53 protein-coding genes (1 of these 53 cut by a window edge) are annotated in these 56974 nt (G+C 68.4%); 21 read left to right on the forward strand and 32 right to left on the reverse strand.

The genetic code is table 11. The features are described 5' to 3' along the window. Positions 1 to 493: 493 nt before the first annotated feature. Positions 494 to 997 carry a hypothetical protein gene (locus ACFVWG_RS03535; RefSeq protein WP_391541541.1) on the forward strand — a complete coding sequence of 168 codons (504 nt, stop codon included), beginning with the start codon at positions 494 to 496 and terminating at the stop codon, positions 995 to 997. On the opposite strand, the gene ACFVWG_RS03540 is transcribed toward ACFVWG_RS03535, so the two are convergent. Both ACFVWG_RS03540 and ACFVWG_RS03545 read right to left on the reverse strand, forming a co-directional pair. Continuing rightward, on the reverse strand, positions 994 to 1170 hold the full coding sequence (locus ACFVWG_RS03540; RefSeq protein WP_391541542.1) for a hypothetical protein: 177 nt from the start codon (positions 1168 to 1170) through the stop codon (positions 994 to 996). The genes ACFVWG_RS03535 and ACFVWG_RS03540 overlap by 4 nt on opposite strands. A 25-nt stretch (positions 1171 to 1195) precedes the next feature. Next, complete coding sequence (locus tag ACFVWG_RS03545; RefSeq protein WP_391542136.1) at positions 1196 to 3070, reverse strand: ABC transporter ATP-binding protein; 1875 nt, start codon at positions 3068 to 3070, stop codon at positions 1196 to 1198. Between the two features lie 155 nt (positions 3071 to 3225). Between ACFVWG_RS03545 and ACFVWG_RS03550 the strand changes: the two genes are divergently transcribed. The 3 genes from ACFVWG_RS03550 to ACFVWG_RS03560 are packed head-to-tail and all read left to right on the forward strand — an operon-like array spanning position 3226 to position 4444. Next, complete coding sequence (locus ACFVWG_RS03550) at positions 3226 to 3660, forward strand: SRPBCC family protein (protein ID WP_391541543.1); 435 nt, start codon at positions 3226 to 3228, stop codon at positions 3658 to 3660. Continuing rightward, positions 3657 to 4004 (forward strand): ArsR/SmtB family transcription factor, encoded by a 348-nt coding sequence (locus tag ACFVWG_RS03555; RefSeq protein WP_391541544.1) that lies wholly within the window; start codon positions 3657 to 3659, stop codon positions 4002 to 4004. Before ACFVWG_RS03550 ends, ACFVWG_RS03555 begins: the two co-directional genes overlap by 4 nt. A gap of 5 nt (positions 4005 to 4009) precedes the next feature. Next, positions 4010 to 4444, forward strand: coding sequence for an SRPBCC domain-containing protein (locus ACFVWG_RS03560; protein ID WP_391541545.1), 435 nt, complete (start codon positions 4010 to 4012; stop codon positions 4442 to 4444). Here the strand turns inward: ACFVWG_RS03560 and ACFVWG_RS03565 are convergent, their stop codons facing one another. Both ACFVWG_RS03565 and ACFVWG_RS03570 read right to left on the reverse strand, forming a co-directional pair. Continuing rightward, positions 4445 to 5215 carry an enoyl-CoA hydratase/isomerase family protein gene (locus ACFVWG_RS03565; RefSeq protein WP_391541546.1) on the reverse strand — a complete coding sequence of 257 codons (771 nt, stop codon included), beginning with the start codon at positions 5213 to 5215 and terminating at the stop codon, positions 4445 to 4447. Between the two features lie 49 nt (positions 5216 to 5264). Then, positions 5265 to 6863, reverse strand: coding sequence for an ABC-F family ATP-binding cassette domain-containing protein (locus ACFVWG_RS03570; protein WP_391541547.1), 1599 nt, complete (start codon positions 6861 to 6863; stop codon positions 5265 to 5267). 106 nt (positions 6864 to 6969) lie between these two features. On the opposite strand from ACFVWG_RS03570, the gene ACFVWG_RS03575 reads away from it, so the two are divergent. Beyond that, entirely contained in the window at positions 6970 to 7869 is a 900-nt protein-coding gene (locus ACFVWG_RS03575) for a neutral zinc metallopeptidase (protein ID WP_391541548.1), read from the forward strand. A gap of 740 nt (positions 7870 to 8609) precedes the next feature. Here ACFVWG_RS03575 and ACFVWG_RS03580 read toward each other — a convergent pair. Continuing rightward, entirely contained in the window at positions 8610 to 9395 is a 786-nt protein-coding gene (locus ACFVWG_RS03580) for an SDR family NAD(P)-dependent oxidoreductase (protein WP_391541549.1), read from the reverse strand. Positions 9396 to 9479: 84 nt separating this feature from the next. Between ACFVWG_RS03580 and ACFVWG_RS03585 the strand changes: the two genes are divergently transcribed. After that, entirely contained in the window at positions 9480 to 10067 is a 588-nt protein-coding gene (locus ACFVWG_RS03585; protein ID WP_391541550.1) for a TetR/AcrR family transcriptional regulator, read from the forward strand. 159 nt (positions 10068 to 10226) lie between these two features. Here the strand turns inward: ACFVWG_RS03585 and ACFVWG_RS03590 are convergent, their stop codons facing one another. The 13 genes from ACFVWG_RS03590 to ACFVWG_RS03650 all read right to left on the reverse strand — a co-directional run bounded on the left by ACFVWG_RS03590 (position 10227) and on the right by ACFVWG_RS03650 (position 22129). Next, a complete protein-coding gene (locus ACFVWG_RS03590; RefSeq protein WP_391541551.1) occupies positions 10227 to 13214 on the reverse strand; it encodes a BTAD domain-containing putative transcriptional regulator in 2988 nt (995 codons plus the stop codon). Positions 13215 to 13244: 30 nt separating this feature from the next. After that, on the reverse strand, positions 13245 to 14198 hold the full coding sequence (locus tag ACFVWG_RS03595; protein ID WP_391541552.1) for a hypothetical protein: 954 nt from the start codon (positions 14196 to 14198) through the stop codon (positions 13245 to 13247). Between the two features lie 102 nt (positions 14199 to 14300). Then, positions 14301 to 14945 carry a hypothetical protein gene (locus ACFVWG_RS03600; protein WP_391541553.1) on the reverse strand — a complete coding sequence of 215 codons (645 nt, stop codon included), beginning with the start codon at positions 14943 to 14945 and terminating at the stop codon, positions 14301 to 14303. 11 nt (positions 14946 to 14956) lie between these two features. Further along, the gene (locus ACFVWG_RS03605) at positions 14957 to 15769 is read right to left on the reverse strand and encodes a TadE/TadG family type IV pilus assembly protein (protein WP_391541554.1); all 813 of its coding nucleotides are present in this window, start codon (positions 15767 to 15769) and stop codon (positions 14957 to 14959) included. Further along, a complete protein-coding gene (locus ACFVWG_RS03610) occupies positions 15759 to 16211 on the reverse strand; it encodes a TadE/TadG family type IV pilus assembly protein (protein ID WP_391541555.1) in 453 nt (150 codons plus the stop codon). The genes ACFVWG_RS03605 and ACFVWG_RS03610 overlap by 11 nt, the downstream gene beginning before the upstream one ends. Beyond that, the gene (locus ACFVWG_RS03615; RefSeq protein WP_391541556.1) at positions 16208 to 16675 is read right to left on the reverse strand and encodes a TadE family protein; all 468 of its coding nucleotides are present in this window, start codon (positions 16673 to 16675) and stop codon (positions 16208 to 16210) included. The genes ACFVWG_RS03610 and ACFVWG_RS03615 overlap by 4 nt, the downstream gene beginning before the upstream one ends. A 6-nt stretch (positions 16676 to 16681) precedes the next feature. Next, positions 16682 to 16906 carry a hypothetical protein gene (locus ACFVWG_RS03620; RefSeq protein WP_391541557.1) on the reverse strand — a complete coding sequence of 75 codons (225 nt, stop codon included), beginning with the start codon at positions 16904 to 16906 and terminating at the stop codon, positions 16682 to 16684. An 83-nt stretch (positions 16907 to 16989) separates the two neighbouring features. Beyond that, entirely contained in the window at positions 16990 to 17901 is a 912-nt protein-coding gene (locus ACFVWG_RS03625; RefSeq protein WP_391541558.1) for a type II secretion system F family protein, read from the reverse strand. Further along, the gene (locus ACFVWG_RS03630; protein ID WP_391541559.1) at positions 17901 to 18794 is read right to left on the reverse strand and encodes a type II secretion system F family protein; all 894 of its coding nucleotides are present in this window, start codon (positions 18792 to 18794) and stop codon (positions 17901 to 17903) included. Before ACFVWG_RS03630 ends, ACFVWG_RS03625 begins: the two co-directional genes overlap by 1 nt. 4 nt (positions 18795 to 18798) lie before the next feature. Further along, on the reverse strand, positions 18799 to 20109 hold the full coding sequence (locus tag ACFVWG_RS03635; protein WP_391541560.1) for a CpaF family protein: 1311 nt from the start codon (positions 20107 to 20109) through the stop codon (positions 18799 to 18801). Further along, a complete protein-coding gene (locus tag ACFVWG_RS03640; protein WP_391541561.1) occupies positions 20099 to 20857 on the reverse strand; it encodes a hypothetical protein in 759 nt (252 codons plus the stop codon). The genes ACFVWG_RS03635 and ACFVWG_RS03640 overlap by 11 nt, the downstream gene beginning before the upstream one ends. Before the next feature lie 41 nt (positions 20858 to 20898). Next, complete coding sequence (locus tag ACFVWG_RS03645; protein ID WP_391541562.1) at positions 20899 to 21633, reverse strand: hypothetical protein; 735 nt, start codon at positions 21631 to 21633, stop codon at positions 20899 to 20901. A gap of 52 nt (positions 21634 to 21685) precedes the next feature. Continuing rightward, positions 21686 to 22129, reverse strand: coding sequence for a hypothetical protein (locus ACFVWG_RS03650; protein WP_391541563.1), 444 nt, complete (start codon positions 22127 to 22129; stop codon positions 21686 to 21688). A gap of 120 nt (positions 22130 to 22249) precedes the next feature. On the opposite strand from ACFVWG_RS03650, the gene ACFVWG_RS03655 reads away from it, so the two are divergent. Both ACFVWG_RS03655 and ACFVWG_RS03660 read left to right on the forward strand, forming a co-directional pair. Next, positions 22250 to 29080: a hypothetical protein gene (locus ACFVWG_RS03655; protein WP_391541564.1), complete on the forward strand. Its 6831-nt coding sequence runs from the start codon at positions 22250 to 22252 to the stop codon at positions 29078 to 29080. Beyond that, positions 29080 to 29634, forward strand: coding sequence for a hypothetical protein (locus ACFVWG_RS03660; protein WP_391541565.1), 555 nt, complete (start codon positions 29080 to 29082; stop codon positions 29632 to 29634). The genes ACFVWG_RS03655 and ACFVWG_RS03660 overlap by 1 nt, the downstream gene beginning before the upstream one ends. Here ACFVWG_RS03660 and ACFVWG_RS03665 read toward each other — a convergent pair. The 9 genes from ACFVWG_RS03665 to ACFVWG_RS03705 are packed head-to-tail and all read right to left on the reverse strand — an operon-like array spanning position 29622 to position 36831. After that, the gene (locus ACFVWG_RS03665) at positions 29622 to 30245 is read right to left on the reverse strand and encodes an acVLRF1 family peptidyl-tRNA hydrolase (protein ID WP_391541566.1); all 624 of its coding nucleotides are present in this window, start codon (positions 30243 to 30245) and stop codon (positions 29622 to 29624) included. The genes ACFVWG_RS03660 and ACFVWG_RS03665 overlap by 13 nt on opposite strands. A gap of 11 nt (positions 30246 to 30256) precedes the next feature. Continuing rightward, positions 30257 to 30652, reverse strand: a complete 396-nt coding sequence (locus tag ACFVWG_RS03670; protein WP_391541567.1) for a metal-sulfur cluster assembly factor — start codon at positions 30650 to 30652, stop codon at positions 30257 to 30259. Beyond that, positions 30645 to 31118: a Fe-S cluster assembly sulfur transfer protein SufU gene (sufU, locus tag ACFVWG_RS03675; protein ID WP_391541568.1), complete on the reverse strand. Its 474-nt coding sequence runs from the start codon at positions 31116 to 31118 to the stop codon at positions 30645 to 30647. The genes ACFVWG_RS03670 and sufU overlap by 8 nt, the downstream gene beginning before the upstream one ends. A gap of 1 nt (position 31119) precedes the next feature. Continuing rightward, a complete protein-coding gene (locus ACFVWG_RS03680; RefSeq protein WP_391541569.1) occupies positions 31120 to 32376 on the reverse strand; it encodes a cysteine desulfurase in 1257 nt (418 codons plus the stop codon). Then, positions 32373 to 33134, reverse strand: a complete 762-nt coding sequence (gene sufC, locus ACFVWG_RS03685; protein WP_391541570.1) for a Fe-S cluster assembly ATPase SufC — start codon at positions 33132 to 33134, stop codon at positions 32373 to 32375. The genes ACFVWG_RS03680 and sufC overlap by 4 nt, the downstream gene beginning before the upstream one ends. 25 nt (positions 33135 to 33159) lie before the next feature. Further along, a complete protein-coding gene (locus tag ACFVWG_RS03690; RefSeq protein WP_391541571.1) occupies positions 33160 to 33498 on the reverse strand; it encodes a non-heme iron oxygenase ferredoxin subunit in 339 nt (112 codons plus the stop codon). Next, complete coding sequence (gene sufD / locus ACFVWG_RS03695; protein ID WP_391541572.1) at positions 33495 to 34697, reverse strand: Fe-S cluster assembly protein SufD; 1203 nt, start codon at positions 34695 to 34697, stop codon at positions 33495 to 33497. Before sufD ends, ACFVWG_RS03690 begins: the two co-directional genes overlap by 4 nt. Further along, positions 34697 to 36109, reverse strand: a complete 1413-nt coding sequence (sufB, locus tag ACFVWG_RS03700) for a Fe-S cluster assembly protein SufB (RefSeq protein WP_391541573.1) — start codon at positions 36107 to 36109, stop codon at positions 34697 to 34699. The genes sufD and sufB overlap by 1 nt, the downstream gene beginning before the upstream one ends. Beyond that, entirely contained in the window at positions 36106 to 36831 is a 726-nt protein-coding gene (locus ACFVWG_RS03705) for a helix-turn-helix transcriptional regulator (protein WP_391541574.1), read from the reverse strand. The genes sufB and ACFVWG_RS03705 overlap by 4 nt, the downstream gene beginning before the upstream one ends. Before the next feature lie 140 nt (positions 36832 to 36971). Between ACFVWG_RS03705 and ACFVWG_RS03710 the strand changes: the two genes are divergently transcribed. The 3 genes from ACFVWG_RS03710 (at position 36972) to ACFVWG_RS03720 (ending at position 39587) form a co-directional block, all read left to right on the forward strand. After that, the gene (locus ACFVWG_RS03710) at positions 36972 to 37694 is read left to right on the forward strand and encodes an ABC transporter ATP-binding protein (RefSeq protein ID WP_391541575.1); all 723 of its coding nucleotides are present in this window, start codon (positions 36972 to 36974) and stop codon (positions 37692 to 37694) included. Continuing rightward, positions 37691 to 38476, forward strand: coding sequence for an ABC transporter permease (locus tag ACFVWG_RS03715; RefSeq protein WP_391541576.1), 786 nt, complete (start codon positions 37691 to 37693; stop codon positions 38474 to 38476). The genes ACFVWG_RS03710 and ACFVWG_RS03715 overlap by 4 nt, the downstream gene beginning before the upstream one ends. Before the next feature lie 184 nt (positions 38477 to 38660). Then, entirely contained in the window at positions 38661 to 39587 is a 927-nt protein-coding gene (locus ACFVWG_RS03720; protein WP_391542137.1) for a heme A synthase, read from the forward strand. Between the two features lie 317 nt (positions 39588 to 39904). Here the strand turns inward: ACFVWG_RS03720 and ACFVWG_RS03725 are convergent, their stop codons facing one another. Further along, positions 39905 to 40966 carry a ScyD/ScyE family protein gene (locus ACFVWG_RS03725; RefSeq protein WP_391541577.1) on the reverse strand — a complete coding sequence of 354 codons (1062 nt, stop codon included), beginning with the start codon at positions 40964 to 40966 and terminating at the stop codon, positions 39905 to 39907. 147 nt (positions 40967 to 41113) lie between these two features. Continuing rightward, the gene (locus ACFVWG_RS03730; RefSeq protein ID WP_391541578.1) at positions 41114 to 42085 is read right to left on the reverse strand and encodes a heme o synthase; all 972 of its coding nucleotides are present in this window, start codon (positions 42083 to 42085) and stop codon (positions 41114 to 41116) included. Positions 42086 to 42338: 253 nt separating this feature from the next. Between ACFVWG_RS03730 and tkt the strand changes: the two genes are divergently transcribed. From tkt to ACFVWG_RS03765, 7 genes are all read left to right on the forward strand, one after another. Next, complete coding sequence (gene tkt, locus ACFVWG_RS03735; RefSeq protein ID WP_391541579.1) at positions 42339 to 44510, forward strand: transketolase; 2172 nt, start codon at positions 42339 to 42341, stop codon at positions 44508 to 44510. 38 nt (positions 44511 to 44548) lie between these two features. Beyond that, complete coding sequence (tal, locus tag ACFVWG_RS03740; RefSeq protein ID WP_391541580.1) at positions 44549 to 45658, forward strand: transaldolase; 1110 nt, start codon at positions 44549 to 44551, stop codon at positions 45656 to 45658. After that, entirely contained in the window at positions 45655 to 47232 is a 1578-nt protein-coding gene (locus ACFVWG_RS03745) for a glucose-6-phosphate isomerase (RefSeq protein WP_391541581.1), read from the forward strand. The genes tal and ACFVWG_RS03745 overlap by 4 nt, the downstream gene beginning before the upstream one ends. Before the next feature lie 22 nt (positions 47233 to 47254). Beyond that, positions 47255 to 48805 (forward strand): glucose-6-phosphate dehydrogenase, encoded by a 1551-nt coding sequence (gene zwf, locus ACFVWG_RS03750; protein WP_391541582.1) that lies wholly within the window; start codon positions 47255 to 47257, stop codon positions 48803 to 48805. Further along, entirely contained in the window at positions 48802 to 50046 is a 1245-nt protein-coding gene (locus ACFVWG_RS03755; protein WP_391541583.1) for a glucose-6-phosphate dehydrogenase assembly protein OpcA, read from the forward strand. Before zwf ends, ACFVWG_RS03755 begins: the two co-directional genes overlap by 4 nt. Beyond that, on the forward strand, positions 50043 to 50810 hold the full coding sequence (gene pgl, locus ACFVWG_RS03760; RefSeq protein WP_391541584.1) for a 6-phosphogluconolactonase: 768 nt from the start codon (positions 50043 to 50045) through the stop codon (positions 50808 to 50810). Before ACFVWG_RS03755 ends, pgl begins: the two co-directional genes overlap by 4 nt. A 429-nt stretch (positions 50811 to 51239) precedes the next feature. Then, positions 51240 to 52085, forward strand: a complete 846-nt coding sequence (locus tag ACFVWG_RS03765) for an isocitrate lyase/phosphoenolpyruvate mutase family protein (RefSeq protein ID WP_391541585.1) — start codon at positions 51240 to 51242, stop codon at positions 52083 to 52085. Positions 52086 to 52148: 63 nt separating this feature from the next. Here ACFVWG_RS03765 and ACFVWG_RS03770 read toward each other — a convergent pair whose 3' ends face one another. Then, complete coding sequence (locus tag ACFVWG_RS03770) at positions 52149 to 53618, reverse strand: AAA family ATPase (RefSeq protein ID WP_391541586.1); 1470 nt, start codon at positions 53616 to 53618, stop codon at positions 52149 to 52151. Positions 53619 to 53690: 72 nt separating this feature from the next. Between ACFVWG_RS03770 and ACFVWG_RS03775 the strand changes: the two genes are divergently transcribed. Together ACFVWG_RS03775 and def are read left to right on the forward strand one after the other, a co-directional pair. Then, positions 53691 to 54506 carry an LLM class F420-dependent oxidoreductase gene (locus ACFVWG_RS03775; protein ID WP_391541587.1) on the forward strand — a complete coding sequence of 272 codons (816 nt, stop codon included), beginning with the start codon at positions 53691 to 53693 and terminating at the stop codon, positions 54504 to 54506. Between the two features lie 76 nt (positions 54507 to 54582). Next, the gene (def, locus tag ACFVWG_RS03780) at positions 54583 to 55182 is read left to right on the forward strand and encodes a peptide deformylase (RefSeq protein WP_391541588.1); all 600 of its coding nucleotides are present in this window, start codon (positions 54583 to 54585) and stop codon (positions 55180 to 55182) included. 85 nt (positions 55183 to 55267) lie between these two features. On the opposite strand, the gene ACFVWG_RS03785 is transcribed toward def, so the two are convergent. Together ACFVWG_RS03785 and ACFVWG_RS03790 are read right to left on the reverse strand one after the other, a co-directional pair. Beyond that, entirely contained in the window at positions 55268 to 55846 is a 579-nt protein-coding gene (locus ACFVWG_RS03785) for an AAA family ATPase (protein ID WP_391541589.1), read from the reverse strand. A 7-nt stretch (positions 55847 to 55853) separates the two neighbouring features. Continuing rightward, a complete protein-coding gene (locus tag ACFVWG_RS03790; protein ID WP_391541590.1) occupies positions 55854 to 56375 on the reverse strand; it encodes a GNAT family N-acetyltransferase in 522 nt (173 codons plus the stop codon). A gap of 27 nt (positions 56376 to 56402) precedes the next feature. Here ACFVWG_RS03790 and ACFVWG_RS03795 point away from each other — a divergent pair, with 27 nt between their 5' ends. After that, on the forward strand, positions 56403 to 56974 hold the 5' portion of the coding sequence (locus ACFVWG_RS03795; protein WP_391541591.1) for a LacI family DNA-binding transcriptional regulator. It continues 493 nt past the right edge of the window; only the first 572 of its 1065 coding nucleotides appear in the window; the start codon lies at positions 56403 to 56405; its stop codon lies off the right edge, out of view.

Below are 56974 nucleotides of genomic sequence, written 5' to 3' on the forward strand. Positions count from 1 at the left end.
ACTGGCCGCCGCTCGCGAGGCCTTCAGCGCCCACTTGAGGGCGATGGTGCCCGGCTTTACCGATCCCTGGGCGACCGACGCCACCCCAGCAGCCGGACCGTAGACACCACCCGCCCCGGCCGCCGCCCACCCACCACCTCGCGGAACGCCCAGCCACACCCCGCATGCCCGACCTGTCCTAGGTCACGACCCGGGACCCACGATGGGGCCGGGTCATGAGGCATGCCCCCCGTCGGGTCTGGTCGTCCGGCGTACGGAGCTGGAGCACGATCGACTGGAGGCGGTGGTCGCGCTAACGTCCGAAGACTCGCGGGGCATGGTCGGCGATTCCTCGGACGCTCGTTGGTCTGCCAGCCGGTCCGGCATCGGCTACAGGTTGGGGCAGCCCGGAACGTGCAGGACCGCGAGGTTCATCGACTCACCTCCGGAAGATCATTGGGACTGGAACGATCCAGGTGAGGCACTATGGGAGTAACAGACCTGGAGGTGCGGGATGTACGACGTCGTACTGCTCGTGGAACAGGAATTGTCGGAGCCGGACGCGAAGCGTGTGGTCGACCTGCACGAGGACATGCCCGACGAGGTGAAGTACCACGTGCTGGTGCCGTGCCACAACGCGGAGGCCGGTGTGGAGGCCTCGATCAGTGCGTTGGGAACGGCGGATCTGTATGGGCCCGGCCTGGCCACCCAGCGCGAGGATCTGGCCGAAGCGCAGAAGGCGATCGACAGCGAGGCCAAGGGCTGCAGCGGCCGGAGCGTGCAGCGGCTACGCGACCTCGGGCAGACCGCCGAGGGCGGGATCACGCATGACCGGCCGATCGATGCGCTGATCGCGACGGTCGAGGCTTCGCAGGGGCAGGAGGTCGTGATCCTGACCCGGCCGCACGTCGTCGCGGAGTTCTTCCACCTGGACTGGACGAACTCGGCCCGCCGGCACCTCAAGGTCCCGGTCCTGCATCTGCTCGAGCAGGACCCGCAGAAGGAGACTGCGTCCTAGTGCCTGAGGAGCGCCGCGTAGGTGATGCCCGCGGCGAGCAGCCCGATCAGCAGGGAGAGCGACGTCCGCAGCGCGCGGTCGCCGACCTTGCCGTAGTGCTCACCGTCTTCGGAGTGGTAGGCAACCTTGTAGCCGGTGTATCCCGCGAGGAGGACCAGCGCGAGCTTGATCACGTGACGGCCCTCCCTCACTGACGTGTCAGGTCAACGGTAGCGCGCTCTCCGCGAACTGCGTGTGATACAGATCGGCGTACTCGCCGTTGCGCGCGAGCAGCTGTTCATGCGTCCCACGCTCCACGATGTTGCCGTGGTCAACGACCAGAATCAGGTCGGCGTTGCGGACCGTGGACAACCGGTGCGCGATCACCAGCGACGTCCGGCCTTCGAGCGCCGTGTCCAGCGCCTGCTGGACATGTACCTCGGACTCCGAGTCCAGGTGTGCCGTGGCCTCATCCAGTACGACGATCTGCGGTGCCTTGAGCAACAACCGGGCAATCGCCAGCCGCTGCCGCTCACCACCGGACAACCGGTGACCGCGATCCCCGACAACCGTGTCCAGACCGTCCGGCAACGACTCCACCAGGTCCCAGACCTGCGCCGACCGCAGCGCCTCGATCATCTCTTCCTCGGTCGCGTCCGGCTTCGCATAGATGAGGTTCGCGCGGATCGTGTCGTGGAACATGTGCGCATCCTGCGTGACGTAGCCGATCCGGTCGTGCAGAGACTGCAGCGTCACATCCCGTACGTCGGTTCCCCCGATCCGCACGGCTCCCCCAGTCACGTCGTACAGGCGGGCGACGAGGTTCGTGATCGTGGTCTTGCCGGCGCCGGACGGGCCGACGAGCGCGACCATCTGGCCAGGCTGTACGACGAAGTTCACGTCCCCGAGCACCTGCGCGGAAACGCGCTTGTCGAGTACGGCGACCGACTCGAGGCTGGCGAGTGAGACCTGCTCAGCCGTCGGATACGCGAACGCGACGTGGTCGAACTCGACACTCGCCGCGTCCTTCGGGAGGTCGGTCGCGTTGGGACCGTTCTTGATCATCGGCTCCAGGTCGAGGACCTCGAAGACGCGCTCGAACGACACCAGCGCGGTCATCACATCGACGCGGACGTTGGACAGCGCGGTCAGCGGGCCGTAGAGCCGGCCGAGCAGCGCGACCAAGGCCAGCAGCGTCCCCACGGTCAGGGTCTGGCGAACGGCGAGGTTGCCACCGACGCCGTACACGAGAGCTGTTGCCAGTGCGGCGACCAAAGTGAGGGCGGTGAAGAAGACTCGGCCGAGCATCGCGATCCGGATCCCCAGGTCACGCACCTGACCGGCGCGCTCGCCGAACTCGCGGTTCTCGATCGTGGGCTGCCCGAACAGCGTCACCAGAAGCGCGCCGCCGACGCTGAAGCGCTCGGTCATCGAGGTGGACATGCCGGCGTTCAGGTTCATCTGCTCGCGGGTCATCGACGCCAGCCGGCGGCCGAGGATGCGGGCCGGGATCAGGAAGATCGGCAGCATCAGAATCGCGACCAGGGTCAGTTGCCAGCTGAGGACGAGCATCGCGCCGACGACCAGGATCAGGCTGATCACGTTCGAGACCACGCCGGACAGCGTTGAGGTGAAGGCCTGCTGCGCGCCGATCACGTCGTTGTTGAGCCGGGAGACCAGCGCGCCGGTCTGGGTGCGGGTGAAGAACGCGACCGGCATCCGCTGCACGTGTGCGAACACCTTCGTCCGCAGGTCGAAGATCAGGCCCTCACCGATCCGCGCAGAGAACCAGCGCTGCATCAGCCCGAGCACTGCCTCGACCAGGGCGAGCCCCGCGACGACCAGGGCCAGTGCGGTGACCAGACCGCCGTTCCCCTTGATGATCCCGTCGTCCACGATCTTCTTGAACAGCAACGGCGACGCGATCACCAGGACCGCCGACACGATCACCAGCAGCAGGAACACCGTGATGTGCGCCCGGTACGGCTTCGCGAACGCGACGATCCGCCGCAGCGTCCCCTTGGCCAGTTTCTGCCCGACAACGGACGAATCCTGCCGGCGCCAGCTGCTCGCGCCGCCACCCATCCGCATCATGTTCGACATTCGCAACCCTCTCCGCCCACCACTGATGAACCTTCACAACACTTCAGGTCTCGCCGATCTTCCGACCTGCAACTTTTGGTTGCATATCGGCGGCGGGTCCACTACAGTCATGTGCAACAAAAGGTTGCGAAAGGACAGTGAGACCGATGAGTCGAAGCATTGCACGAGAGCTCAAGATCAACGCCTCCCCCGAGGTCGTCTACGAGGTCATCAGTACGCCGGAACACCTCCGCGAGTGGTGGCCGGACGAGGCGGATGTCGTCGCCACGCCGGGCGCGGTCGGCAGCATCACGTTCGGGCCGGACGGCGTCGTACCGCTGACCGTCGTCGAGGCGGACCCGCCGCGGCGGTTCTCCTTCCGCTGGGCGCACCCTGCCGACGAGGCCGCCAGTGCGGCCAACTCGGTCCTGGCGACCTTCGACCTGGTTCCGGACGGCGACGGCACGTTGCTGAAGTTCGTCGAAACCGGATTCGACGAGGCAGCCCGCTCCGATGACGAGTTCAAGGACCACACGACCGGCTGGGACCACTTCCTGCCCCGGCTGACGCCGTACGCGGAAAAGGTCGCTTCGGGATCGTGAGCATCGACGACGAGCTCTGGTCGGCGATCGGCGACCCGACCCGGCGGGAGATGCTCGACCTCCTGCTGGCAGCCGGCAGCGGTACGGCGACCTCGCTGAGCGAGCGTCTCCCGGTCACCCGGCAGGCCGTCGCGAAGCACCTCACGGTGCTCGAACGGATCAGCCTCGTGCACGCCACGACCGCCGGACGCGAACGCGTCTACACGGTCGACGAGGATCAGCTCGCCCGCGCAGTCGCGCAACTCTCGACCGTCCGCGATGCCTGGGACGGCCGCCTGCAACGCATCAAGCGGATGGCAGAAGCCATCCAAGCCGCATCCATTCACAAGGCAAGGAAGAGGTAACGATCATGGTGGACATCCTGCACAGGATCGGCGTCCAGGCTTCGGTCGACGACGTCTACAAGGCCCTCACAACCATCGACGGCCTGGCCGGCTGGTGGACCGAGGACACCCAGGCTCGCGATGGCGTCATCGCCTTCCGGTTCGGCGATGTCGGCGGCTTCGACATGAAGGTCCTCGACACGACGCCGGGCAAGCTCGTGCTTTGGGAGGTCGTCGACGGGCCGGCGGAGTGGATCGGCACGCACATCCGCTTCGACCTCACCCAGGAGGAGGAGTACGCGATCATCATGTTCCGCCACGAAGGCTGGGCGGAGCAGGTGCCGTTCATGTACCACTGCAGCACGAAGTGGGCGACGTTCCTGATGAGCCTGAAGAAGCTCGTCGAGACGGGAACCGGCGAGCCCGCACCGAACGACGTACAGGTCAGCAACTGGCACTGATCACCCGAAGGCTTTGAGGAGCTCCTTCAGGCGGCGCTCCTGGGCAGCACCTTCGGCCTTCAGCTGGTCGGCGTACGGGCGATCTGCCGCACCGAGCAGCAGTGCCTTCGTCTCGCGGATCGCGCCGGCGAGCGGGGTGAGGATCGCGTCGGTCAGGTCCTTCACCGTCGCGGCCAGTTCCTCGGCCGGTACGACGATGTTCGCGAGGCCGAGCTCTTTGGCCTCGGCCGCCTCGACCCAGCGGGTGGTCGCGCAAATCTCGAGGGCCCTCGAGTACCCCACGAGCTGGACGAGCGGTTGTGTTCCGCCCAGGTCCGGGACCAGGCCGAGCGCGGGTTCACGCATGCTGAACTTGGCGTCCGGGGTGAGAACCCGCAGGTCACAGGCCAGCGCGAGCTGGAAGCCGGCGCCGACCGCGTGCCCCTGAACTGCGGCGATGCTGACGATGTTCGGGTTGCGCAGCCAGGAGAAGCCGGCCTGGAACTCGGCGACGATCTCATAGACCTCCTCGGTCGACTTCGCGCCGAGGCTGAGCAGCGGCTCCTCGCCCTGGTCGTTCTCGCCCATGATGAGCCGCCGGTCGAGGCCCGCCGAGAAGGACTGGCCCTCCCCCGACAGCACGACCACCCGAACCTCGTCCGGCAGCGACCGGCCGAATTCGGCGAGCGCCCGCCACATGGCCGGGGTCTGCGCGTTGCGCACCTCCGGCCGGTCCAGTACGACGCGCGCCACCGGGCCATCCACCGAGAACCGCAGTCCGAGATCAGTCATGCGCCGTACATTACCCCGGAGTAGCGTCCGGGGCGGGGACGGTTTCAGGCTAGGCGAGCGACACCAAGTCCGCGTAGTCGTTCGTCCAAAGGTCCTCGACGCCATCTGGCAGCAGCAGGACGCGCTCCGGCTCCAGCGCCTGGACCGCGCCCTCATCGTGGGTGACGAGCACGATCGCGCCCTTGTACGAGCGGATGGCGTTCAGCACCTCTTCGCGCGACGCCGGGTCCAGGTTGTTGGTCGGTTCGTCGAGCAGCAGGACGTTGGCCGCCGAGACGACCAGCGTGGCCAGGGCCAGCCGGGTCTTCTCCCCACCGGACAGGACACTCGCCGGCTTCTCGGCATCGTCCCCGGAGAACAGGAACGCGCCGAGCACGCTCCGCGCCTGGGTCTCGTTCAGATCCGGAGCCGCGGTCTTCATGTTCTCCAGGACCGTCCGGTTCACGTCCAGGGTCTCGTGCTCCTGGGCGTAATACCCGAGCTTGAGGCCGTGACCGTCGATCACCTCGCCGGTGTCCGACTTCTCGATCCCCGACAGCACCCGCAGCAGCGTCGTCTTCCCGGCACCGTTCAGCCCCAGTACGACGACGCGCGAGCCGCGGTCGATCGCGAGGTCGACGTCGGTGAAGATCTCCAGCGAGCCATACGACTTGGACAGCTCCTTGGCCATCAACGGCGTCTTGCCACACGGAGCCGGCGACGGGAACGAGATCTTCGCGACGCGGTCGGAACGACGCTCGTCCTCGAGCCCCGACATCAACTGCTCGGCGCGCTTCAGCATCTGCTGGGCCGCCGTGGCCTTGGTCGCCTTGGCACGCATCTTGTTCGCCTGGTCGACGAGCTGGGTCGCCTTCTTCTCGGCGTTCGAACGCTCCCGCTTGCGGCGGCGCTCGTCCTGCTCGCGCTGCGTCAGGTAAACCTTCCAGCCGACGTTGTAGACGTCGATCTCGGCCCGGTTCGCATCCAGATGGAAGACCCGGGTGACCGTCTCCTCGAGCAGGTTCACATCGTGGCTGATCATGATCACGCCACCGGGGTACGTCTTGAGGAAGTCGCGCAGCCAGACGATCGAGTCCGCGTCCAGGTGGTTGGTCGGCTCGTCGAGCAGCAGCGTCTCGGCCTGCGCGAACAGGATCCGCGCCAGCTCCACCCGCCGCCGCTGACCACCCGACAACGTGCCCAGCGGCTGCCCGAGCACGCGATCCGGCAGCCCCAGGTTCGCCGCGATCCGAGCGGCCTCCGACTCAGCGGCGTACCCGCCGGCGGCATGCAGCTCAGCCTCGGCGCGCTCGTACCGGCGCATGCCCTTGGCGCGCGTCTTCTCATCAGCGCTGGCCATCGACTTCTCCGCGCTGCGCATCCGGTGCACAACCTCGTCCAGCCCGCGAGCGGCCAGGATCCGGTCCCGCGCCAGCATGTCGAGATCACCCGTCCGCGGGTCCTGCGGCAGGTAACCGATCTCCCCCGACTTCGTCACCGACCCGCTCGCCGGCAACCCCTCACCGGCCAGGATCTTGGTCAACGTCGTCTTCCCGGCCCCGTTCCGGCCGACAAGGCCGACCTTGTCACCCGGACCGACCCGGAACGAAGCGGGCGCCAGCAGTTGCCGGGCACCAACGCGCACCTCAAGGTTGGAGACAGTGATCATCGCGGCGCAGGTGTCCTCAAGGCTTGGGGGGCGTTCGGGTGGCGGGTCGGCGGTGCGATGTCACGACACGCCTATATCCCTCGCTCTGAGGTCTAGTCTAGTCGCTGTGAAATTCAATCCCGACGCGGATCTTGACACCAGCGGTATCGAGGACACTCGCGGCAGCGGTGGCGGACGTAGCGGCGGCCTGCCCGGCGGCATGATTCCGGTCGGCGGCGGGATCGGCGGCATCATCCTGCTCGTCGTGATTGTCCTGCTGAACGGCGGCATCCCGGGCCTCGGCAGCGACGGCACCGACCAGCCCGCCGTACAGAACACCGGTCCCGGCAGCCTCAACTCATGCCTGAACGTCAACACGAACGAGAACTGCCGCTTCGTGGCCTACCAGAACTCCATCGAGGGTTTCTGGTCCACTGAGCTCCCCCGTCGTGGCAAGAAGTACACCCGCGCCCCCCTGCGCGTCTTCCAGGGGCAGGTCAGCACCGGCTGCGGCCCGGCGACCGCCGCCGTCGGCCCCTTCTACTGCCCCCCTGACAAGCGCGTCTATCTGGAGCTCGGCTTCTTCAAAACCCTGGAGACCGACCTGGGTGCCCGCGGCGGCCCCTTCGCCGAGGCCTATGTGGTCGCCCACGAGTACGGCCACCACATCCAGAACCTCTACGGCATCCTCAGCCGCATCAAGACCCGCTCCGGCCCCACCTCAGACTCTGTGCGCTCCGAGCTCCAGGCCGACTGCCTGGCCGGCATCTGGACCAACCACGCCACCACGGTCCCCGCCAAGAACGGCAAGCCCCTCATCACCGAGCTGTCCGACGACGACATCGCCCGCGGGCTGGACGCGGCAGCCTCCGTCGGCGACGACCGCATCCAGTCCAAGACCCAAGGCCAAGTCACCCCTGAGTCGTTCTCCCACGGCACCGCCGAACAACGCATGAAGTGGTTCAAGACCGGCATGGACTCCGGCGACATGACTGCCTGCGACACCTGGTCCGCCAACCCCCTCTAACCTCCGCTCCCCACCCGCGCACCTCCACCCGCCCGCCCGGCTGCCTTCCTGCCCGCACGCACGCCCGCCCGGCTGCCTTCCTGCCCGCACGCACGCCCGCCCGGCTGCCTTCCTGCCCGCACGCCCGCCCGCCCGGCTGCCTGCCCGCACGCCTGCCCCGCGTCGCCGCGTCCTCGCGTTCCCGCTCGCGCGCCGTCGCCGCGTCGCCGCGTCCCCGCCTGCCCGCCCGCGCGCCTGCCCGCTTGCCCGCTTGCCCGCCGCGCATTTGACCGGATATCCCCTCAAGTTGCCGGTTCTCCGTTCAAATTTCGAGGGGAGAACCGGCAAGCTCAGGGGATATCCGCTGAAATTGCCCTGCTACGGCGGGAGTGGCGGCACGGCGCAATTGCCCCGGTATGGCGGCAGTGTCGGCGCGGGGTCAGGTCGGGGGCGCTCGGGCTCGCTCGGGGTGGGTGAGGCTCGCTCGGGGTGGGTGAGGCTCGCTCGGGGTGGGTGAGGCTGCTCGGGGTGGGTGAGGCTCGCTCGGGGTGGGTGAGGCTCGCTCGGGGTGGGTGAGGCTCGCTCGGGGTGGGTGGGGCTCGTCCGGGGTGGGGCTCGTCCGGGGTGGGTTTCGCTCGGGGCGGACGTGCGGCACTGACCAAGTGGCTCGGAGGGCGGTTTCCGGTGGGCGGCTGAGCGTGGCGGAGCTGGTGGCGCGGAGGTTGGTCAGTGGTAGCGGTCCGCCTCAGCGCCGCGATCAGCTACAGGAGACGGATGGCGCCGCCGTCGACGAGGTGGTCGGAGCCGGTGATGCTGTCCGCACGTGGTGACGCGAGGTAGACGATCAGGCTCGCGACCTCCGCGGGCTCCACGAGCCGACCCGTCGCCATCCCGAACTGGGCCGGGACGCCCGCGACGATCGCCTCCTGCGGCGCACCGGTGACTCGCGCGAGCTCCGCACCCAGGCTCCGGTCACCCTCCCAGACGGCCGTCCGTGTTGGTCCGGGAGTCGCATTCCTGACCCGGATGCCGTGCTGGCCGAGCTCGCCGGCCAGGCCGATTCCGAAGGCACGCAAGGCGGCCTTCGAGACGTTGTAGGCCAGCGGCGGCCCTTCGGGCTTCCACGCGCCGATCGACGAGACGTTCACGATCGAACCGCCACCTGCGGCAATCATCGACGGCACCAGCGCCCGGGTCAGCCGGACGGCGGCGAACAGATTCAGCTGGAACATCTCGTCCCAGTGGTCGTCCGTCAGTTCCACGAACGGCGCCAAGGTCGGCGCATCCCCGCCACCCACGTTGTTGACGAGCACATCGACCCGCCCGAAGGCCTCAAGCACCACGTCGGCGCACTCCTGGACCCCATCCGCGCCCGAAAGGTCGGCGGACACGACCAGCGCACACGCCTCCTTCATCTCCGCGGTCACCGTCCGCGCCACACCGACAACCTGGGCGCCCTCCGCGGCCAGCGCCTGCGCGGTCGCAAGCCCGATCCCCCGGCTCGCCCCAGTGACAACAGCAGTCTTTCCCTGCAACCCGAGGTCCATGATCCGTCTCCCCACTTTGATTGTTGACAGTGTCAGCATACGACGAAAGTGGACGCTGTCAACATACGGAGCTAATCTCGTCGGGTGAGCCCTCGAGATCCCGGTCCCACCCGGGCAGCGATCGTCGCCGCAGCCGGCGCCCTCCTCGAATCCGGCGGCCCCGAAGCGGTCACCCTGCGCGCAGTCGGCGCTGACGCCGGCGTGTCCCGCTCAGCGGCGTACCGGCATTTCGTCGACAAGGCCGAACTCCTCCGCGCGCTCGCCGCCACGACCCTCAACGACCTGGCCGCCCGCATCCGTCGCGACGCGACCGAAGAAGGCCCCGGCTCCTCTCTGCACCGCGGCTGCGCCGCCTACCTGGCCTACGCCCTCGAGCAACCACACCGCTACCAACTCATCTTCGGCGACGCCCCCCTCACCGAGCCCGGCGCCGCCCTCGAGTCCGCCGCCGACGACGCGATGCTCTCCATCCGCGAACTGGTAGCCGAAGCCCAAGCCCAAGGCGAACTCCCCACCGGCCCCACCCGCGAGGTAGCCACCGTCGTCTGGGTCCTCCTCCACGGCCTGGCCCAACTCCAGATCACCAACCACCTCCACGAACCCCGAACCCTCAACGGCACCACCGGCCTCCCCACCCTCCTAACCCTCGCCCTAACCTCCCTCCACCCTTAAGCCGTACCGGCCTCCGCGTCGCCGCATTTGCGTGGCTCAGCACTCAAGTGAGGGGTTAAGCACCGGTAACACGGGTGCTTAACCCCTGATTTGGCTGCCTAGCCAGGCAAATGGGAACCGCCCTGCACCGGCGGGTGCAGGGCGGTTGCGTTGGTGGGGTCAGGCGACCTGGGCGGGGCGGTGGTAGCCGGGGAGGAGTTCGTCTACTAGGGCGTCGGTCTCGGGCTCGGGGCCTCGGGGGGCGCCGTGCTTGGCGAGGGCAGTGTAGAGCTGGGTGGCTACGTTGGTGACGTCTTGAGGGGTACCGAAGTGGGCGGCCAGGCGGAGGGTGGCTCGCCACAGGTCCTCGGAGGCCGGGGAGAAGCTGAGGCCGGTTTGGAGGGCTGTGCGGGCTGTTTGGCCGTCGTTGTGGGTGAGGGAGGCTTCGGCGAGCTTGAGGGCTGCGTCGACCACTGCCTCGGCCATGCGGCGTTCGATGCCTGAGGCGGCCAGCCAGGAGTAGCGGCCGGCTGGGATGTCGGCCCAGGCGGGGCCGTGGACGAGGCCTAGGGCCGTTGAGAGGGCGGCGCGCGGGTCCTCTTGCATCGTGGCCTGCTTGGCCAGGGTGCGGAAGACGTCCCAGTCGACGCGGACGATGCTGCGGTTCAGCATCCAGCGGCCGGACTCATCGGCGTACATGGCGTCCTTGCCGACCCAGCGGCGAGTGTGCTCCAGGGCGGAGTCACGCAGTTCGTCGCTGATGCCCCGCGGCCAGATGGCGCCCGCGAGGACGTTCGGGTGGACGCCGTAGTCCTGGCCGGCCAGGAAGGCGATGATCTCGGTCGAGAGCGCGATCCGGCCGTCGTCGATGGAGCCACGGGCGTCCACCTCGACCGGGCCGAGCAGGTCGACCTCGACCGGGGCTGCGACGCTGAGATCGGTCGCGGCGAACTCGTACGCCGGCATGTTCTGCTCGGTACGGCGCTTGTCCAGCGCATCCGAATCGGCGGCGTCGAACAGGGCCACCAGTTCGGAGACCTGCTCCGGGGTGACGCTGTGCGCTTCGACCTCAAGGCCGAGCAGGCGGCAGACGGCCTGGTTCTTCTCGTCGACGACGAACCGCCACGGCGAGCTGATCACGTCGCCGACCACGACGACCGCGATGCCACGCTTCTGGTCCTCGGCGAGCCGGTTCAGCTGGTCCTGCTCCTCCGGCGACGGCGGCGCGGAGACGAAGATGACCTCCGCACCCCACAGCATCGGGTCCGGATGCGTCGTCCGCGCCTCGGCGACCGAGGCGACGTTCCGCCGGTCGCAGGCCTGGACCTGAGCGTCGGTACGGCGGGTGACCTCGGCCAGCGCGGCGTCGAGCCGGACCCAGTAGCTCAGGCGGCCGGGAGCCAGCGACGACAGGTCGTCACCGAACCCGACCATGCTCACGTGCGCGCCCTCGGACCACAGGTTGGTCGCGAGCTCGACGGCCAGCGAACCGACCACGTCACGGGAGGCGTTGTTGACGCCACCGAAGCTGACGATGCCGTTCGCGGTGTCGAGGTCGACCAGCACGGTCGCACCGTCGGCGTTCTGACCGATGGTGACAAGAGTCGGGTACGGCGCCGGTGCGGTGACCTCGGCGGTCGGGGCGTACCCACGGCGCAGCGTCCATCGGGTGCCCTCGGCAATGGCCTGCCACGGACCGGGAGGAGCGGACTGCGCCTCGTACGGGTCGAGGACCAGCGTGAGCGCGCGGTCGGTCACCAGTGCGGCGACGACCTTCGGCATCGGACGGCCGGACTTAGCCATGTCCGCGCCGAGCTGACGCAGCGCGGTGTCGACGAACTGAGCGGTCGGGATGTCGGACGCGAGCCGCAGACCGACCTCAGTCTGGCGGTGGCCGGCAGCCTTCGGGCCCGGGCCCTGCGCCCAGCCACGGCGGCGCTTGAGCGCCAGCGCGAGGCCGGCGGCGAGGAGCGTGCCACCGAAGCCGTAGATCCCGGCCTGGGTCAGGTCGATGCCTTGGTCGGCGGCAACCGGAACGACGTCCGGCACCGTGGTACCGCCCGCGGCCGGATCGCCCGGCTGGGACTCCCCGGTCTTCGGGTCGTGCGCGGGCGTCCCGACAGCCGGGTCCCCCGGCTTGATGTTCTTGGCGCCCGGGTCGCTGGCCGCGCTACCGATGGTGACCGACGAGCCGGACTCCAGGCCCTGGTCGGCCCAGCGGCCGCCCTGCTCGTGCGCGGCAACCTTGGCCGGCTTGGGCGTCGCGGTCTTGGCCACGACGCGCGGCTTGCCCTGGCTGACCTCGTGACTCTTGCCAGGTGCGTCGATGTTGACCCGGACCGTGTGCACACCCGCGCCCTTGGCGTCGGCCGGCAGGCGCACCTGCCAACCCGGCAGGATCAGATCCGGGTTGGTAAGGCGGCGGCCGTCAGGCTGAAGCTTGTTGTGGTTGAGGTCGTAGATCTCCTTGTACCGGCGACCCTCACCCAAGTACCGCTCGGCGATGTCCCACAGGCAGTCGTAGTTCCGCCCGTGCGGCGGCCGGACCTCCGTGTACTTGACGACCTGACCCTTCTGGTCGTTGTTCGTCCGTACGCCGGTAGTCGTCTTCGTCGCGTGCTGCGCCGACCCGGACAGCACCGTGCTCCGGTGCTCGGTCTGGCGGAAGGCGGAGCCGGACTCGTGCTCACCACCCTGCACAACCGACACAGAGGTCGGAACCGTGCCAGGGCTGGCGGTGACCGCGCTCGCGACCGGCATGCCGACGCCTGCGGCACCAGCGATCAGTACGACGGCAGAGATCAGCCGGCGCGCCAGATGCTGCGAACCGCCACCGAGTGGGACCCGTGGTGACAGACCATGCCCGCGGATCTCGGCAACCGCCTCCGCGATCAGGCAGACCACGAAATGCAGCCAGGCAAGCCAGATGACGAACGCGAAGATCCCGAGGACCGCGCGGATGTCGAGCTCGTCGACCAGCACGTTCCAGTTCGGCATCTGGTCCGGCCACGGCGTACCGAAGAAGCGCAGGAGCACATACGGCACCCCGCCGACGATCGCCACGATCGCCAGCAGCGCCACGAACCCCTTCAGCCGATCCGCACCCGGACTGGCCGACCGCTGCTGCGGCAACCGCGCCGTCCGCACCGGCTCACTGGTTTTCACCATGTTCGCTCCTCCATCCCCGTCCCCACCACGTCACCCACCGATAGCCTGCACTTCCTGCACAGGCAACCGCTGCACAGCATGAACCTCTGCCGACCCGAGCGGGTTCCAGTCCGGCTGGCCGGTCCAGTAGGACACGTCCCAGGTGATCGTCAGCTTGACGGTGTACATCCCGTCCGGCTGACTCGCACTCGACTTCTTGTAGATGTGCCGACAGGTGCTCATCTGCGTGAACGGATCGCTGGTCTCGTCGTACCCGTCGGTGTCGCCCACCGGCACCACGCCCATCGGGCAGGTGAACGGCGGCGTCCCGTCGCCGGGATCGACGATCATCTTCCCGACCAGCCCACGCATAGCGAGGTCGTGGTCACCGCCCCAGTACATGTCCTGCGGCGGAGTCGGGTCCTTCGGATTGGCCTGGTTGTGCAGGATGTACGAGCTGTCCGGAGTGAGCGAGAAGTAGGCCGGCACGTTCACCCGCGGTGTGTACGTCGGCTTGATCTGCAGTACGGGGTCCGGATACGTGTTGTGCAACTCGTCCCAGAACGAATCCATGTAGCCGTTCCGCGGGCACTGATTCCGCTCCTGTTCGCCGACCGGCACGATCGCGCGCTCGATGTGGACCTTGCCACCGCCGTCGGTGCTGTCCAGGTCGTAATCGACGATCGTCAGTCGCAGAACCCAGTCCTTGCCCTCCGGCGCCGGCGGCAGCGCGATGCCCTTCGGGACCTCCATGTCGCGGCACGGGATGAAGATCCTGTTCCCGAGCCGGTCCTTCCAGGTCGGAATGGGCTGCCCGCTGCCGTAGGTCACCTGTCCGTTGCTGCACCAGGCACCGAAGCCGATGGAGTTGACGTACATGCTGCAGCTGCGAGTCCCCTGCTGGACCGTCTGCCCACCGTCGGCGGCGGCCGTGACACCAGGGAAAATCAGCAGCGTGAGCACGGTACCCAGGGCGATCAGCCCGCGTCCCACGCGATTGCGCATCCTCACTCCAGAGACTAGTCCTAGCGGCAGATTATCGTCGTCCGAGGGCATGGTGCCCGTTATCCGTTGTCCCGTCACCTTTTCGGAATCTCGAATTCAGGTCTAGGCCGGGTATTTCACGCCGGCACAGCTGATCCCACTCGAGGGTCCCACCCGGTACGGGCGCCAGCCCAGACCGGTCTTGATCATGTCGATCGCCTGAGGCTGGCCACCCGGTGCGACCAGCGTCCATCCCCTGGTTTTCGGGTTCCAGTACTGCGTGTGCTGCGACCGGCAGGTCTTCACCCGGACGACACCCAGCGGCTGGTTGGAGATTCCGCGCACCACGACACTGCCCGGCGGCTTCATCACCCAGCCGTTGTTCCGCGCGTCGACCATGACCTGCGAGACGTCCGCGTAGAAGTACGCCGGGAACGTCTTGCTGATGAGCTTCTCGTCGCGCGCGATCAACGCGTCGAAGTACTGCGGGTAGGTCGCCACGAGGCCTTGGACGGCGGGATTGCTTGCATAGTTCCCCGGAACCACGATGACCTGGGCCTTCTTCGGCGGCGTAGTGGTCGGGTCGGCCGCCTCGCTCGGCTTCGTGCTCGGCGGCGGCGTGCTGCTCGCGGGCGGCGTCGATGAACTCGACGTGTCCGAGTCGCCGCCTACCGGAACCGGACGGCCACCATCGTTCGAGCTGCCGCCGCAACCAGCCAGCAGCACCACGCCGGCCAGCGCGGCGACTGCCCAAGGAACACTACGCACGGTCATTGTCCTTAACGTCCGAGACTCGGTGGGAGGGAGTTCTGCGGCGGCGCGATGCCGGCCGGTGCGCCGCCACCAGGGGGCTTGCTGGTGACCGGGCCGCTCGGTGGTTTCGAGCTTTCCTCACCGTCGGTCGGGGTCGGGGTCGGGGACGGCGTAATGCTCGGCGTACAGGAAGCCGGGAACGGGATCGGTTTCAGCGTCCAGATCGGCGTCGGCGATCCGATCGTCCACTCCGGGCACGGTACGTCGAGAGTCGGCGGAACCGCCGTACTCGAGATGGTTGCCCCCGGCCCCTGCGGCCCGGTACTCACGAAGATCGGCGGGATCGTCGGGCTGTCGTTGTTCTTCTCGACACCTTGTTCGGCGTGGGCTGTGCCGGTGCCGGTGGACTTGAGGGTGGTTTTGCCGATCAGGCCTAGGAAGGTTGTTCTGTTGGCGATTCCGACCGACATGTCCACCTGGTCGGTGGTCAGTTTGGTGGGGGCGCAGGAGGTCACCGAGGGGTCGTTGGAGGAGACCTGGGCGCAGAAGTCGGCGATGGCGGTGGCCGCCTTGGCCGTGTCGATCTTGGCTTCGGCGGTGTTGAGCTGGATGGTGGCGGCGCCGACGCGGGCCGCTTCCTGGGCGTAGCCGACGGCTCGGGAGCGGGCGCCCAACTGGCGGCCGCCGTCGATGACGAGGCCGGCCAGGGCGAAGATCATCACGGCCAGGATGGCGACCGCGGGGCTCAGGGCTCCGTGCGGGAGGCGGCCGCGGTGGTTGCCGGGGGCATCGATACGGAAGAAGTCGACGATCCGGGAGCGGTGCGTCTCAGGAGCCATCGCGGACTCCCCGGTACGGGTCCACCGACGAGGTGAAGCGCTTGGTGATGGTGGTGTCACCGCTGAGGCCGAGGAAGCTCAGGTCGCGGTAGTCGATCGTGCAGGTGACCTCGACGGTCATTGGGGCACCGGCGGCGAGCGTCGTCGTGATGACGCCGGAGGCGGTTTCCTTGCAGGACTTGACCGCCTGGCCCATGGTCCGGGTGACGGCGTCGTTGACGCGGATCTGCGCCTCGGTCTGCGAGCGGGACATGCTGGCGGCGCGGGCGCCGTCGCGGGCCGCGCTCTCCAGCAGCGACGAGGTCTGGAAGAAGCGGCCACAGGCGAGCAGGAACATGAACAGGATCAGCAGGATCGGCGCCAGCACCGCCATCTCCAGCGCCATCGTGCCGCGCTGATCCCGGGCCCTGCGCACCAAAGGCAACAACTGACGGCGTCTCATTTGTTGTCCGCATCGAACTGCTCGATCGGTCCGGTCGCCGTCCGCTCCACGTGCAGCTTGAGCCCTGGCACGAGCGAGACCGTGTCACCACTGACGGTGAACGAGACCATGCCCTCAGGACTGTTGTACGACGGTGGCGCCACGACGGCGTGCTGCAGGGTCGTGCCGCCCAGCTGGTTGGCGTACGACTCGATGTCGGTCCGCACCTTCTCCCCCACCGCCGGGCTGTACACCGGCGGTTGCACCAGCCGCAGCCGGGAAACGCCTTCCTGGGCAGCGTTCAGCGCGACCGAACGGCCGTACAGGAAGAGAGCCGTCTGGATCGAGACGAAGATCAGCGCCATGATCGTGGGCGCGAGGATCGCCAGCTCGAGCGCGCTCGCACCACGCTCGGACCGGCGCGTGAGGCTGCGCAGGATCCGGCGCCGGCGGGCGCGCGAGACGGTCGGGGGGCGGACCGGCACGATGGATCAGCCGTTCTCGATCTCGCCGGTGCGCTTGTCGATGACGCGCCGCACCACGAGGCCGATGGCCAGCGCGGCCGCGACCAGGATCGCCGAGATGATGGCCCACTCCAGCGCCGAGGCGCCGAGCTCGGTGCGGCCCTGCTTGGCCCGCGCGCGCTGCGCGTGGGCCCGGGTGACCGCGTAGCCGGCCATCGCGCGCCAGAACTGCAGTTCGGTGTTCATTCGCATGCCTTCCACTTCGTAGAGGCCGGGGCTGGCCTCAGTATGCCCTGTACGACGGACAGAACCCTGCTGCGGATCCATACCCGCAATCAGCTTCCCAGGATCGCGATTCCGGCCGGGAATCCGAGAAACAGCATGAACGCGGCGCACATCACCAGTTGGGCGACCAGCATCGACTGCGACCGCTCACCCGCCTTACCTTCCACATCGGCAAGCTCTTTTCGGCGCAGCGACGCGGCCCGGGCCAGCAGCGAGGCGCGGATCTTCGCGCCTTCGTCACCGGCTAGTGCGAGCGCCGACGCCAGGTCACGCAGTTCCTCGACACCGAGGTCGTCGCCGAGCCGCGCCATCGCGTCCCACGGCGTGATGCCGATCAGGCGCGCGTTCGCGAGCGCCTGCCGGATGCGCGCCATCGCCCAGTGGTCGCCGATCGTGGACGCCGTCATCAGCGCCTCGGGCAGACCGCGGCCGCCGGCCAGGTTCATCGCGACCAGGTCGAGGAAGCTGCCGACCACGTGCCGGAAGTCCCGCCGCCGCGCCTCTGCCTCCTGGCGCAGCGCCAGGTCCGGCAGGAAGAACGCGAACGCCATCGCTGCCAGCGTGACGATGGCAGGCGTCGCGCCCGGTGCGGTGAAGCCGATCGCACTGAACAGGAACAGCACGACCGGGATGAAGATCATCGCGCCCAGGGCGAAGAACACCTTGGTCGCCAGCATCGCCGCGAACGGCTGGTTCATCACCGCGAGGTCGCGGCGCAGTTTGCCGAAGGCCCAGCCACGCGCGTTCGCCTCGGCCTCGAGCCGGTGGCCGAGAGTCTCGCGGGCCTTGTCGATCCCGCCGAGAACGCGCTCTCCCGCGGCGCTCGTGGTGGCACCGCCACCGCCGCGGCCGGCGTCGATCCGGGCGATGGTCGAGAGCACGTTGGCCCGCGGCCGGATCAGCATCCGCACCAGCAGATACGCACCGAGCCCCACCAGGGCACCGGTTATGAAGGCCCACATCATCCGCCCACCACCTCCATCCGCTGGTCCGCCGGCTTCTGACTGCCACCGATCAGGAATCGTTCGGGTACTTCGATCTTCGCCAGGCGGCGCAGCCAGACCAGGCCGACCGCGTAGAGCGCGATCACGATGAAGAGCACGAACTGCCCGATGAAACTCGTGTACGGCGCGACGTACGCCGGGTTGAACAGCACCAGCGCGGCCGCGACGAGCAGCGTGATGGCGACGACCACCTGCACCGATCGCCGGGTCGACCGCCGTTCGGCGGCAACCTTTCGCCGTACGTCGAGCTCCTCGCGGGCCGAGTCAGCCAGCGCACTCAGGACTTCACGCAGACCGGGACCACGCAGCCGAGCGTTCAGAACCAGCGCGGCCACGATCAGGTCGGCGGACGGGTCGTTCAGGTCGTCGGCGAACCGCATGAGGGCCGAAGGCAACGGTTCGCGGATCCGCAGCCGGTCGACCAGCAAGTTCAAGCCCGGCTTGATCGCCGGGGCCGCGTTCACCGCGGTCGCCGGGATGGCCTGCTCCAGACCGACCGCACCGGCGATTGTGTCGCGCAACGCCTCGGTCCAGGTGGCCAAGGCCTCCAGCCGCTCGATCGCACGCCGTTCCTCACCGGTGCCACCGAAGAACCGGTCGGCCAGCGCAGCCAGCAAACCAAGCGCCGCAGCGAGAACAAGCCACTGCGTCACGACCAGTACGACGAGGCCGACGCCAACGCCGACACCGAGCCGGATCAGGTTCTTGCGGTTGTCCACGTTCCCGCCCCGCCGGAACATCGACGGCGTCTCGTCACGTGGCTCGGTACCGCGGATCGCGACGATCAGCAGCAGGATCGCGCCACCGACAACCGCTCCGCAGAGCAGCGCAAGCAGAGTCTCAGCACTCATCTCGTCACGCCCACGTTCCGTGTACGACGGGCTGGTACCCGTAATACTCGAGTTCGTCCATACAGGCGATCGGCGCGTGGGCTGCGGCGCGACCGTCCGGTCCGGGTGCGAACACCTCTCCGGACAGCACCCGGCCGTCCCATCCGGTGACCTCGCGGATGCTCTCGACGTACCGGCTCAGGCCGCCGCCGTGCTGATAGTCATTCTGCTTACGCACGAAGACGACGAAGTCGAGCGCACCCGCGATCAGCATCTGGGTTGCCTCCATCGGCAGCCGCTCCGTCGCCTGGATGGCGTAGGTGCTGATGCGGTTGAACACCTCCATCGAGCTGTTCGAGTGGATCGTCGACAGTGAGCCGTCGTTACCTTGGCTCATCGCGTTCAGCATGGTGACGATCTCGTCGCCCAGCACCTCACCGACGATGACGCGTGACGGGTTCATCCGCAGCGAACGCCGTACCAGGTCGGCCATCTCGACCGCGCCGACGCCTTCGGAGTTCGGCAACCGCTCCTCGAATGCGACGACGTTCGGGTGCAGGTCCTTGAACTCACCGAGACCCAGCTCCAGAGAGCGCTCTACGGTGATCAGCCGCTCGTGCGGCGGGATCTCGTTGGCCAGCGCTCGCAGCAGCGTCGTCTTCCCGGAGTTCGTCGCACCGGCGATCATGATGTTCTTCCGGGCCGCCACCGCAGCCGAGAGGAACTGGCCGACGTCGGCAGTAAAGGTGCCGTTGGCAACCAAGTCGCGGATGTAGACCCGGCCGAGTCGCGCGCGCCGGATGGAAACCGCGGGCCGCGAGGTCACGCCCATGACTGCGGACAGACGCGAGCCGTCCGGCAGACGCAGGTCGAGCTGCGGGTTGGCGGAGTCGAACGGGCGGCTGGTCAGGCCGGCGTGGGCCGCCAGCACCTGGATCAGCTCGACGAGCTCCTCATCGCTCTCCGCGACCGGACCTGGGCGCTCTTCGCGACCATCGCCGTACTGGACGAAGACCTGGTCGCACCCGTTGATGTCGATGTTCTCGACCTCAGGGTCGTCGATCAGCGGCTGCAACCGGCCAACGCCGAACAGGGCCGAGTGAATCGCACCGGCGATCTGCGCGTCGTCGTCCGGGGTCGGCGGGGTGCGGCCCTCGGCCAGCTCGTAGCGGGCGTGGTCCTCCAGCACCTGCACGATCAGCGACCGGGCGTACTCACGCTCGTCCTCGGCGCTCATCGGCGGTACGCCGTTCACCTGGTCGCGACGGCGTTGTTCGTTCAGCCGGTCGGCGACCTGTGAACGCAGCCGGCGGACCAGCTCCTGGTCAGCGCTCATTCCAGTCCCCCTGCGGGAACGCGGCCTGAGCCATGTCGAGGTCATGCTGCGCAGCGACCAGCGAAGCCATCTCACCGGTGATGTCGGTCGCGGACCGGATCAGCTGGGTCTTCTCGAGCCGGCCGTGCCCACGTCCCTCGAAGAACGCCGCACCAACCGGGTCGAACGCCAGATGCCAGCGGTGCCGCACCGGCGCCTCCATAGCGTCCAGCACGGTCCACACCTGCTTGACCGCGTCACGCTGCTTCGGGTCGGCCACGACGATCACACCGAGCTGTGCGTCCACGTGGTGCACCAGAGAAGCCATCCGCTCGCGCAGATGCGCCACCGACGAGCCAGTGGCCGAACACACCATCACGATGAGCCGTGCGGACTGGATGACCGGCAGCTGCGGCGAGGTCGCGCTGATGCGACCGCAATCGGCCAGTACGTCGCCGTGCTGCATCTGGTTGAACGTTACGCCCAGCGGATGCCACAGACCGCCCATACCGCCGACCTGTTCCGGCGAACGCACACCAAGCAGTACGTCGAGTCCACCGTCGAGCTGCTGGCTGTGAGCGAGGACCACCTCGTCACCCAGCCCCTTACGGCTCGCAGCCGCCAGACTGACCAGACCGCGGTCCGAGTTGAGCGGCGTACCGCCAGGAGCTGTCATGCGGATGGCCACGTCGCTGCCGGACGGGTCACACTCGGCCAGCAGCACCTGCCGCGGCCACAGCGCGCCCAGCACCAGACCGGCAGTCGTCACGCCAGGAGATCCCTTGGCGCTCGCAAGTGCAATGAGTGCCATCAGCCACCCCCGTTAGTGCGCGGTACGTCGGTCTTGGTGGCCGGGTTGAGTTTCACCAGCACCAGCGTCTTGGAGGCCGCAGCGGCAGCCACGGCAGGCGCCTTGCCGACCGGAACGAGGATGGTGACGTTGAGCGTGTTGACCGTCGACCCCTTGTCGGCCACAACCCCACCCTCGGCTGCCATCACGGTGGCGGCCGCGACCAGCGTGGCTGGACCGACGCTGTCCTGACTCCCGGTGGGCACGCGGACGACCTGTACGACGTCACCCCCGGTGAGGCCGCTGGAGGGCGCCCGGCCGGCTTCAAGCACCACGCCGATCTGTGCGCCGCTACTCGGGATCGGCGAAACGTCGGTCACGTTGCCCTCGGTGAAGTACTGGTCCTGGTACAGCCAGCCCGTCGTGTAGTGGTTCAGGACTTTGCTCCTGTCGGCCCACTTGATCAGCGTCTCGGTGTTCCCGGCCAGCGCGCCACGCGACAGGTCGTCCTGAACAATCAGGTGACCCGGCGGAATGGATTTCAGGTTCACCGCGACATAGTCCTGACGGTTACCGCTGTTCAGGGCGATGAGGGCGGAGCCGGCAGCGCCGAGCAGGATCAGGATGACCGCGAGCGCGGCCAGCGCCGGTCGGCGCTCTCGGCCGCTCGGGAGGCGATTCGTACCACCGCCCGCCGGTCGGCCCTGATTACGGGCGTTGGGGGCAGGAGGACGAGTGGAGGACGAGAGACTCACGGGGCTACCGTAATGGCAGTGAGGTGCCATCCTCGCCACCCGGTGCGGGCTGTTACCGGCTCGCGACCCGCAGGCGCTCATCTGAGCTCAAAAGCTCGGTGAATGCACCCGGTGCGCCGTACAACTGGTCTAGGTAGGTGTAGAGGCCTTGCAACGCCAGTCCTAGCTCGTGTTGCCAGTCCTCTGCGCTCACGAGCGCAACTGCGAGAGCACGGCCCTCCTCTAGCGTCACGGCAGAGTTCACTGGTTGTTCCAGTCGCTCACCGGCACCGGCGCGTCGCCTGCGCTGCTCACGAACTGCTTGGGCCAGGGCCGGATCGGGCTGCAGGGAGTCGAAGCCGTGGCCGCCGTACAGCTGGTCCAAGTACTCGCATAAGGCGAGGAACAGCTCTACGCCGTCGTACTCAGGGCCTTCCGTGGCGACGTGCCGCAGTTGCGCGATCACTCCCCGCGCTTCGGCGACTGTCCACTGCGAGGATCCCAACCGGCCCGTCATGCGTCGATGCTAAAGCGTAAATCGTTAACAGAACGGGTGCTTCGAGTAGCTGGCGAGTAACCGAAAGTTTGCTAGCGTCCCGGCCAAGACGTCCCCCTGCCTGATGTCTCTGGAGGTGTGGTGCCCGACCCGCAGACACGTGCCCGGACGGCGCTCGCGACCGCGCTGGGCATCGCCTGGCCGGCTTCGGTACCCCTGCGCGACGGCCGCGTCTGGCTGTCCAGCCGGTACGACGTCCTGCCCGCGCATCTCGCGGAGGGGTTGCAGACGTACCTCACGCGCCGGGCGTCGGACCAGGTCCGCGACGAGCGAATCCTGGCCGAGGCGGTCGCCCTGGTCGGTGCGGAGTCCGCCAGGTCGCGGGATGAGCTACCCGGCCTTGGTGCCGCAGCCGCACTGGAGCGGCTGATCGCTGCGCCCGGACTGGACCAATCGCACCAGGACGAGGCCCGGGCGATGTTGCGCGTCGCCCTCCGTAGTGCGGCCGAAGAGTCTCCCGAAGCCGCGGCGCGTCTCGCCGCCTTCCCGGGTGACGCACGGCCGGTCTCGGTCACCGCGGTCGTCGCTGCGTCGAAGGACATCAGCCGCGCGACGACGACTCCCCCGTCCGTCGCACCGCAGCGGCGGCTGTCCCGGCGCCGCACGCTCACCCGCGCAGTCGACGCCACCAGTCTGGTCCGCACGACCCGCACCACTGAGCTCACCAAGGACATCGCTCTCCAGCACCTTGCCCAGCTCTCCGAGGACGACCTCGGCCTCGCCAAGCGTCCCGCCATCGATTCCGGACTCGCTGTTCTCCAAGGAGAGCCTCCGCAACACATCCGGGTCGAGGTCCAGCCGACCGTCGGCAGTCTGCTCGCCCAAGGCCGCCTCGCAGCCGGTACGGCGGAGGACCCGCACGTACTGCGGATCTCGCCCGACGTGGCCGACGCGCAGCTCGGACAGATCTGGACCCACCAGGTCAGCCTGATGACCCAAGAGCTCGCGGCGGAGCGCACGAGACCGCAGAGCATGCTCGGCCGGCTTCGGTACGCGTTCGGACCCGAGCGCCGCGACATCCGCCTGCGCGCGGACTTCGCGACGTACCAACTGCTCTCGAAGGAGTGGCGGCAGGCGCAGGCCGAGACGCTCGCGAACGGCGCTCCGAGCGGCAGCCGCACGGTCGCCGACATCCAGCGTGATGTCGAAGGTCTCGCCCGCACGATCCAGCGTCGTGGTGGCGCGCTGCCCGAACTCCCCTGGGCGCCGGATGCCCGGATCGCTCCCGAGGCGACCGCGATCGGGCGCGCCGTGGAGCGGCTCAACGCCGAGCCCACGAAGCTCCGGCAGCAGGTCACGCAGCAGATCGGCGAGCTGGAGTCGTCGGTCGCCGACCTGAACAGCAAGGCCGACGCCAAGCTGGACACCGCGGCTGCCGCCGAGAAGAAGGCTGACGACCTCGAGGGCGACGCCGAGACCGAAGAGAAGATGCGCGATCTCGGCGCTCCGGAGCGAGCCCGCGTCATCCGCGTCAAGGCCGTTGCCGAAGGCAACAAGGCGACCAGGCACACCGAGCTCGCCGGCGCCTACCGGCAGGCCGCCGCCGACGCGCAGCACGCGCTGACCGGCTACCGCGATCTGCAGGCCGCGATCGACACCCCCGGTACGACGGACGCCGAGCTCACCGCGTTGGCCGCCGAAGCGGCTGACCGGACCGAGGTCTACGAGGCGAGCATCGAGCAGGCGATGCCGGTCGACGACGTGCTGGAGACCGGCGTACCGACCGGTCCGCCGCTGCTCGTGCCGACCGACGACATCAACCGCGTCCTCGCCGACCAAGGCATTCGGCACCGGCTCGACGGTAATGCGCCGCGTGCGATCCCGAACGCGGAGTACCGCCGGCTGATGTCCAAGGACGGCATGGTCATCCCGGTCGGTGGCGAGCTCGCTCAGGTCCGGCTGCGGATGAAGCGCCGCGACTTCACCGAGATCGTCGACCGCGACTACGACCTCGCCGAGCAGATGAACGGCACGATCGGCGCCGGCGGCCAGGGCATCGGAATCTCCAGCACCCATTCGTCCAGTACGTCGTACGGCGTGAACCTGCAGCCGTTCCTGGCCGCTGCACCGCCTGGCAGTGCGATCCACGCCGTCGGCCAGGTCATCGCTCCGCGCGGTGACGTGACGCATGGGAAGTCGATCACCCAAGCCTCGGGACTCACGACGCAGGCGCAGTTCGGCCACGTCGACGACGACCGGGGTGAGTCGCTGCTCTACCAATGGACCGGCGAGTGGGAGATCGAGGTTCGCAACTCCCCCACCGAGCCCTGGTCGCCCGTCGAGACCGTCGATGCCGGGCAGCAACTCACCTGGGTCCCGAGCGCCTACACGGTGAAGGCACCGGCCGAGACCGTGACGCTGGAGGGTCTCGGTCGAGGTGACGAGGTCGAGGCCGACTTCCCGCCGCACACGGTGACCCGGATCAACGGGCTGCAGGAGGTCAGCGATCGCCTGGTCAGACAGGTCGACGGCCTCGACCGCGTGGGCTACGACCAGATCAACGGGATGGTCACCGGCGACACGACTCGGCTGCTCCACGAGTTCACCAAGCCCGGCGGGCTGAGCCGAGAGATCTCGGTCGACGGCCGACCGGCGTACGAGCTGACGCTCGAACTCGAACCGGTCTGGAGCACGGCCAAGCTCAGCGGCGAGTCGTCGGACGAGGTCTGGAAGGAAGCCGTCGAGGTCGACTTCACCGGCATCAACGCGAGCGAGACCTACAGCACCTCGGTCACGGCGACCGCCGGGGTCGGCACGAGCCCGATGCAGAACGTCGGCTCGACCACCTTGGACGTGACACCGGGCGTCAGCGCCGGACGCAACATCAGCCACTCCGGCGGCCAGAACGTCAGTACGACGGCGATCACCCCGGTCGTCCATCGCGACCAGGGCCCGACGCAGGGCGTACTGGTCGATTTCAAGGTGACGGCCACGCTGCGCAAGATCACCGACCGCAAGGCCGAGCCGATCGTCGTCGACGAGGTCTGCGAGGCCCGGCTCCGGGTCACCGAGAACGACCTGCTCCGCGCCGGTGGGCCAGCCTCGAAGGACGCCGTACGGCGGGATGACGCGGACGCGGTGCGGTTGGACCAGGACGACCGGGCGCTGCTTCGGGGCGACCCCGAGCCGCCGACCGGCGTACAGACGCTGCCGCCGTGGCTCGGCGACGGCGCCCATCAAATGCGTGGGCCGGGCAAGGCCCTGGCCTCCAACCTCCAAGGCGCCGACGAAGCACAGCTACAGGCTCTGACCAACCTGAGCCAAATGGGTCTGGTGCCGCCGCTCGACGACAATCACCGGCCGCTGCCTAAGGCACTCCTCGCCGACGACGTGCAGTACGCCGGCCAGCTCGCCAACTACGACCGGGCCGTCCAGAACATCACCGCGCACCGGATCCAGGCCGGAATCAATCAGGCCTGTCAGGGCGGCATCCCGGTCACGCTGGTCGACCAGCACACCGGGCGCACTCCGCAGTACCGGCAATTCCGGCTGGGTGTCGAGCAGGACTTCAACGACGTCACCCCACGCGGTACGACGCCTGGGCGCAACGTCGTCCGCCTCGGGATCGCGTCCGGGGCGACCAGCCGTTCGTCGAGCCGCGCGCGATCCGTCCCGCTCTCCGGCGGGGTCAACGCGGCCGATGGTCCGGACAAGGGCCTTCGCGGGCTGGCGGGCAAGTTCGGGCTGAAGTTCAACCGGAACGCCGTCGGCCGCAGCTTCTCGTGGTCGAGCGGCCGGCGGGTCAATCGGGTCACGCTGACGGAGAGCACCGAGCCGCTCGATGTAGTCCGCCAGGGCGTCCGCATCACCTTCCGCGAGCTGACCGACCAGGGCCTCGCGGAGCCGATCGCCGATGTCGCCGGCAAGGTCGATCTCGCCTACGAGAGCTCGATGACCCGGGCCGAGGCGCCTGATCTCACCAAGCAGCCGAAGGCACCGCACGAGCTGGCCGTTCGGCAGGCGATCATCGTCGCGGTCGACGCCGGGAACCCGGCCGACCGGATCTTCACCGAGGCGGACGTCTTCCGGGCCGACTCCAGCGCCGTCCTGCAGCTCCACGCCGCCTTGTCGTCGGAGAGCCTGGTCGCGCATCCGGATTGGATGAACGGCAGCTTCGAAGTACCGATGATCGTCACGCCGCCACCGGCCAATCCCGCCGAGGCACTCGACGACCGGACCATCCGCGCCCAGGAGTACAAGGTCGTCGTTCGCGGCCGCGCCGTCGACCAGACCTTCCTGGCCGTCAGCCAGCAGAACACCGCCAACATCAACCTGACCCTGACCGACGCCGGCTTCACCTCCGGTACGTCGGCCTCGGGCGGGGTCGGCGTCGAAGGCGGCGGCGGTCAGGTCGACGCGGACAGCTCGGCGCAATGGGGAACGGGATCGCTCAGCCGCACCGGCGGTACTTCGCAGTCCACCAGCACCACGCGTGCAACCGGCCAGGAATGGCTGCTCGTCAACACCGGCACGCACTACGAGTTGCTGGAGCAATTCGAGCTCGAAGCCGACATCGTCGACAGCCACGGGACCGTCGTACAGACGATTCCACTGGACGATGCCCTTGCTCAGAAGGCGATGGCCGAGCGTCGGGCCCTTGCTCTGTACGCCGGCGGCAAGCTGGACCTACCGCTGCCGATCGTGGCCGATGTCGCCGAGCGGTACCTGAACGACCGCGTGACGATGGATCCGCAGGTCGCGACAGGTTTCGTCCGCCGCTACAACCTTGAGCGGGCCGGCGTCACGACCGGGCTCGCCGCCGAGCACGACACCGAGAAGCTCGTCGCCAAGGTGTTCCAAGCGAGCGGCCAGCAGCCCAGCCAGGCCGGCAAGGTCGAGGAGCGCCTGCGCGCCACCGAGACCCTGGCCGCCCAGCGCACCCCGGTCGACCTCGGACCGGCGTACGACGAGAGCCTCGCTTCGGCACAGCTCGAGTCCATCGCACCGACCGGGCGACCGGACGAGCAGGTCGATCTGTACGAGCTGGTCCGGCCGCAGTTCGAGGAGCTCGCACCCGGAGTGCTGACCGACAGCAAACTGCTCGAACCGGCGCTGCGGGTGAACCTGAACCCGGATGCGTACCAGGGCAGCTTCGAGAACATGCTCGGCCCACGAGGCTTCATCGCGACCGTCGAGGTCCCGGTCGAAGGGCAGCTGCCCGACCTCTACCAGGTCCGGATCACCGCCCAGTACGTCGGTTCCTACACCGTGGACGGTACTCCGGAGATCCCGTCGGTCGAGGCGATCGGTCTCGACCAGGCCTACACGCACAACGGCCAGGAACGCTCAGTCAGCCACAGTACGACGTACGGGGCGACTGTCGGTGGCAGTGCGGGCGACGGCAATGCCGGAGCCTCTGGCGAGCGCAACCGCACGGACTCTGCGAACGGTGCCCTGCAGAACGCGACGGTCGCCAGAACAGGCCATTTCGATCAGGCCGAGGTGCGGCGAACCGTCGTCTTCACGTCCGAGGTCGTCCGGATCCGGAACGCCGGAGCCGCCGCGATGACCAGCACTAGCTGGAAGCTCGGCCGGACGACGCCGGACGAGCGGACGACCGTCGCCACCCCGCGCCAACTGTCGGCCGAGGTAACGCTGCACGCGCCGCGCAAACTCATCCGCGAGCCCGGCAGCCGGCCGCAGACCGCCGAACAGGTCGAGCACCGGCCGATCCAGGTCACCGAAAGCGCGGTCGTCGAGAGCACCTACCCGTACGCCCGCGGCGAGACCCGCACCAACCAGCTGTATGACGTCGTCGCCGCCGAGCTCGCGGATCCCGGAGCGCTCGGTGCCACCGGACTCGCGGAGCACTCGGGCACTCTCGACGGCTATCTCCAGGCCACCGCGATGAAGGGCAACTTCGCCGAGCTGACCAGCGCCGACGGTCTGCGGCTGCCGCCGATGGCGGCTCGCGGGAACGGCCGGACCACGATCGACGTGCTGATCAAGGCCCGGATGACCGGCTTCGAACTCGCCGAGGATCCGATCGGCGACGCCCAGACCGGCGCGGTCAGCCGGCGCGAGACGTCGGCGAAGACCGCGAGCAGCGTCAGCCACGTCGGGCCCGGCAGTGTGAACGCCGGAGCCAACGGCGGACCGGTCTCGGTCTCCGGTTCGGTCGGCGAACAGGTGAAGGAGCAGAACTCCGTCGCGTACGGGAACCGGCTCGAGACCAGCAAGTTCGAGGAGGGCGAGCTCGTCACGGTCCGGATCCCGGTCAGCTACGACGTCACCCTCACCAAGGCGAGCGACAACGGGCGCGGCACTCCGGCGGAGAAGCGCAGCAAGAACCTTCCGAACGCCGCGAAGGGCCAGTTCTACGTCAAGATGCTCAAGCACGAGTACCTCGATGCCCTGCGCACGATGGAGACCGGCGCGTCCGCCGACGCGGCGCTGGCCTCGGCGCAGCTGCGGATCGCGCCGGAGGAGTTCGGCCGCCCGGACATCCGCGCCGACGAGGTCCATAAAGATGCCGCAGGCAACGATGTCTACGAGCCGTACCGGCCGTTGGTCGAGGCGCTGGACCGAGCCCAGGAGACGTCGGAGCCGGTCGTGGTCTCGATCCACGAGCGCAGCGGCCGTGAGGAGACCTACGTCGCCTTGCCTGGTGGCGGGATGATCGGCGGCGACCGCGGTTTCGGCTCGGCCTTCGCGGGGCTGGACAAGCAAGTCGCGTTGATGGCTCAGGACCGGGTCGACCTGCGGGACGTCTACAACTCGCTGGCCCCCGAGGAGAACTTCAACGCGAAAGTCGCCGAGGCGCTGGTACAGAACGGCGTACCGGCCAGCATGTTGAAGGGTCTCGACTACAGCACGACGGCCCAGCAACTGCGTCCCGGAACGGGGCAAGCGACCGCCAAGCCGGTCACGGTAGGCTCGAAGCCGGCCCGGGAACAGGAGCGACACCACTGATGCTGACCGCCAGGACACTGACCGAAGCGCAGGTCTACGAGAGCGTGCTCACCGCCGCGGATGAATCCGCGCCGGCCGTGCCCGCCCCGGATCTGCAGCCCGGAGTCAACCTGGTCGAGGGCGAGACGTCGTGGACCTACCACTCGACCGCCGGTGCGATCGAGGTCGCGTACGAGAGCGAGAGCGCAGCCCGCAAACTCGGACTGCCGTTCGGCCTCGGGGTATCGACGCTGCTCGACGCCGCGCAGTGGGCGATCCTCGCGTCGACGTTCGGCCGTCGCGCGCTGACCGCCGACATGTCCTACACCGGGCAGCCCGATCAGGACCGCTCGATCGTCGAGCTCAACTGGGAGTACGCCGCGTACGCCGTCCGCGAGGCGCTGAAGTTCCTGCCGGAGGACGCGGACCAGATGCCGGACTCGGCGATCTGGTCCGACTTCGGCCGGCAAGCCCTCGTCGAGAGCCCGCAGCTGGTCCACCGCGCCAAGCTCGTCGACGACCTGCAGTACTACGAGGGCACGCTCGACGACTTCCGCGCGCTCTACAACTCCTGAGGGTCGGTCAGCTCGATCCGGATCGCTCGCGCGTCCGCACCGGCCTGCTCAAGCACCTTCTGCTTCGGATCCGGTACGCCGAGGAACGGCGGCCGGGTGAGACCGGGCAGCTCCTTCAACCGTGGATCCTCGAGCACGGTCTCGATCGCCCGCCGGTCTCCCCCACAGACCAACGCCTCTAACCGCGCCGACCCCAGAATCCGTACGGCGACCTCCGTGGCCGCCGCGAACGCCTCGCGGGCCTGGTTGTCGCGTCGCCGGGCGAACCGCTGCTGCGACCAACCGCCGGCCTTGGTCGTGCCCTGCACATGGCGTGAGCCGACCTTCGAGTCCACCAGCTTGGCGCCGACGAAAACGCCCGCGCCGTACCCACCCCGCCGTACCAGGAGAACGCCCAAGCGATGGTCGGCCAGAACATGCGCAATCAGCCCCTCGCGGTTGAGCTCCGCGAGAGGCTGAAAGGGTACGTCCACCACGGCGACCGCCCCGTCCGCCGCAGACACCGTCACCTGATGCGGTGCTGCCTCGAACGAGACGTCGCCGTGGCGTTCACCGAAGCCGCTCAGCCACCTGTCCAAGCGTTCCGGTGCGACTGTGACAACTCTCGTCACACGTTCCTGTGTCACACGTTGAAGCCGAGAGCGCGCAACTGGTCGCGGCCGTCGTCGGTGATCTTCTCCGGGCCCCACGGCGGCATCCAGACCCAGTTGATCCGGAAGTCGTTGACCAGGCCCTCGAGCGACATCCGGGTCTGGTCCTCGATCACGTCGGTCAGCGGGCAGGCCGCGGACGTCAGGGTCATGTCGATGATCGCCGTACTGGAGTCGTCGACAGTGACGCCGTAGATCAGGCCGAGGTCGACGACGTTGATGCCGAGCTCGGGGTCGACGACGTCCTTGAGCGCCTCGAGGACGTCCTCGACCGGGGGCGGCGTCGAGCCGGTGCCGGCCTGGGCCGCCGCGGCTGCCTCGAGGTCGACCTCGGGCAGCTCGATCTTCTCGTCGGTCTGGTCAGGCATTCTTCACTCCTTCGTTGGCGGCCACGTTGTGAGCGGCAAGCGCTTGGGCCGTGGCGTCGCGCCAGGCCGACCAGCCCAGCAGGGCACACTTCACGCGGGCGGGGAACTGTGCGACGCCCGCGAAGGCGACGCCGTCCTCCAGAACCTCTTCGTCCGGCTCGATGTTCCCGCGGCTCTGCATGAGCTCGAGGAACTTCTCGTACGTCGCCATCCCCTCGGTGACCGGCTTGCCGATCACGAGGTCCGACATCACCGACGTCGCCGCCTGGCTGATCGAGCAGCCGACGCTGTGGTGGGTGACCGCCTTCACGGTGTCACCGTCGAGCTCGACCCGGAGCGTGACCTCGTCCCCGCAGGACGGGTTCACGTGGTGCACCTCCACGTCGTACGGGTCCGCGAGACCCGCGTGGTGCGGGCTGCGGTAGTGATCCAGGATGATCTCCTGGTAGAGACTGTCGAGCTGCATATCAGTCCACCTTGAAGAATGACCGGACGAATCCGAGGCCGTCGACGAGCGCGTCGATCTCCTCGGGAGTCGTGTACAGGTAGAAAGACGCTCTGGTCGAGGATTGCATTCCGAACCGCTCGTGGACCGGACGCGCACAGTGGTGACCAGCCCGGACGGCGATGCCGCGCGTGTCGAGCACCGTCGAGACGTCGTGCGGGTGCACACCGTCCAGCTCGAAGCTGATCGCACCGCCGTGGTCCTTGGCGTCGGCCGGACCAAGCAGCTTGAGCCCGGGAACCGTCTTGAGCCCCTCGAGCGCGTACTCGACGAGCGCGTGCTCGTGCGCCGCGATCTTGTCCATGCCGATCCCGGACAGGTAGTCCAGGGCCGCTCCCAGACCGACCGCCTGCGCGATCGGCGGCGTACCGGCCTCGAACCTGGCCGGCGGCGGCGCGAACGTCGACCCCGTCATCCGGACGATCTCGATCATCTCGCCACCACCGAGGAACGGCGGCAGCTCGGCGAGCAGGTCGTAACGGCCCCAGAGCACGCCGATACCGGTCGGGCCGACCGCCTTGTGCCCGGTGAAGACGAGCATGTCCACCCCGAGCGTGGACACGTCGACCGGGAACTGCGGCACGGCCTGCGAGGCGTCGACGACAACCGTCGCGCCGACCGCCTTCGCCTTCACCGCGATGTCGGCGATCGGGTTGATCGTGCCGAGTGCGTTCGAGACCCAGGCGAGCGAGACGATCTTGGTCTGCTCGGTCAGGAGCTCGTCGATGTTCGACAGGTCGAGCCGGCCGTCGTCGGTCACCCCGAACCACTTCAGGGTCGCGCCGGTGCGCTCACACAGCAGCTGCCACGGGACGATGTTGCTGTGGTGCTCCATCTCGGAGATCACCACGACATCGCCCGGCTTCAGCGACGCGCCGAGCGTGTGCGCGGCCAGGTTGAGCGCCTCGGAGGCGTTCTTGGTGAAGACGATCTCGTCGCGGTTGGTGGCGCCGAGGAAGGCCGCCACCTTGTCGCGACCACCCTCGTACGCCGCCGTCGCCTCCGCACCGAGCTGGTGCATGGCGCGAGCGACGTTGGCGTTGTGCTTGAGGTAGTGATCGGAGATCGCCTGGACGACCTGGACCGGCTTCTGCGAAGAGTTCGCCGAGTCCAGGTACACCAGCGGGAACCCGCCTGCCAGCTCACGCGACAGGATCGGGAAGTCAGCCCGGACCGATTGCAGGTCCAACGGGCTGCTGAAGGTCCGGGCGTCGGTCACTTGGTGGTCACCTTCAGGAAGCGCTCGTAGCCGTTCGCCTCGAGCTCGTCGGCCAGCTCGGCGCCACCCTCTTCGGCGACCTTGCCGTCGACGAACACGTGCACGAAGTCCGGCTTGATGTAGCGCAGGATCCGGGTGTAGTGGGTGATCAGCAGAACGCCCTTGTCGCCCTTCTCGGCGAACCGGTTGACCCCGGTGGAGACGATCTTGAGCGCGTCGATGTCGAGGCCGGAGTCGGTCTCGTCGAGGATCGCGATCTTCGGGTCGAGCAGCTCCAGCTGGACGATCTCGTGGCGCTTCTTCTCACCACCGGAGAAGCCCTCGTTGACGTTGCGGTTGCCGAAGTCGGCGTCCATGTCCAGGTCGGCCAGCGCCTTGTTGACGTCCTTGACCCAGGTGCGCAGCTTCGGGGCCTCGCCGTCGATGGCGGTCTTGGCGGTCCGGAGGAAGTTCGACACGGACACGCCGGGAACCTCGACCGGGTACTGCATGGCCAGGAACAGGCCGGCCCGGGCGCGCTCGTCGACCGCCATGTCCAGCACGTCCTCGCCGTCCAGCGTCACGGTGCCGCTGGTGACGTTGTACTTCGGGTGGCCGGCGATCGAGTACGCCAGCGTGGACTTGCCGGAACCGTTCGGGCCCATGATCGCGTGCGTCTGACCACCGGCGATGGTCAGGTCGACGCCGCGCAGGATCTCCTTCGGGCCGTTCTCGGTGTCGACCGACACGTGCAGGTCGCGGATCTCGAGTGTCGCCATGAGGTTTCTTCTGTCTCCGTCTGGTTTACAGGGATGGCTGGTTCAGGGGGTTCTTCACGTCGACCAGTACGTCGGCACCGTCGAGGCGGACCGGGTACACCGGCACCGGGTCGTACGCGGGCAGGCTGGTCGGCTCGCCGGTGCGCAGGTCGAAACGCGACCCGTGCAGCCAGCACTCGATCTCGCACTTGCCGACGTCACCCTCGGACAGCTGGATCTGCGCGTGGGAACACTCGTCCCGCACCGCGAAGTACTGTCCTTCGCTCTTCACGACCGCGACCTCGACGCCACCGATCTCTACCGAGACAACACCCTCGTCCGGTACGTCGGCGGCGGCGCAGGCGCGCTCAAAGCTGTCGCTCACTGGCCGAGTGCTACCTTCGCGGTCGCGCTCAGCTCGGCAGTGCGGGCCAGCTTGGTTTCGATCACCTCGTGCAGGTGCTCGACGACCTCGGGGACACCGATCTTGCCGATGATGTCGTTGAAGAAGCCGGACACGACCAGCCGGCGGGCCGCATCCTCGGGGATGCCGCGGGCCTGCAGGTAGAACAGCTGCTCGTCGTCGAACCGGCCGGTCGCGGACGCGTGTCCCGCACCCTCGATCTCGCCGGTCTCGATCTCCAGGTTCGGCACCGAGTCGGCGCGAGCGCCCTCGGTCAGGACCAGGTTGCGGTTCAGCTCGAAGGTGTCGGTGCCCTCAGCGGCCGCACGGATCAGCACGTCGCCGATCCAGACCGAGCGGGCGTTGTCACCGGCGAGCGCACCCTTGTAGAGCACGTTGCTCTTGCAGTTCGTGGCCTCGTGGTCGACGAACAGGCGGTGCTCGTGGTGCTGACCGCCCTCAGCGAAGTACACCCCGAGGAACTCGGCATCGCCGCCAGGACCGGCGTACCGGACGTTGGCGTTGATCCGGACGACCTTGCCGCCGAGCGTGACGACGACATGCTTGAGCTTGGCGTCGCGACCGACCAGCGAGTCGTGCTGGGCCAGGTGCAGCGACTCGTGGTCACCCTGCTGGATGCTCACGACCCGCAGCTCGGCGCCGTCGCCGACCTTGATCTCGACGTTGCTGGCCAGCTCGCCGGCACCGGTGTGATCGATGATCACGAGACCGCGGCTGTGCCGGCCGGCCTCGACGATCAGGTGCGTGTAGCCGCGGCCGCCGAGGCTGGCCACGTTCACGTGCACCGGCTCGGTCAGCTCGGCCTCGTTCGGGATCCGCACGGCCAGGGCCGACGGGGAACGCTTCCAGGCGATCGCGGCCGGGCGGTCCTGCGGGGTCAGCACCTTGAGCGCGTCCGCGACGACGGTCTCGATGGTGACCCGCTCCGGGCCGGAGGCGTCGATCTTCGGCGTCTCGGTCGGCTCGGAGTCCTCGAAGAGACCCTTCAGCGCCTTGATCGGCGTGAAGCGCCATTCTTCTTCACGGCCGTTGGGCACCGGGAAGACATCGACGTCGTACGACGTGGGCCGCTCGCTGCGCGCCTGCAGCGGCACCGGGGACCCCGGACCGTGCGAATGCGCCTTGTTGCCGGTAGCAACGAGAGTTTCGGTTGCCGACATCAGCCGACGGCCCCTTCCATCTGCAGCTCGATGAGCCGGTTGAGTTCCAGCGCGTACTCCATCGGGAGCTCGCGGGCGATCGGCTCGATGAAGCCGCGGACGATCATCGCCATCGCCTCGTCCTCGGCCATCCCCCGGCTCATCAGGTAGAAGAGCTGGTCATCGCTGACCTTGGAGACGGTCGCCTCGTGCCCCATCGCCACGTCGTCCTCGCGGACGTCGACGTACGGGTAGGTGTCGGAGCGGCTGATGGTGTCGACCAGCAGCGCGTCACAGCGCACCGTGGACTTGCTGTGGTGCGAACCCGGCGCGACCTCGACGAGACCCCGGTACGACGTCCGGCCGCCACCGCGGGCCACGGACTTCGACACGATCGAGCTCGACGTGTACGGCGCGTTGTGCACCATCTTCGACCCGGCGTCCTGGTGCTGGCCCTCGCCCGCGAACGCGACCGACAGGGTCTCGCCCTTGGCGTGCTCACCCATCAGGTAGACGGCCGGGTACTTCATCGTCACCTTGGAACCGATGTTGCCGTCGATCCACTCCATCGTCGCGCCGGCCTCACAGGTGGCGCGCTTGGTGACCAGGTTGTAGACGTTGTTCGACCAGTTCTGGATCGTCGTGTAGCGGCAGCGGGCGCCCTTCTTCACGATGATCTCGACGACCGCGGAGTGCAGCGAGTCCGACTTGTAGATCGGCGCGGTGCAGCCCTCGACGTAGTGGACGTAGGCGTCCTCGTCGACGATGATCAGCGTCCGCTCGAACTGGCCCATGTTCTCGGTGTTGATCCGGAAGTAGGCCTGCAGCGGGATGTCCACCTTGACGCCCTTGGGCACGTAGATGAACGAGCCGCCGGACCAGACCGACGTGTTCAGCGCGGCGAACTTGTTGTCGCCGACCGGGATCACGGAGCCGAAGTACTCCTGGAACAGCTCCGGGTACTCCTTCAGGCCGGTGTCGGTGTCGACGAAGATGACACCCTGCTCCTCCAGGTCCTCACGGATCTGGTGGTAGACGACCTCCGACTCGTACTGCGCGGCGACACCGGCGACGAGACGCTGCTTCTCCGCCTCCGGGATGCCGAGCTTGTCGTAGGTGTTCTTGATGTCCTCGGGAAGCTCTTCCCAGCTGGTCGCCTGCTTCTCGGTCGACCGGACGAAGTACTTGATGTTGTCGAAGTCGATCCCGGACAGGTCGGCACCCCACGACGGCATCGGCTTGCGGTCGAAGAGCTTCAGGCCCTTCAGCCGCAGGTCGAGCATCCACTCGGGTTCGCTCTTCAGGGCCGAGATCCCGCGCACGACGTCAGCGCTGATTCCGCGCTGGGCAACGGCGCCGGCGGCGTCGGAGTCGGACCAGCCGTACTGGTAGTTGCCGAGGCCTTCCAGTTCGGGGTGAGCGGTTTGCGTCATCGTGCAGTCCTCGCAGATTCGCCGTCGGATACAGAGGAAGCCGGGGCAGGCCCCGGGATATGCGTTGTGCAGACACCGTCGCCGTGGGCGATGGTGGCCAGCCGCTGGACGTGCCGGCCGAGCAAGGTGGCGAACACCTCGGTCTCGGCCTCACACAGCTGGGGGAACTGCTCGGCCACGTGCGCGACCGGGCAATGGTGCTGGCAGAGCTGGGTGCCCTGCCCCTGGACCGCGGTGGAGGCGGCATAGCCGTCGCCGGTGAGCGCCTGGGCCAGCGCCTCCGCCTTGTCACTGTCGGGAGCGGCGTCGACCAGCTCCCGGTACCGCTGTCCCACCTCGACGGCGCGGCGGCGCGCGAACTCCGCGACCGCCTCGTCCCCGCCGGCCTCCGCGATGAAGTGCAGCGCGGTGGCGGCCAGGTCGTCGTACGCCTGGTGGAACGCGTGCCGGCCGGAGTCGGTCAGCACGAAGACCTTCGCGGGGCGGCCGCGGCCGCGGGGGCCGTAGACGCGCTCCTCGCGGGACTCGACCAGGCCCTCTTCGAGCAGGTGGTCGAGGTGCCGCCGGACGGCGGCAGGCGTCAGCTCGAGGCGCTCGGCGAGCACCGCGGCGCTGGACGGGCCATTGGTCAGGATCGACCGGGCCACCCGGTCACGGGTGGACTCGTCCCGCGCGCTGCCGGTACCGGCAGGCGCCGCTCCGGAGGCTGCGGAAGTTTTCACAACATCAGTGTGGCTTAATTCGGTGGGCCCTTCAAATAAGGCTCCCCTAACCGGTTCACGGCTTCTCCGCAGCGGCACGCCGGAAGCGAAGGGGTGGGCGTGAGCGAGGTCACGTTCACCGGTTCTCTATGCTGCGGTTTGTGCCAGTCGCGGTGGAGATCGACAACCTCGTCGTGCGGTACGGCGAGAAGGCTGCGGTCGACGGGCTCACTCTCACCGTAGCCGTCGGCGCCGTCACGTCCGTGCTCGGCCCCAACGGGGCCGGCAAGACCACGACCGTGGAGACCTGCGAAGGGTTCCGGCGACCGGATTCCGGCAGTGTCCGGGTGCTCGGGCTGGACCCGATCACCGACCACGACGAGCTGATGCCACGGATCGGCGTGATGCTGCAGGACGGCGGCGCCTGGTCCGGGGTCCGCGCGCTGGAGATGCTCCGGTACGTCGCTTCGCTGCACTCGCACCCGCTCGACATCAACGCGCTGGTGGAACGGCTCGACCTCGGTACGTGCGGCAAAACGCCGTACCGGAGGTTGTCGGGTGGCCAGAAGCAGCGGCTGTCGCTCGCGCTGGCGATCGTGGGGCGGCCGGAGATCGCGTTCCTCGATGAACCGACGACCGGGCTCGACCCGCATGGGCGACGCGAGATCTGGCAGCTGATCCGGGATCTGCGTGACGACGGAGTGACCGTCGTACTGACGACGCATGCAATGGACGAGGCTGAGCAGTTGTCCGACCAGGTACACGTGATGGCGGCCGGGAAGCTGATCGCCTCCGGTACGCCCGACGCGTTGACCGAGCATCACACGAAGTCGCTCGAGGACGTCTACCTCGAACTGACGGCACCGAAGCGAGAGAACTCATGACTGTGCCCGTGACGTATGCGCCCCAGCCCGGCAGTGCGCCGTGGTCGCGGAAGGTGATGGCGCACACACGGATGGAGTTCAAGCTGCTGATCCGCAACGGCGAGCAACTGCTCCTGGCGCTGGTCATCCCGCTGGGTCTGCTCCTGCTGCTCGGCGCCACTGGCCTGGGCAACCGGCTGCCGCTAGGTGACGCACGGCCGATCGACGACGCCGTACCGCGGGTGTTGGCTTTGGCGGTGCTGTCGTCGTCCTTCACCTCGCTCGCGATCGCCACCGGTTTCGAACGCCGGTACGGCGTGATCAAGCGGCTCGGCGCCTCTCCCCTGTCACGTGGTGGACTGCTGGCGGGGAAGATCGGCGCGGTTCTGATCGTGCAGGTGATCCAGTTCGCCGTACTGATCGGCGCTGGGTTCGCACTCGGTTGGAAGCCCGCCGGCGGCGCGAATGCGGTGGTTGGCGTCGTACTGACTGTTCTCTGCGGTACGGCGGCCTTCGCGTCACTCGGTCTGTTGATGGCCGGCGTGCTGCGGGCTGAGGCGACGCTCGCGGCGGCGAACCTGCTCTATCTGCTGCTGCTTGTGGGTGGCGCGGTGATGACACCGGTGGACGAGTACCCCGAGGGAATGCAGAGCGTTGTCCGGCTGCTGCCCAGCGCGGCGCTGGCCAACGGATTGTCGAACTCCACGGTCCACGGCATCGTGCCGTGGGCCGCTGCACTGTCACTCGCCCTGTGGGCCGGAGTCCTGGGCTACCTGGTCTCCCGAACCTTCCGATGGGACTGACCTTGAGGGGATATCACTCGGCCCCACGCCTACTGCGCGGCACTCAGCGGGCGCCTCGCTGCACTGGAGGAAAGGGAAAGATGGCACCACATCGCCCCCTTCCCTCCAGCACACCGAGGCGCTCCGCTGAGCACCTGCTCGCGACGGCGTGGGCCCAAGTGATATCCCCTAGAGTGTGCCGGTGATGACGACCGAAACCCCACCCTCCGCCACCGAGCCAGTCAAGGGATTCTGGCGGCTGGTGCCCGAGCCGAGCCTGGACGCGGTCCGGCGCTGGGGCTGGGCGTCGGTGATCGTCAACATCGGCATCGTCATCACTGGCGGTCTCGTCCGCCTGACGGGCTCCGGCCTCGGCTGCCCGACGTGGCCGTCCTGCACCGACTCGTCGTACGTGCCGCATGCCGCGCTCGGTGTTCACGGCGCGATCGAGTTCGGCAACCGGATGCTCGGGTTCGTGGTCGCTCTGGTGGCGATCGGTACCTGGCTGGCCGTGATGCGGTACCGCCCGATCCGCCGCGACCTGCGTCGACTGGCCACTGCTGCCGCTCTGGGTGTCCCGCTGCAGGCGGTCATCGGTGGGATCAGCGTGCTCACCGGACTGAACCCGTGGATCGTGTCGGCGCACTTCTTGGTGTCGCCGATCATCATCACGCTGACGGTGTCGATGATGCGGCGGTCGCGGACGAGCCCTTATCCGCACACTCCCCCGGTCGTCCGTGCGCTGGCGACTGCCTCCGTGGTGGCGGTGTGGCTGACAGTTGCCCTCGGCACCTTGGTGACCGGCGCGGGACCGCACTCAGGTGACCCGGGTATCGGCCGGAACGGCTTTGACGAAGAACTCATCAGTCAGCTGCACGCTGACGTGGTGTTCGGCCTGGTAGGCATCACGATCGCCCTGGTCATCGCAACCCGCGTAACCGCCACCTCCCGGACCCTCCGCAAACTGGCCGCGTGGCTATTCGCCGCCGAGCTGCTCCAAGGCGTGGTCGGCTTCACCCAGTACTTCACCCACCTCCCCTGGGGCCTGGTCCTGATCCACATGGCCTTCGCCGCCCTCCTCATCGCCCTGGTAACCGCCGTCTACGCCGAACGCGGCACCCCCGCCACCTAGCGGCCCATTAACGTCCGAAAAACCGAAGAGCCGGTCTCCGGTCCTTCGGACGTTAGCTCCCCCACCCCCTTAACGTCCGAAGAGCCGAAGTGCCCGTCTCCGGTTTTTCGGACGTTACCGAGCAACGCACAGCACGGGGCTCAGCCACAGCCCGGAAGCCCAGGCAACGTGAAGGTCGGCGCCGAGCGCACCTAATCGGTAAAAAATCGTCACCGACCACCCAAAAAATTTCCAATTAGCGTGAGGAACCGGGCGAAGTTGGCGATTTGCGGGGATCTACTGTCACGGAGCGGCAGTAGTTCCCCGCAAACCTCGGATTACCTCACCTTGTAGACGGCGCCTGGGCCGAAGACGGGGGACGAGACGTAGAGGTCGCCCCAGCGGTTGTAGGCGACGCCACCGGGCAGGTTGAGCTTGCCTCGGGCAAGTTCCTTGCGGTGGCCCCACTTGTCTTGCACGATCAGCGAGCCGATCGGTGAACCGCCCATCTCGAACTTCAGCCAGCTGTCACGCGCCAGCTGAGCCACGGCGAGCTTGCCGTGCGGGCCGCCGGCGAGGTCGACGATCGAGGTGTAGCCGTCGGCGTACCGCTTGCAGTTGCCCTTGTGTGGCTTGGTGGGATCGCAGACCGCGTTCACCGCGCCGGGTTTGATTCGCCAGATCTCGGACGTGCCTGGCGTGGCCGGGAAGCCGCGGAGCTCACCGACGTACCAGTAGCCGTCCGAACCGACCGTGACCGAGGTCGCGACGGCTTCGGCGAGGAACGGCGTACCGGCTGGTGGTGCTTCCGATCCCAGGCCGGCCGGGGTTTTGACCAGCCGCGGCTTCAGCCGGGCGACGGTCTTGATCTTGCCGTTCGGCCAGACGCGGAGCAGATCGTTGTTCGCGGCATCGGACACCAGGACCGTTCCGTCGCGCAGCGCCGCCACGCCGAACGGGTTCGTCTCCGTCGGTGAGTCGGCCTGGTTGTACGGGTCCGGGTCGTGCGCCTGGTACTTGGCGATGTCGGCAACAACTACCGCCGACTTGCCGGGCCGTAGCCGGTACAGGGTCGAGCTACCCGGAGTCGGCGGGGCCCCGGGCTCACCACCCGCGCCGGTCAGGGCGTACGTCGTACCCCAGGCGTTGGTGTCGATCGCCGGCGGGAATCCACCCGGTACCTGCCCGAGCTTCCAGCGCTTGTGACCATCGGTGGCGTAGACCGAGCCATCCGTGACGGCGTAGATCACCTTGTGCCCATACGTCGCCACACCCCGTGGACCGTCCAGATTGGTTGCCACAGGCCTCAGTACGCCGGTCGCCTCGGCTTGCCCGGCGACCAGCATCGACCCCGTCAGTGCCAGTGCTGCAATCGCAGCTGTGCGTATTCGTGCGCCCACGTGCCTACCCCCTGGATCTGTGTCTCCCCAGACGCGGAGCCCCTCCACAGACCTCAACATCGCAACACCACAGGCCCCGGTGGTCAAGGTCCACAAGGGCAGAACTCTGTGTGCCCACCTAGCCACACCCGCCGAAGGCGGTGGCCTTCAGCGGAGGAGGGGGTCGAGGGCTGCGGCGATGAAGAGCAGCGCGAGGTAGATGTTGGAGAAGTGGAAGAGGCGCATCGGGCGCAGGGCTGCTCCGTCGGCGCCGGTGTGGGCGCGGAGGAGGAGGGCACGGGCTTCGCGGAGGAAGACGACGCCGAGGACGATCGCGGCGACCGGGTAGACGAAGCCGGTGTCGGCGACGGGCCAGAGGGCGATCGAGGTGAGGACCATGACGACCGAGTAGGCCATGATCTGCCGCGCCGTGGCGACCGGGGTCGCGACGACCGGGAGCATCGGGACATCCACTGACGCGTAGTCCTCGCGGTAACGCATGGCGAGCGACCAGGTGTGCGGGGGCGTCCAGAAGAAGACGACGCCGAACAGCACGATCGGGGTCCACGCCAGGTCGTTGGTGACCGCGGTCCAGCCGATCAGGGTCGGGAAGCAACCCGCGATCCCGCCCCAGACGATGTTCTGCACCGTACGGCGCTTCAGGATCATCGTGTAGCCGAAGACGTAGAACAGGTTCGCGGCCAGCGCGAGGCCGGACGACAGCCAGTTCACCAGGAAGCCGAGCTCGAGCGTGGCGAGCACACCGAGGACGACACCGAAGATGGTCGCCGAGCGCGGGCTGACCGCGTGCCGCGGGAGCGGGCGGCGCCGGGTGCGGCGCATCTGCTCGTCGATGTCGCGGTCGAGCACGCAATTGATCGTGTTGGCGCTGCCGGAGGCGAGGACGCCGCCGATCAGGGTCCAGGCGACGACGGCGAGCCCGGGGACTCCCCCGGCGGCCAGGAACATCACCGGAACTGTGGTGATGAGCAGCAGCTCGATGATGCGTGGCTTGGTCAGACCGACGTACGCCTTCACCACGTCGCGCACTGACGGGCCCACCAGGCTGGAAGGATCCGGCAGCGGCGTCGGGTACGACGTCGTCGCGGCTGGACGCGGGTCGACGGCCGTCACGAACACCTCGAACTCAGAAGGTTGACGCCGGGGTACCGGCGCTGACGGTTCGACAGTCTACGACGCCCCGTAGGAGGGCTGGACCACCCCCCGGGGGTGAGTCGGCGAATGTGATCTGACAGACCCTGGCCAGGACGGGGAACAACGGTGTTCACGTCCGGGTTGCTCATCTGTGAGACGCCTGAAACGTGTTGGCGAGTAGGCTCCTGACCGAGCACCAGCACGGGTGTTGACAGCCATCGAGAGGAGCGCCGCCGGCGTGACGGAGAAGACCAGCCCCAAGCTTGAATGGACCGACCTCGACCAGCGTGCGGTCGACACCGTGCGGGTCCTGGCGATGGACGCCGTGGAGAAGGTCGGCAACGGCCACCCCGGTACGGCGATGAGCCTGGCGCCGGCGGCGTACCTGCTGTTCCAGAAGGTGATGCGGCACAACCCGGCCGACCCGCACTGGGCCGGGCGCGACCGCTTCGTCCTGTCGGCGGGCCACTCCAGCCTGACGCTTTACATCCAGCTCTACCTGGCCGGCTTCGGCCTGGAGCTCGACGACCTGAAGTCGCTGCGCACCTGGGGCTCCAGGACCCCGGGCCACCCCGAGTACGAGCACACCCCCGGTGTCGAGACGACGACCGGTCCGCTCGGCCAGGGTGTCGGCAACGCGGTCGGGATGGCGATGGCCGCCCGCCGCGAGCGCGGTCTGTTCGACCCGGAGACCGCCAAGGGCGAGAGCCTGTTCGACCACGACGTCTTCGTGATCGCCTCCGACGGTGACCTCGAGGAGGGTGTCTCGGCCGAGGCGTCGTCGCTGGCCGGTCACCAGCAGCTCGGCAACCTCACGGTGATCTACGACGCGAACAAGATCTCCATCGAGGACGACACCAACATCGCCTTCTCCGAGGACGTCAACGCGCGCTACGCGGCGTACGGGTGGCACGTCCAGGACGTCGACTGGACCAACGGCGGCGCGGGCTACGAGGAGAACGTCCAGGCCCTGTACGACGCGATCCAGGCGGCGAAGGCGGTCACGGACAAGCCGAGCTTCATCCGGCTGCACACGATCATCGGCTGGCCGGCCCCGAACAAGCAGAACACCGGCAAGATCCACGGCTCCGCGCTCGGCGCCGACGAGGTCGCCGCGACCAAGGAGGTCATGGGCTGGGACCCGGCGAAGACCTTCGACGTCGCCGCCGACGTGATCGCCCACACCCGCGAGGCGCTCGACCGCGGCCAGGCGCTCGAGGACGAGTGGAACGCCGGCTTCGAGACCTGGAAGGCCGCTGCCCCGGAGCGCGCGGAGCTGTTCGCCCGCCTGGCCAAGCGTGAACTGCCGGCCGGCTGGAAGGACGCGCTCCCGAGCTGGGAGGCCAGTGCGAAGGGTGTCGCCACCCGCGCCGCGTCGGGCGACGTACTGACGAAGCTCGCTCCTGAGCTGCCCGAGCTGTGGGGCGGTTCGGCCGACCTGGCCGGCTCGAACAACACCACTCCGAAGGGCCAGCCGTCCTTCATCCCGGCCGAGCACGCGACCAAGGAGTTCCAGGGCGACGAGTACGGCCGCGTCCTGCACTTCGGTATCCGCGAGCACGGCATGGGCTCGGTCCTGAACGGCATCGCGCTGCACGGCGGCACCCGTCCGTACGGCGGCACGTTCCTGGTCTTCTCCGACTACATGCGCCCGTCGGTCCGGCTCGCCGCGTTGATGAAGCTGCCGGTCACCTACGTCTGGACGCACGACTCGATCGGCCTCGGCGAGGACGGTCCGACCCACCAGCCGATCGAGCACCTGTCGGCGCTGCGCGCGATCCCGGGTCTGGACGTCGTCCGTCCGGGTGACGCCAATGAGACGGCCGCTGCCTGGGAGACCATTCTCGAGCACACCGACCGCCCGGCGGCGCTCGCGCTGACCCGGCAGAACGTGCCCACCTTCCCGCGCGGCACGGACGGCTACGCCACCACGGAGAACGTGAAGAAGGGCGCCTACACGCTCCTCGACACCGACGGCACACCGGACGTCGTACTGATCGGCACCGGTTCCGAGCTGCAGATCGCCGTCGAGGCCCGCGCCAAGCTGGCCGACGAGGGCATCAAGGCGCGGGTCGTGTCGATGCCGTCGCGCGAGTGGTTCGACGAGCAGGACGACGCCTACCGCGAGACCGTCATCCCGGCCGATGTCCGGGCCCGGGTCTCGGTCGAGGCCGGCATCGCGCAGAGCTGGCACGCCGTCGTCGGCGACGCCGGCCGCAGCGTGAGCATCGAGCACTACGGCGCGTCCGCTGCCTACGAGACCCTGTACGACGAGTTCGGCATCACCACCGCCGCCGTCGTCCAGGCCGCGAAGGACAGCATCGCCACCGCCGCGCAGATCTCCGGTCCGGGGGTGGCGCCCAAGCGCGCCGCCAGCGGTCCGGTCGGACCGGCCGACGTCTCCAACTGACACCTCACAACAGAAGATTCCGGAAGAAGGCATCGGACATGACTGATCGCTTGAAAGCACTCGCCGACGCGGGTGTCTCCATCTGGCTCGACGACCTGTCCCGTGAGCGGCTGACCAGCGGCAGCCTGCGGGCACTGATCGAGGACAAGCACGTCGTCGGTGTGACGACGAACCCGACCATCTTCGCCAAGGCCATCTCGGACGCCGACGCGTACGCCGAGACCGTCGGCAAGCTGGCCGCGCAGGGCATCTCGGTCGACGAGGCGATCCGGTTCATCACCACGAGCGACGTCCGCGACGCCGCCGACCTGTTCAAGCCGATCTACGACGACACCGACGGCCAGGACGGCCGGGTCTCGATCGAGGTCGAGCCGACGCTGGCGCACGACACGGCCAAGACCATCGAGCAGGCCAAGCAGCTGTGGGAGATCGTCGGCCGCGAGAACGTCTTCGTGAAGATCCCCGCCACCAAGGCGGGCCTGCCGGCGATCACCGCGACGCTGGCCGCAGGCATCAGCGTGAACGTGACGCTGATCTTCTCCCTCGAGCGCTACAAGGCCGTCGCGGACGCGTTCCTGTCCGGCCTGGAGCAGGCGATCGAGAACGGTCACGACGTCACCAAGCTCGCCAGCGTGGCGTCGTTCTTCGTCAGCCGGGTCGACTCCGAGGTCGACAAGCGCCTCGACTCGATCGGGACCGACGAGGCCAAGGCACTCAAGGGCAAGGCCGCGATCGCGAACGCGCGGCTCGCCTTCGAGGCGTACGAGGAGATCTTCGACACCGACCGCTGGCGCGAGATCGAGACCGTCGGTGCCAAGCCGCAGCGCCCGCTGTGGGCCTCCACCGGCACCAAGGACCCGTCGTACTCCCCCACTCTGTACGTCGACAACCTGGTCACCAAGGGCGTGGTCAACACGATGCCTGAGGCAACCATCGAGGCGGCCGAGAAGCACAGCGAGTTCCGCGGTGACACCGTGCGCGGCGACTACGACGCCGACCGCAAGGTGATCGCGGACCTGGAGAAGCTGGGCATCTCGTACGACGAGGTCGTGCAGATCCTCGAGGACGAGGGCGTCGCGAAGTTCGACGCCTCCTGGGCCGAGCTGCAGGAGACCGTCGCGTCTGCCCTGAAGGGTGCGGCCAAGTGACTGGAGTAACGACCCACAACGGCGACTGGTCGGCTGTCGTCGACAAGCTCGTCGAGGAGAAGATCGCCTCCCGGATCGCCGCGAAGGACGCGACGATCTGGGGACCGGACGCCGAGGCCGAGGCCGCCATCCGGCTCGGCTGGGTGGACCTGCACGAGACCTCGCGGCCGCTGCTGGTCGAGATCGAGGCCCTGCAGGCCGCCTTGCGTGCCGAGGGCATCGACCGCGTCGTCCTGTCCGGCATGGGCGGTTCGTCGCTGGCACCTGAGGTCATTACCCGTACGGCGGGTGTCGACCTCGTGGTCCTGGACTCGACCGACCCGAGTGTGGTCGGCCGGGCCCTGGCCGGTGACCTTTCCAAGACGGTTCTCGTGGTGTCCAGCAAGTCCGGTGGAACGGTCGAGACCGACAGCCACCGCCGTACCTTCGCGAAGGCTTTCACTGACGCTGGCATCGACGCGGCGTCGCGGATCGTGGTCGTCACCGACCCGGGCTCGCCGTTCGAGAAGTTGTCGGCCGACGAGGGCTACCGCAAGACGTTCCTCGCCGACCCCAACGTGGGCGGCCGCTACAGCGCGCTGACCGCGTTCGGTCTGGTGCCGTCCGGCCTCGCCGGCGCGGACATCGCGGACCTGCTTGACCAGGCCGCCGAGGCGGCTCCGAAGCTGCAGGCCGACTCGACGGACAACCCGGCACTGTGGCTGGGCGCCGTACTGGCTGCTTCCGAGGGTCGCGACAAGGCGATCATCACGGCCGACGGATCCGACATCGTCGGCTTCCCGGACTGGGCCGAGCAGTTGATTGCCGAGAGCACCGGAAAGCAGGGCACCGGCGTACTGCCGGTTGCCGTTGAGCTAGGTGCGCCGGAGCTGACCAGCGAGGCCGCTGACCTGACGAACGCGTTGCTGGCCGGCAAGCCGACCAGCAGCGTGCCGACGGCACTCACGTCGGGTTCGCTCGGCGGGCAGTTCCTGCTCTGGGAGGTCGCGACGGCGGTGGCCGGCTACCTGCTGGGCATCGACCCGTTCGACCAGCCGGACGTCGAGAGCGCGAAGAAGGCCGCCCGCGGTCTGCTCGACGCGCAGCCGGAGCCCGAGGACGCCGCCTTCACCGACGGCGTCGTCGAGGTCCGTGGTTCCGAGGGTCTGCTGGACGGCGTCGACTCGCTCCAGGGCGCGGTCGACGCGCTGCTGGGCAAGCTCGACGAGGTCGGGTACGTCGCGGTGATGGCGTACCTGGACTCCGAGCGGGACGCCGACCTGATCGGGGTTCGCCCGGCGATCGCCGGGAAGACCGGTCGCCCGGTCACGTTCGGGTGGGGACCGCGGTTCCTGCACTCGACCGGCCAGTACCACAAGGGCGGTCACCCGGAGGGCGTCTTCCTCCAGATCACCGCGGCACACCCGGCCGATGTGGAGATCCCGGATCGCCCGTTCACTTTCGGTACGTTGATCACGGCGCAGGCTGCCGGTGACGCGACCGTTCTGGCCGATCGTGGCCGGCCGGTGCTGCGACTCCACCTCACCGACCCGGCGAGCGGCGTACAGCAACTGCTTTCTCTGTTCACGCAGTAAGTAACCAGGAGGATTGCGGCTGATGACCGCTGAGCTCGACGAAGGGCCGGTCGGCCCGGTGAACCCGCTGCGGGATCCCCAGGACCGGCGGCTCCCGCGGATCGCCGGGCCCTGCAGCCTGGTGATCTTCGGTGTCACGGGCGACCTGGCCCGCAAGAAGCTGATGCCGGCGGTCTACGACCTGGCGAACCGGGGGCTGCTGCCCCCGGGTTTCGCGCTGGTCGGGTTCGCCCGCCGCGACTTCACGAACCAGGACTTCGCGCAGATCGTGCACGACTCGGTGAAGGAGCACGCGCGGACGCCGTTCCGCGAGGAGGTCTGGCAGCAGCTTGCCGAGGGCTTCCGCTTCGTGCCCGGCGATCTCACCGACGACGAGGCGTTCAAGCGGCTGCGCGAGACCGTGGACGAGCTCGACGTCAGCCGTGGGACGGGTGGCAACCATGCGTTCTACCTGTCCATCCCGCCGGGCCTGTTCCCGCAGGTCGTGCAGCAGTTGTCCGAGCACGGCCTCACGGAAGAGAAGCCGGGCTCGTGGCGGCGCGTCGTCATCGAGAAGCCGTTCGGCCACGACCTGCAGAGTGCTCGTGAGCTGAACCGCGTGGTCGAGTCGGTCTTCCCGCCCGAGGCGGTCTTCCGGATCGACCACTACCTGGGCAAGGAAACCGTCCAGAACATGCTCGCGCTCCGGTTCGCGAACGCGATGTTCGAGCCGGTCTGGAACAGCCACTACGTCGACCACGTCCAGATCACGATGGCCGAGGACATCGGCATCGGCGGCCGGGCTGGGTACTACGACGGCATCGGCGCGGCCCGCGACGTGATCCAGAACCACCTCCTCCAGCTGCTCGCGCTGGTCGCGATGGAGGAGCCGGTCAGCTTCGACGCGTGGTCGCTGCGGCAGGAGAAGAAGAAGGTGCTCGCGGCGGTCAAGCTGCCCGAGCGCCTCGACCTGCACACCGCCCGCGGTCAGTACGCCGCCGGCTGGGCCGGTGGCAGCAAGGTCAAGGGCTACCTGCAGGAGGACGGCATCCCGGCGCACTCCGCGACCGAGACCTTCGCCGCGATGCGGGTCGACGTGGACACCCGGCGTTGGGCCGGCGTCCCGTTCTACCTGCGCACCGGCAAGCGTCTCGGCCGGCGCGTGACCGAGGTCGCGGTGATGTTCAAGCGCGCACCGCACCTGCCGTTCACGAAGACCGAGACCGAGGAACTGGGGCAGAATGCCCTGGTCCTGCGGATCCAGCCGGACGAAGGCATCACGATGCGCTTCGGCGCCAAGGTGCCCGGTACGTCGATGGAGATCCGCGACGTGAACATGGACTTCCAGTACGGCGGTTCCTTCACCGAATCGTCGCCGGAAGCCTATGAGCGGCTGATCCTGGACGTCCTGCTGGGCGACCCGCCGCTGTTCCCGCAGCACACCGAGGTCGAGCTGGGCTGGAAGATCCTCGACCCGGTGATCAACTACTGGGCCGAGCACGGCAAGCCGGAGCAGTACGCCTCCGGTGACTGGGGCCCGGACTCCGCGCACGAGATGCTCGCCCGCGACGGACGCACGTGGAGGCGGCCATGATCATCGACCTCACCAACACGACGTCGAGCGAGATCGCGTCGGCACTGCTGAAGGCCCGCCGGAGTGCGGGGTCGCCGGCCATGGGCATGGTCGGCACCATCGTGGTCGTCGTCGACGAGGCGTCGCACCACGACGCGATGAAGGCTGCCAACGAAGCTGGTCGCGAGCACCCGTCGCGCGTACTGGTCGCGATCCTGCGGCCGGGGCGTGGCGCTGCTGGTCTGGACGCCGAGGTTCGCGTCGGCGAGGGTGTTCCGGGCGAGGCCGTCCTGCTGCGGCTGCACGGTGAGCTGGCCCGCGTTCCCGAGTCGGTCATCACGCCGCTGCTGCTGCCGGACTCCCCCGTCGTCGTCTGGTGGCCGGGTGGCGGACCGAAGGTTCCGGCCGAGGACCCGCTGGGTCGCCTGGCTCGACGACGGGTCACCGACGCGGCTTCGGGTCGCCGGGGGACGGTTGACTTCACCGTCCGCGCCGAGGGCTACGCGCCCGGAGACACCGACTTCGCGTGGACGCGGCTCACGCCGTGGCGTGCGCTGATGGCGGCAGCTCTCGACCAGTACCCGACCAAGGTGCTGGCGGCTGAGGTCGTCTCCGCGAAGGGCAACCCTTCGGCGGACCTGATGGCGGCCTGGCTGCACAGCCGGCTCGGCGTTCCGGTCGAGCACAAGAACTCGCGCGGCCCGGGCATCACCGCCGTACGGATGTTTACTGCGTCCGGTCCGATCGCGTTGACCCGTCCGGATGGATCGGTGGCGACGTTCACCATCCCCGGTGCTCCGGATCGACCGGTCGCGCTCAAGCGTCGTACACCGTCTGAGCTGTTGAGCGAGGAGTTGCGGCGGCTCGACCCGGACGACGTGTACGCGAAGACGCTGGCCTGCATGGTGGAGCGGGAGAAGATGCCCGCCTCGGCCAAGACGGTCAGCGACGCGGACCGCCGTTCGACCCAGGCTGCGGTGAGCAAGGCGGCCGCCAAGACGGCTGCCGTCGCGGGTAAGGCGGCGTCGGCCGAGCTCGAGCAACACGCCGCGGGCAAGAAGGCCGGCTCGGCGAAGAAGGCAGCGGTGTCGAAGAACGCTGCTGCTCGGAAGACGACGGCGGCAAAGAAGCCTGCTGCATCGAAGGCGTCTCGTTCGACCACGACACGGTCGACGGCGAAGAAGACGACCGCCAAGAAGACCGCGGTGAAGAAGACGGCTGCGAAGAAGGCTCCGTCCAAGCGCGTGGCGGGCCGGTCATGACCGGCCCGGAGCGCGAGGTCGAGTCGGAGCTGTTGATCCACCGGGACGCGACGGCGCTGGCCAATGCGGTGGCGGCACGATTCGTCACGGCGCTGGTCGATGCCCAGAGCAACGGCCGGGTCGCGGAGGTCGTGCTGACCGGCGGCCGGGTCGCGGCAGCGATCTACAAGGCCGTGGCCGAGTCCCCCGCCAGTGCGACGATCGACTGGCAGCGGGTCGAGTTCTGGTGGGGTGACGAGCGGTTCCTGCCGCCCGGCGACCCCGAGCGCAACGAGACGCAGGCGCGCGACGCGCTCCTGAACCACGTGGACTTCGACCCGGCCCGCGTGCACCCGATGCCCGCGGACACCGGCCAGTCCCCCGAGGACGCCGCTGAGGCCTACGCGACCGAGCTGGCCGCCACGATCTCGGCGCTCAGTGACGTCAAAGGCCGCGCCGTACCGGCGTTCGACGTACTGATGCTCGGCGTCGGTCCGGACGGCCACGTGGCCTCGCTGTTCCCGGGCTACCCGCAGCTTGAGGTCGTGGACGTCTCGGCAGTGGCCGTCCACGACTCCCCCAAGCCGCCGCCGACCCGGATCACGCTCACGGTCCCGGCACTGAACCGGTCCCGCGAGGTCTGGTTCGTCGTCTCCGGCGCCGACAAGGCCGAGGCAGTCGCCGAGGCCCTCAAGGAGACCAGCACCCTGCCGGCCTCAGCCCCCAAGGGCCGCAACCGCACCCTCTGGCTCCTCGACGAACAAGCCGCCTCCCAAATCCAGTAGCACGCACCACCCACCGGCCCCGGGCACCCCACCCGGGGCCGACCCCTGCCCGCCCACCGTTGCCCGGCCTCCGACCATTTCAACGGAGATCCCCTGAAGTTGACGCTTCTCCGTCCAAAATTTGAGGGGAGAACCGTCAAGGTGAAGGGAGATCCGCTCAAATCCCCACCGGGTCGGCACCAGGCGCTGTGCCCCGCACCTTGAGCACCCCTCAACCACGTCCCGCCCTTCAGAACGGTTGAACCGTGCTCAAGGTCTCAGGCGACGCGCACCTTGAGCACCCGTCAACCATCTGCACCCCGCGAAAACGGTTGAACCGTGCTCAAGGTCGGGGACCACAGCCGACCGGCGCGGTGACGGATCGATCGTCCCCGCCGGGCGTTCAAGGACGTCTCCAGAACTGTCGGGGGCCGGTGACAGGATGTCGGTATGACTGGATTTCGGGAACTGCATGGGGCGCCGACGGGGTTCGTGATGCCGAACGCTTGGGATGCGGGCAGCGCCGTTCTCCTTGCGGCAGCAGGGTTTCCGGCGATCGCGACCACCAGCGCCGGGATCGCGTTCTCGCTCGCCAAGGGCGATCACACGCTGCCCGACGGGGCACCGAGCGTGTCCCGCGAGGACATGTTCGAACGCATGCAGCAGATCGCGGCGGCGGTCGCCGTACCGGTCAGTGGTGACCTCGAGGATGGGTACGGCGCTGCACCTGAGCGGGTCGCGGAAACCATCGGGCTCGCGCGCGAGGCCGGGCTGGTCGGCGGCAACATCGAGGACTACGACGGCCACAACCTGTACGACGTCGCTCTCGCCGTCGACCGCATCGTCGCAGCGCGGGAGGCGGCGGGCGCCGACTTCGTCCTCACCGCCCGCACCGACGGTCAGCTCATCAAGACACCCACGTCTCTTGCCGAGTCCATAGACCGCGCCAACCGCTTCCGCGAAGCCGGCGCCGACTGTCTCTACATCCCGGGCGTCAACGACCTCGACACCATCACCACGATCGTCCGCGAGGTCGACGGCCCGGTGAACGTGGTGATCGGCCTCGGCTCCTCGACCCTCACCGTCCCAGACCTCCTCAAGGCCGGCGTCCAGCGGATCAGCCTCGGCGGCAGCATCGCCCGCGCCGCCCTCGGCTTCATCCGCCGGAGCGCCGAAGAGCTCGCCACCCACGGCACCATCACCTTCGCCCAGGACCAGATCCCCCAGAGCGAGCTCAACCAGCTCTTCGCCCAGACCGGACCGCCACCACTGACCAAGTCCTCCGGCGCCGCCTGACTCCAGCGCCGGTGAGCGTGCCGCAGGCGGCAGCCGCGCGGTTGATCAGTGGCGGGCGTCCGCTCAGTCGTCGTACGAGATGTGCAGGCTGGAGGTGTAGGCGCCGACTGCGCCGGGCGGAGCGAGGCCGGGCCTTGGGCCGACGGGGCCTTGGACGTCGTCCGGGGTGTCGGTCGTCGCGCCGAGGAGGCGGCGGGTGAGGGCGTCGCGGGAGGAGAGGAGTTCGTCGGCCGCGGTGCGGATGTGGTCGGGGCCGGGCGGGGTGTCGGCTTGAGCGGCCAGCAGGACAGTTCGGCGTACCAGCTCCTTCATGAAGGACGCGGTGGTGCCTTCGGTGCGGGCGACCAGTTCGTCGACGACGTCGACGGGGAGGTCGAGGGCCGGGCCGTAAAGGCGGAGCAGGCGGGCGCGGCCGTCGGCGTCCGGGAGCGGGACCTCGACGGCCATGTCGACGCGGCCGGGGCGCTGCGCCAAGGCCGGCTCCAGCAGGTCAGCGCGGTTGGTGGTGAGGAGGAAGGCGACGTCGGCGTCCTGGGCAAGGCCGTCCATCTCGTTCAGGACCTGGAACAGGAGCGGGTTCTCGCCACCATGGGAGTAGTCACGGGCCTCAGCGACCAGGTCACAGTCCTCCAGTACGACGAGCGCCGGCTGCAGCATCCGGGCCAGCGAACATGCCTGCGAGATGTAGTGGATGCTCGTGCCAGCCAGCAGTACGACGGTGAACTCGGGCAACCGGGAGAGCAGGTACCGCACGGTGTGCGTCTTGCCGGTGCCGGGTGGGCCGTAGAGCAGGACGCCACGGCGTAGGTGCTGGCCGGCGTCGAGCATCTGCTGGCGGTGTTCGGCGATGCCGATGACTTCACGCTCGACCCGCTCGAGGACGCCCTCCGGCATCACGACGTCGTCGCGGGTGATCTCCGCACGCGGGTGCAGCCGGAACGGGCCGATGCCCTGGCCGAACTCGCTGCCCTCGAACGAGACCACCTTGCCGCGGAACACGTTGTGCTTGCGGATCAGCTCGGGCAATGCCTTCAGGAACCGATCCCCCGCCTCCTTGTCGACCGTCAGCACCTCGAGATCCACCGTCGACCGGCCGTACTGCTGGTTCGGCGCGCGCAACAGAGCGGCGTACCGATCGTTGCCCTGGACGCCGAGGTAGAAGCCGAAGGCGACACAGTCCATGTCCTCGTCGAGGTCGACCGGGACCCGGACGTAGTCGACGGCACCGATCCCGAAGCGGTCGTAGACGGCCATCTCCAGGACCTCGCTGAGCGAGTGATGGCCGCGGCCCGAGCCAGCCAGGCCGACGAGTTCGAAGGAGTCGAACCAGGCCTCGATCGCGCGCTGCACATTCGGCAGGTCGTACGGCGCGAACGTCGACGACACCACCGGCACCTGCTCGGGCTCGGCGCCCAGGTGCTCGATCAGTTTGTCCCGCAGCCCGGTCCGGTTGATCCCGGCCGGGCGGTGGCTCTGCATCCGCTCCAGGAAGCCCGTGAACAGCCTGGCGAACTCGTCGATCTCGTCCGGCATCCGTACCCCTTCATGTCCGTCCCCCCGACCCGATCCGGAGGGTCCTCCGAAACGGCGGATAGGATGACCACCATGACAGATTCCGAGTCCACCGACCGTCCGTACGGCGCCTTCCCCGTCCGGATCGGTTTCCAGATTCAGCCCCAGCACGCCGAGTACGCCGACATCCGCCGTACCGTCGCGAAGGCCGAGGAGATCGGCGTCGACATCGCCTTCAACTGGGATCATTTCTACCCGCTGTCCGGGGAGCCGGACGGCCTGCACTTCGAGTGCTGGACCATGCTGGCCGCGTGGGCCGAAGCGACCGAACGGGTCGAGATCGGCGCCCTGGTCACCTGCAACTCCTACCGCAACGCCGACCTGCTGGCCGACATGGCCCGCACCGTCGACCACATCAGCGACGGCCGGCTCATCCTCGGCATCGGCTCGGGCTGGTTCGAGCGGGACTACGACGAGTACGGCTACGAGTTCGGTACGGCGGGCGGCCGGCTGAACGCCCTCGGTGAGGCGCTGCCGCGGATCGAGGCCCGCTGGGCCAAGCTGAACCCGAAGCCGACCCGCGACATCCCGGTGCTGATCGGTGGCGGCGGCGAGAAGAAGACGCTCAAGCTGGTCGCCCAGCACGCCAACATCTGGCACGGCTTCGGTGACGCGGAGACGATCGCGCACAAGCACGCCGTACTGGACGAGCACTGCAAGACGATCGGCCGCAACCCCGGTGAGATCGAGCGCTCGACCGCCGTCGGCGACAAGTCGCCGGAGGAGGTCGGCAAGGGCCTGCTCGACGTCGGCACCCGGCTGTTCACCGTCTCGGCCTCCGGCCCGGACTACGACACCGGCCTGCTCCGCGACTGGGTCGCGTGGCGCGACGAGGTCAACGCCAAGTAGCCGCATCCGGCCGGGTGGCGGGCGTCTCCCGTCACCCGGTCGGCCCGGCCGTCGTACGCCGGATAAGATTTCCCGCATGGTTTCGAAGTACGAGCGTGGTTCCGTCCGCCCGATCACCCGCTGGGGCACCGAGGTGATGCATCACCTCAACCAGCCGGTGACCGACTTCGGTCCCGAGCTGCAGACGCTGGTGGCCGATATGTTCTCGACGATGGACGCGGCCGAAGGCGTCGGCCTGGCCGCCAACCAGGTCGGGGTCGACCTGCAGCTGTTCATCTTCGACTGCCCCGACAAGGACGGCAACCGGATCGAAGGCGTCGTCTGCAACCCGGTCATCCAGCTCCCCGAGGGCAAGGACCGCCGCCTCGACGAGGGTGACGAAGGCTGCCTGTCCCTGCCCGGCGCCTTCACCAAGTGCGCCCGCCCCGACTTCGCCAAGGTCACCGGCGTCGACGAGCACGGCGACCCCGTCTCCTACGAGGGCGACGGCCTGCTGGCCCGCTGCCTCCAGCACGAGACCGACCACACCCAAGGCACCGTCTTCGGCGACCGCCTCTCCCGCAAGTACCGCAAGCGCCTCTACGCCGAAGCCGAAGAGTTCGCCCCCGACTACCCCGAAGACTGGCCGATCAGCCCCATGGTCGAACACGAAGACGAAGAAGTCTCCGCCACCTGAGCCGTACCGAAGAACGGGTAGTGGTCGGCCGGATCGCGCAACTTACAGCGTGCGGAGCCTTGTGAGAACCGCCGGGGCGGCACCACTACCCGTCGGTCCGTACGCCGCTCCCCCAGCGAGCCTTCTCCAGGTCCGTGAGGATCGCGTCGACGGTCTGCTCCGGGGTCTGACCAGTGGTGTCGAGCCAGAGGCCTCGGTGCGGGATCTCGTCCAGGCCCGCTTGCAGAGCCCGTACGGCGTCGGTCAGCGAACCGCCGTCGTCTTGCCAATCGCGGTAGGAGTTGTTGCCGCCGCGGCCTACCTCGCGGTTGACGATCGACTCGACGGACGGGGTGAGTACGACGAGGTAGGTGTCGACGGCTCGCAGGTTGGCGAACCAGCGTTCGACGTGGTCGCCCAGGACGATGTCGCTGGCCACGAAGTCGAAGCCGTTGTCGGCGTAGTGCTGCGCCACCAGCGCGGTCGCGGCGTACCGGAGTTCCAGTTGCCGGACCGCCTCCGCCGACGGGTTCGGGGTCATGATCTCGGCGCCGGCGACCACGCCGTTGTAGAAGATGTCCCCGTCCAGCGTCGCGGCCGGTGGGCCGAGGCGGGACGCCAGGAGCGGCGCGACGGTGGACTTCCCCGACGCTTGTAATCCGGTGACCAGCACGACCTTGGGCATGGCGGCATCACATCATGCGGAAGGCCTCGGCCGTGATCGAATAAACGGTCGCGTTGAACGTCTCGCCGGCGAAGGTGAGGTCGGCGGTGTGGTCGAAGGTCATGCCGAGGCGGCGCATGACGGCGATGCTGCGCTCGTTCGGGGTGTCGGTGACCGAGTTGATGCGGGGCAGTTCGAGCTCGGTGAAGCCGTAGGCGAGCCAGTGCGCGGCCGCTTCGGTCGCATACCCGTGGCCCCACGCGGAGCGCGACAGCCGCCAGCCGACTTCGAGCGTGTCGGGATACCATGCCTCGCGAGACAGCCCGCCCGCACCGAGGAACACGCCGTCACTCGCCCGCTCGATCGCCAAGAAGCCGAACCGGTCGGCCTCCCACTGCTGGTTGATCCCGGCCGCCTCGCGGTCCGACTCGGCGCGCGTCAGCGGTCCCCCGATGTACCGCATCACCTCCGGATCACTGTTGAGGTCGGCCCAGGCATCCAGGTCGGTGTCCTGAAACGGCCGGAGGATCAGGCGTTCCGTCGTACGCATCGTCTCCCCTGTCGATAAACTGCAACGATGAACGGTCCGGGGGCGCAGTTGAACGGTCCAGGCGCACAGAAGCGTCCTGTCACGCTCGACGACGTCGCGCGCGCCGCCGGGGTGTCGCAACCGACCGCGTCCCGGGTGCTGAACGGCAGTTCGCGGCGGGTCGCTCCAAGTTATCGCGAGCGCGTCCTGAGCGCCGCCCAGGAGCTCGGCTACACCCCGAATCTGCCCGCGCAGGCAATGGCCCGGGGCACTTCGCGCACGATCGCGCTGGTGATCAGCCTGATCTCCGACCCGTACTTCTCCGCGATGGCCGCCGAGATCATGAAACAGGCCGAGGCGATCGGGCTGCACGTCTCGATCGCGGTCACCGAGCGGCAGGCCGAGCGCGAGCTCGACCTGATCCGGGAGCTGCGCGGTCAGCAGCCGCGCGCCATCATCCTGGCCGGCACCGGGTACGTCGACCCGCCGTCGGAGCACGCGTTGATCGACGAGCTCCAGCGGTACGAGGAGACCGGCGGCCGCGTCGTACTGATCAGCCGGTCCGACCTCCCCTTCGAGACCGTCGACTTCGACAACCACGACGGGTCACGCCAACTGGC

Origin of the sequence: Kribbella sp. NPDC058245, from assembly GCF_042882005.1 — a bacterium.
Classification (GTDB): domain Bacteria; phylum Actinomycetota; class Actinomycetes; order Propionibacteriales; family Kribbellaceae; genus Kribbella.

What these genes read in the sequence shown, in the direction of transcription:
- ACFVWG_RS03535 (WP_391541541.1), top strand. Translation starts at nt 494, where the DNA reads ATGTACGACGTCGTACTGCTCGTGGAACAGGAATTGTCGGAGCCGGAC.
- ACFVWG_RS03545 (WP_391542136.1), bottom strand. Translation starts at nt 3,070, where the DNA reads ATGATGCGGATGGGTGGCGGCGCGAGCAGCTGGCGCCGGCAGGATTCG.
- ACFVWG_RS03550 (WP_391541543.1), top strand. Translation starts at nt 3,226, where the DNA reads ATGAGTCGAAGCATTGCACGAGAGCTCAAGATCAACGCCTCCCCCGAG.
- ACFVWG_RS03560 (WP_391541545.1), top strand. Translation starts at nt 4,010, where the DNA reads ATGGTGGACATCCTGCACAGGATCGGCGTCCAGGCTTCGGTCGACGAC.
- ACFVWG_RS03565 (WP_391541546.1), bottom strand. Translation starts at nt 5,215, where the DNA reads ATGACTGATCTCGGACTGCGGTTCTCGGTGGATGGCCCGGTGGCGCGC.
- ACFVWG_RS03570 (WP_391541547.1), bottom strand. Translation starts at nt 6,863, where the DNA reads ATGATCACTGTCTCCAACCTTGAGGTGCGCGTTGGTGCCCGGCAACTG.
- ACFVWG_RS03580 (WP_391541549.1), bottom strand. Translation starts at nt 9,395, where the DNA reads ATGGACCTCGGGTTGCAGGGAAAGACTGCTGTTGTCACTGGGGCGAGC.
- ACFVWG_RS03590 (WP_391541551.1), bottom strand. Translation starts at nt 13,214, where the DNA reads ATGGTGAAAACCAGTGAGCCGGTGCGGACGGCGCGGTTGCCGCAGCAG.
- ACFVWG_RS03595 (WP_391541552.1), bottom strand. Translation starts at nt 14,198, where the DNA reads ATGCGCAATCGCGTGGGACGCGGGCTGATCGCCCTGGGTACCGTGCTC.
- ACFVWG_RS03605 (WP_391541554.1), bottom strand. Translation starts at nt 15,769, where the DNA reads ATGGCTCCTGAGACGCACCGCTCCCGGATCGTCGACTTCTTCCGTATC.
- ACFVWG_RS03610 (WP_391541555.1), bottom strand. Translation starts at nt 16,211, where the DNA reads ATGAGACGCCGTCAGTTGTTGCCTTTGGTGCGCAGGGCCCGGGATCAG.
- ACFVWG_RS03620 (WP_391541557.1), bottom strand. Translation starts at nt 16,906, where the DNA reads ATGCGAATGAACACCGAACTGCAGTTCTGGCGCGCGATGGCCGGCTAC.
- ACFVWG_RS03625 (WP_391541558.1), bottom strand. Translation starts at nt 17,901, where the DNA reads ATGTGGGCCTTCATAACCGGTGCCCTGGTGGGGCTCGGTGCGTATCTG.
- ACFVWG_RS03630 (WP_391541559.1), bottom strand. Translation starts at nt 18,794, where the DNA reads ATGAGTGCTGAGACTCTGCTTGCGCTGCTCTGCGGAGCGGTTGTCGGT.
- ACFVWG_RS03635 (WP_391541560.1), bottom strand. Translation starts at nt 20,109, where the DNA reads ATGAGCGCTGACCAGGAGCTGGTCCGCCGGCTGCGTTCACAGGTCGCC.
- ACFVWG_RS03650 (WP_391541563.1), bottom strand. Translation starts at nt 22,129, where the DNA reads ATGACGGGCCGGTTGGGATCCTCGCAGTGGACAGTCGCCGAAGCGCGG.
- ACFVWG_RS03660 (WP_391541565.1), top strand. Translation starts at nt 29,080, where the DNA reads ATGCTGACCGCCAGGACACTGACCGAAGCGCAGGTCTACGAGAGCGTG.
- ACFVWG_RS03670 (WP_391541567.1), bottom strand. Translation starts at nt 30,652, where the DNA reads ATGCCTGACCAGACCGACGAGAAGATCGAGCTGCCCGAGGTCGACCTC.
- sufU (WP_391541568.1), bottom strand. Translation starts at nt 31,118, where the DNA reads ATGCAGCTCGACAGTCTCTACCAGGAGATCATCCTGGATCACTACCGC.
- sufC (WP_391541570.1), bottom strand. Translation starts at nt 33,134, where the DNA reads ATGGCGACACTCGAGATCCGCGACCTGCACGTGTCGGTCGACACCGAG.
- sufD (WP_391541572.1), bottom strand. Translation starts at nt 34,697, where the DNA reads ATGTCGGCAACCGAAACTCTCGTTGCTACCGGCAACAAGGCGCATTCG.
- sufB (WP_391541573.1), bottom strand. Translation starts at nt 36,109, where the DNA reads ATGACGCAAACCGCTCACCCCGAACTGGAAGGCCTCGGCAACTACCAG.
- ACFVWG_RS03715 (WP_391541576.1), top strand. Translation starts at nt 37,691, where the DNA reads ATGACTGTGCCCGTGACGTATGCGCCCCAGCCCGGCAGTGCGCCGTGG.
- ACFVWG_RS03720 (WP_391542137.1), top strand. Translation starts at nt 38,661, where the DNA reads ATGACGACCGAAACCCCACCCTCCGCCACCGAGCCAGTCAAGGGATTC.
- tal (WP_391541580.1), top strand. Translation starts at nt 44,549, where the DNA reads ATGACTGATCGCTTGAAAGCACTCGCCGACGCGGGTGTCTCCATCTGG.
- zwf (WP_391541582.1), top strand. Translation starts at nt 47,255, where the DNA reads ATGACCGCTGAGCTCGACGAAGGGCCGGTCGGCCCGGTGAACCCGCTG.
- ACFVWG_RS03755 (WP_391541583.1), top strand. Translation starts at nt 48,802, where the DNA reads ATGATCATCGACCTCACCAACACGACGTCGAGCGAGATCGCGTCGGCA.
- pgl (WP_391541584.1), top strand. Translation starts at nt 50,043, where the DNA reads ATGACCGGCCCGGAGCGCGAGGTCGAGTCGGAGCTGTTGATCCACCGG.
- ACFVWG_RS03765 (WP_391541585.1), top strand. Translation starts at nt 51,240, where the DNA reads ATGACTGGATTTCGGGAACTGCATGGGGCGCCGACGGGGTTCGTGATG.
- ACFVWG_RS03770 (WP_391541586.1), bottom strand. Translation starts at nt 53,618, where the DNA reads ATGCCGGACGAGATCGACGAGTTCGCCAGGCTGTTCACGGGCTTCCTG.
- ACFVWG_RS03775 (WP_391541587.1), top strand. Translation starts at nt 53,691, where the DNA reads ATGACAGATTCCGAGTCCACCGACCGTCCGTACGGCGCCTTCCCCGTC.
- def (WP_391541588.1), top strand. Translation starts at nt 54,583, where the DNA reads ATGGTTTCGAAGTACGAGCGTGGTTCCGTCCGCCCGATCACCCGCTGG.
- ACFVWG_RS03785 (WP_391541589.1), bottom strand. Translation starts at nt 55,846, where the DNA reads ATGCCCAAGGTCGTGCTGGTCACCGGATTACAAGCGTCGGGGAAGTCC.
- ACFVWG_RS03790 (WP_391541590.1), bottom strand. Translation starts at nt 56,375, where the DNA reads ATGCGTACGACGGAACGCCTGATCCTCCGGCCGTTTCAGGACACCGAC.